Here is a 57,426-nt window from a genome sequence, read left to right on the forward strand (position 1 = left end):
TGAAGGTCTGTTTAAACGCTTAGGACTACCTGAATGGCTGATAGCCGACACGCGAGAAACATACATTGAATGTGCCTTGCGTCTAGCAGAAAACCATCAAGAACGCCTTGAACTCCGTCGTTACATCATAGAAAACAACGGCTTACAAAAGCTTTTTACAGGCGACCCTCGTCCATTGGGCAAAATACTGCTTAAGAAAACAAATGAATGGAAGCGGAAGCACTTGAGTAAAAAATAACGGTTTCTTAAAGTAAAAGTGCGGTTAATTTTCAACGAGTTTTAAAATCTCTCAAAAATCAACCGCACTTTTATCTTTATAACGCCCCACGCTCTGATAGTTTATCAGCCTCCTGCCGTAAAACTCTGCCTTTTATGGCAGAGATTTTAGCCAAAACTGGCAGAAATTAAAGGCTAAAATCACCAAATTGCACCACAAAATCACCAATACCCACAAAAAAACGACTTGCATCAAACCCCACACCGAATCAGCAAAAAAACACGCGATGATTTATGTTGAAGATTTACAGGTAGAGAATATGTCTAAATCAGCCAAAGGCACAGCGGAAAAACACGGCAAAAACGTGAAATAGAAATCAAGTTTGAACCGAGCGATATTAGACCAATCTTGGTATGAGTTCAGACGGCGATTGGATTACAAATTACGTAGTATGATAAACATCCATTTACCATCCTATCGAAAAATGACCCAAGTCGCAGATATATCGCAAAGAATATGATATAGTCGGTGCGATAAATGCATCGAGGAGTAGCCAAGAAATTTTGGCGGTACAAATAAGCGGTCAAATTAGAGCGGAACACACCCGTAGCGCGTGAGAAGAAAACGATTCAGCAAGATTGCCACTGTCGAAGTTGGTTGACAAAACATTACTAACCACGGCATGGAATACACAACCCAAACATAGTTTGCATCTTCCCTAAGGCATCGTTTACATTCATTAGCTTATTTATACCACAGTGTGGCAAATTTAATTTCCTTGGCATCAAAACTGCCCAGTAAATAAAAGCGATAATAAATATGTCAAACGCCTTCGTGTGAACGTTCTTCATTGTATTCTCGTAAGAATTGGTTGAATAATATCTGTTGAGCTTCAAAGCTATTTTGAGGTTGAAGTGCCGCTTTTAAGCTACGGTGCATTCGCTCGTGTCGTCCGTTTTGCTCTGGGTGTGATAGCTGAATTCGTTCAGGACGAATACCTAAGCCAATCCACCATTTAGAAAGTTCACTGATTCCACTAATGCTTGCGATGCAAAAGGTGAGCCGTTATCGGTACGAATCGAATACGGTAGACCAAATTACTCAAAAAGACGTTCAAACTCAGCAATAACAGGCACTGATTTTGTATTCGGCAACCCCTTACAGCAAAATAAAAAGCGACTGAAATTATCCGTAATAGTTAGCGAATAGCAAAACTTCTGATTGCTGAGTAAAGCTATCTAAAAGCTTTTTGGCACCCCCAGTGAGGACGTTTAAGTTTCTCACTGATAAGCCAGTCATAAATCCATTATGGCGTGGCATTAGGGTTATGATGAGGTTTAGCCCTCAAAGCCAAGCTGTTGGTGGCGTTTAATCCATTTATCTACCGTTGGACGGCTAATATTAAACTGCTGACACAGTTCAGTTTTAGTATAGCGTTGGCTTAGCCACGCTTTTAAGAAAAGTACACGCTGTTGCATCGCATCGGTCTCTATCCAAGGCATCATCAATCTCCAGTGGATTAGGTATTTTGATGATGAGTTTACGGGAAAAATGTAAACGATGTCCTCGGGTTAGAATGTAAATGATGTTATCAGGTTGTGCCCCCTCTTTGAGAAAGAGGGGGTAGAAAAATTATCTTGTTCTAATCTTGCTATAAGCTAATGCTATAACAAAAAATGTGGCTTGCAGAAGAATAATACAAGCACCTGTTGAGGCATCAAAATGATAGCTCAATATTACACCAATTAGGCTTGATATAATTGAACTTATAATAGCAATCCATAACATTTTATCAAAAGATTTGTGAGCGTAAGTGCGGTAATTCTTGACGCAATTAACATTACCACCACCAAAATAACGCCTACCACTTGCATCGTACTTACAATGGTTAAAGCAAGCAGCATTAACAAACCATATAGCGGTCGAATTTCTGAACTTCTCTGACAATTGTTCCCAAAAATCAACGGACAAGTTAATACCTTTGGCTTGCTTGATATCACGTAAGTCATGCTACAACTAGGATGCCTTGAATGTGTATATGCCGAAATCAATATCGCTTTTCGCCTGCAAACGTGAAAAGCAGATTTTCAACGAATTTACAGGTAATAATCACGTCTCCCTTGCTAAGAAGTATGCTTTATCGTTGCAATGGATCTACAAAATCGTCAAACGTGTGCAGAAAGAAGAAATTGCCAAACGGCAGTTTAATATGTTCGCCCAATCCTAAAAACAAACCCAGTAACTGTAAAAAAGTCTCTAGGTTTTCTTTTTATCTATGTGTAACTCCGCTTCATTTCTCCTTTCTCATTTCTTCCCCACTTCCTTCAAATTCTTCTCATTGATGTTGGATTATGCGTGAGAGTTATGTTGGATGGCTTTATCTACAAACAAATTTTTATTTATTGTGATTAAAATATTGCGACTTTTAAATAAAAAAATAATCCGAAAAACATAAACAGATTTCATCGGATAATATTGATAATTTTAAATAACAAAGCCAGATTAAAATGTGAATATTTACTAATCTAAATTAGCAATAATTGTGAAATGTCAATTAAAATAAGTAAGATGAAAATATGAATATTTTCATCTTACTCAGCATTTTCAAAAATTTTATCTTTGTTCGGGGTAAATTACTTCAGATGTAACCCATTTCATCCATACTTGCTCTAATAATGGGATTATTGAGGTACTGTCTTCAACCATTGTATTAAGTGCAGACAAAACATTTTCTAATGAATTTGGTTGTTCTTGTAGATAACTTAACAACCAGTAATCTAACTCTGAAAGGATTTGTTGCTGAATACTAAAATCACTATCACGCCATATAATAGCTTGAATTGGCGTGTCATCAAATTGTTTAAAGTCACTTGATAAAAAATCAACGTCATAACTTTTTAAATAAGCTGCGCCAGATAATTGCATTACGCTATGTCTATTCCACTCAAATTTTTCAGGCACTTTGGCTAAAGAAACTTCTGCGAGTAATTGTGTATTTTCAAAATCCATCAATGCCAATATATTTGTATCAAATATCTCTTTTTCTTGACAAAACAAGAGAAATTCTCCTGCAATATCTTGGAAATAAGGAGAATGGGCATTACCATTTTGCACAAAATTTTCTTTAGCATTTTTCCAATACTCTGGCTCAATATGCAATGGTGCTTCAACAAAACAACGATCAATAAAACCAAAAGCATTATTACGAACTAAACGTGTATATACCGCTAAACGGTTTGCAGCATAACCATTTAAAGGATCTGCATTACCTAACCGAATAGCATTTGCCAGTGCTTGCTGAGTTTCTTTCAGTAATGACTTAGGCTGCATAAGACATTACCTCTGTGTGAGCGTATTTTTGCTGTAATTGTGCAATATGCTCAACTTCGGCGTAAAGTTCTGCAAATGGTGGGAAGTTGAAATCACGTTCCAATAATGTTGGGGGAATCGTAGGTAGTCGTTGATAGGCATATTCGAGTAAATCCCATACAGTGCCTTTTACAGCTTCACCGTGTGTATCAATTAATAATTCAGGTAAATGGCGATATGCTCCTTTTACTTTATTAAATGATTCATCTGCTGAATTCTCCACAACTTGTGCAGCAGAATGTTCTTCATCGTGCCCTGCAATATGAATGTAATTAACACGTTTAACATCCACTTGATCTAAAAAGACATAAGGATCAAGCAATCCGTGATTAACACCATTAACATAAATATTATTCACATCTAAATGAATGCCACAATTAGCCTCTTGTGCAATAGCATTTAAAAATTCCACTTCATTCATTGTACTAGTTGGAGAATGCAAATAATAAGAAGTATTTTCTAATGAAATTTGCAATCCTAAGAAATCTTGCACATCACGTATTCGTTGCGCAACGTGTTTTACAGCTTCTTCTGTAAATGGCATAGGTAATAAATCATATAAATGCCCTTCACATTCACAATAACTTAAATGTTCAGAAAAGAAAGATGAATTATATTGATTCATTAGTGCTTTAGTATTACGGAGTAATTTGCGATCAAGTGGTGCTTGCCCACCTAAAGAAAGTGAAAGACCGTGTACTGCTAATGGAAATCTTTCTGCTGCTTGATCAAATTGATAACGAGCCATTCCACCCATTTTACTCCAATTTTCTGGTGCGACTTCAATAAATTGAATAGCGTTGTTTGGGGGAAGTTGTAAAAAATCCTCAGCTAAATTCCGACGATAACCTAGTCCAGCGCCTTGTAATTTCATAATTAACTCCTTTTTAATAAAAGCTGGCATAAATTGTTACGCCAGCATAATTATTATTCTTATTTAGAACCGCATTTACCTTCGCCACATTTGCCTTCAGCAGATTTAGCTTTGTCTGCACCGCATTTGCCTTCACCACATTTACCTTCTGCAGATTTAGCTTTGTCTGCACCGCATTTGCCTTCACCACATTTACCTTCTGCAGCTTTTGTTTTGACACATTTATCGCCCACACAAGGTGTTGCTGTATTATCAGTACTGCTTGACTTTGATTCAGCCTGTGCTGCTGTCGCTACTGCCATCGTTAATGCACCTGCTAATGCTGTTAATGTTGCTAATTTTTTCATTTGAATAATCTCCTAGAGTTTGAATTTTGAATAAATAATTAGAGAAATTTCAACCAGCTTTTAGTTGGATAAACCTTCTTAATAAGCGTGTCTAAAGAGAGTTTCCCCGCTCCCTGCGTAATTAAGATTAATAAAGTCACCACATAAATTAATGGTAATTTATAACCATTATCACATACGTTATAACCTGAATCGGCGTGAATGCTATACCACGCGACAGAGATTAAAATCGTTAAACTTAATGCACTAAAACGTGTTAGCACCCCAAATATCAGCAAGAATGGGAAAATTAATTCTGATCCCATTGCAACGTGCCAATTAATATCGGCAGGAATAAGATTAAATGGAAAAGGAAAACGATCTTGTATTTCAGCGAACCAATTTTGTCCATTCCATTTTTCTAATCCTGATTCAAAAAACTCCCACGCGAGAAAAAAGCGTAAAATCAATAAACTTACGCCACTGCCGATACCTTGCATCTTACAATCCTTCATTTTTTTACCTTTCAAATTTTCTCGCTTTTAAAGCGAAAAGTGTATTGAGTTACTTATCTTACCACACTAGGAAATATTACCCAGTTGCTTACTTAGTCGAAGATAAACCTTTTTTCTTACAAATTTTTTTGAAAAATTTTAACTATCAACAAAAATCGGGTAATATGCGCACGAATTTTTAACCCCTTAATTTGGAGTAAATCACTTATGGCAATGAATAATATTCTCGGATTATTTGCCCATTCGCCTCTCAAACCGTTACAAAAACACTCTGAAAAAGTGACCGAATGTAGCGATCTTTTGATTCCTTTTTTTCAAACTACTTTCTCAAAGAATTGGGAACAAGCGGAAGAAAAACGCTTAGAAATTTCTCAATGTGAACGTGAGGCAGATAGTTTAAAACGCGAAATTCGGTTGAAATTGCCACGTGGTTTATTCTTACCTATCGATCGTACTGATCTTTTAGAATTAGTCACGCAACAAGATAAACTTGCCAATTATGCCAAAGATATTGCAGGCCGTATGATTGGTCGTCAATTTGGTATTCCTGAAGAAATGCAGGAAGAATTCTTACATTACGTAAAACGTAGTTTAGATGCAATTCATCAAGCCCACCGAGTAATCGAAGAAATGGATAAGCTATTAGAAACGGGTTTTAAAGGTCGTGAACTCAAATTAGTCAATGATATGATTCAAGAACTTGATTCAATTGAAGATGATACAGACCAAATGCAGATCAAATTGCGTAAAATGCTTTACACCATCGAAAGCCGTTATAATCCAATTGATGTAATGTTCTTATATAAAATTATTGAATGGGTTGGCGTTTTGGCTGACCAAGCACAACGAGTCGGTTCGCGCATTGAATTAATGCTGGCGCGTTCATAATCAACAAAACATAGGAAATTAACTATGGAAATTATTAGTCAATATGGTTCTTGGTTGGTGTGGATCACAGCAGCCTTTGGCTTTTTTATGGCGTTCGGAATTGGAGCAAATGATGTCTCAAACTCAATGGGTACATCCGTAGGATCTGGTACTGTAACAGCCAAACAAGCAATTATTATTGCGTTAATTTTTGAATCTGCAGGTGCATATTTAGCTGGTGGCGAAGTAACACAAACCATAAAAAGTGGCGTAATCGACCCAATGCAATTTGTTGATACACCCGATATTTTAGCCTTAGGTATGCTTTCAACCTTATTTGCATCAGGTGCTTGGTTATTTATTGTAACCAAAATGGGTTGGCCAGTTTCTGGTATACACACTATTATTGGTGCAATTATTGGATTTGCCTGTATTACGATTGGCCCTAGTTCTGTAGATTGGTCAAATATTGGCAGCATCGTTGGTAGCTGGTTTATCACGCCTGTCATCTCGGGTATTTTGGCTTATGCAATCTTTGCAAGTACGCAAAAACTTATTTTTGATACTGAACAGCCATTAAAAAATGCACAAAAATATGGCCCTTATTATATGGGGATAACCGTGTTTGTACTTTGTATCGTGACGATGAAAAAAGGCTTAAAACACGTAGGCTTAAATCTTTCAAACAGTGAAACTTTAATCATTTCACTTGCCATCAGTCTTATCGGAATGTTTTTCTTCCATTTCTATTTTAAAAGCAAAATCTTCACTCAATCAGCAAACAAAGGCACTTTTGGTGCCGTAGAAAAAGTCTTCAGTATATTAATGTTATTAACCGCTTGTGCGATGGCATTTGCGCACGGTTCTAATGACGTAGCCAATGCAATTGGCCCTCTTTCTGCAGTGGTCTCTATTGTAAATGAAGGCGGTAAAATTGTTTCAGGTGGAGCCTTAACTTGGTGGATTTTACCCTTAGGTGCATTAGGTATTGCTGTGGGCTTAATTACTATGGGACAAAAAGTGATGGCGACTGTTGGATCTGGGATCACCGATTTAACGCCAAGCCGTGGCTTTGCCGCTCAATTTGCTACTGCAATGACTGTTGTAGTTGCATCCGGTACAGGCTTGCCGATCTCAACAACACAAACACTTGTTGGAGCTATTTTAGGTATCGGCTTTGCACGCGGTATCGCTGCACTGAATTTAACGGTTATCCGAAACATCATTAGTTCTTGGATTGTCACATTACCAGCAGGTGCATTTTTCGCCATTATTATTTTCTATGTGCTAAGAACTATCTTTAATTAATTGATCTCAATAAAAAGTGCGGTTAATTTTAACCGCACTTTTGTTGTGATGTTTAAGGGGAAAAAATGAAAAAGATCTATAAAGCCTTAATCTCATCTTTACTTTTAAGTACATCAATAAATGTTGCTTATGCGGAAACCCAATATGTTACTGAAAATTTAAGTACGTTCTTACGCCGTGGTGCTGGCGAACAATTTAAAATTGCAGGTTCAATTCAAGCAGGCGAAGCGGTGAATGTATTAGATCGCCAAGGCAAATACACACTCATTCGCGACAATAAAAATCGTGAAGCTTGGATTTTAAATTCAGACTTAAGCAGTACGCCAAGTAGTAAAGAAGAAAATCCAAAATTAAAAGCGCAAGTCCAAGAATTAACCTTAAAACTTAGTCGTTTAGATGGCGATTGGCAGCAACGTACCGTCGAAATGCAACGTCGAACCAAACAAGCTGAGCAACAAAGTGCGGATCTTTTAGAGCAAAATTCTCAACTTAAACGTGAACTTGAAATGACCAAAAATAAAAATCGTGATTTAGAAGCGATACTTGATGCAGGTAAACGAGAAATTGCGATCCAATGGTTTATTTATGGCGGTTCAGTATTAGGCGTAGGCTTACTCTTCGGCTTGCTCATTCCTTATGTGTTACCAAAACGTCGCCGTCGTGATGGTTGGGCATAATCACGAATGAAAATTTATTTAGTTGGTGGGGCTATTCGTGATCAATTATTGGGGTTACCAGTAAAAGATCGTGATTGGATTGTGGTAGGCGCAGACCCCGCTACGCTACTCTCTCTCGGTTATCAGCAAGTAGGCAAAGATTTTCCAGTTTTTCTCAATCCTAAAACAAAAGAAGAATATGCGCTTGCCCGAACAGAACGTAAATCTAGCACAGGTTACACGGGCTTTATTTGTGATTTCTCCCCAACAATCACATTAGAACAAGATTTAATTCGACGAGATCTCACTATTAACGCGATGGCTCAAAGAGAAGACGGTGAAATTATCGATCCTTATGGCGGAAAACAAGATTTAGAAAATCGAATTTTGCGCCATATTTCTCCCGCTTTTTCAGAAGATCCTTTACGTGTATTGCGCGTGGCACGCTTTGCTGCCCGTTATCATTCCCTCGGTTTTAAAATCGCATCAGAAACACTATCCCTAATGGCAGAACTTGCCCTATCGGGAGAATTACAACATCTCACGGCGGAACGCGTTTGGCTAGAAACAGAAAAAGCCTTAAACGAAAAAAATCCTGAAATTTATTTTGAAACCTTACATAAAACAGGTGCATTAAGCGTTTTATTTCCTGAAATCGATGCCCTTTATGGCGTACCAAATCCAGTAAAACATCATCCCGAAGTGGATAGTTTTATTCATACCATGTTGGTATTAAAACAAGCGGTTAATTTGACTGAAAATAACCCTATCCTAAATAAAAGTGCGGTTCGTTTTGCCGCAATTTGTCATGATCTTGGCAAGGCTCTTACACCTCAAAATATTCTTCCTCATCATTATGGGCATGAACAAGCTGGCATAAAACCGACTAGATCATTGTGCAAACGCTTGAAAGTCCCAAGTTATTTTCAAGAACTTGCAGAACTGACTTGTGAATTTCACACACATATTCACAAAGCCTTTGAGCTTCGAGCTGAAACCGTCATAACGCTGTTTAATCGTTTTGATGTGTGGAGAAAATCACAACGCTTTCAAGAATTTCTACAAGTATGTCTAGCTGATACTCGAGGTAGAACAGGTTTTGAAAATAAAGACTATCCACAAATAGATTACATCAATCAATTATTGCATGCGGCAAATGAAGTAGATGTACAGCAAGTTATTGCTGATGGATTTGAGAAACAAGCAATCAAAAATGAATTGACGAAACGAAGAATCTTAGCGGTTAAACAAACAAAAACGAATTACCCAACAAATTAACAAATAAAAGTAACTTTACTCAATTAAACTAAATCCTTAAAATATGCGAGCTTATTAACTTGATGAATAATATGAAAACGTTTAAATTTTTCACCGCACTTTTTGCCACTGCGATTCTAACCGCTTGCACATTAGATATGGAACGTCCTACTAATGTACAATACATTGATAAAACGGATGTGATATGGCAACAACATTTACAAAAGATTCAAAAAATTCAATCCTATCAAGCCAAAGGACAAATTGGTTATATCAGTCCTACAGAACGTTTTTCTAGCCACTTTGAATGGCAATACCAAAATCCAAAATCTTATACACTTAAACTCTATTCTTTAATCAGTAAATCTACCCTGTTGATTCAAATGCATCAAAGTGGGATGACAATTTCCGATAACAATGGCAATCAACAATCTGCAGCCAATGCTAAACTACTATTACAAGAGATCATTGGCATGGATGTGCCATTAGAACATTTAGCTTATTGGTTGAAAGGCCAACCAGCAATGAACGCGGATTATCAAGTGGGTACCAACCATTTACTTGGTGCATTTACTTATCATGTGGATGGTTCTCAATGGACGGCAGATTATCTAACCTATCACTCAAATAATTCGATGCCTGAAAATATTTTGCTGAAAAATGACAGCACAAAACAAACCTTAAAAATTCGCGTAGACGAGTGGATTTACTAATGAATACATTAATGAAATCACATCAATTTTCTACCGCACTTTGCCAAAATACAACACAATCAAATGGGCAGCCATTACGCTTCCCTAGCCCTGCCAAACTGAATTTATTTCTTTATATCAATGGAAAATTGCCGAACGGCTATCATGAATTACAAACGCTTTTCCAATTTTTAGATTTTGGCGATTGGTTAGACATTAGTATTCGGGAACAAGATAATCAAATTGTTTTAACGCCAGAAATTCCAAATCTAAAAACGGAAAATAATCTAATTTATCGAGCTGCAAAACTTTTACAAGAAAAAGCCAATATTCAATTGGGTGCAAATATTCATTTAGATAAAATTCTTCCAATGGGAGGCGGTGTTGGTGGCGGTTCATCCAATGCAGCAACCGCATTAGTCTCTTTAAATTATTTATGGCAAGCCAATTTATCCATTGATGAACTGGCAAAATTGGGATTAACATTAGGCGCGGATGTGCCAATATTTGTATACGGACAGGCTGCTTTTGCTGAAGGCGTTGGGGAAAAAATCACTTATTGTGAACCTGCCGAGAAATGGTTTGTTATATTAAAACCCGATGATTCAATATCGACGGCTGTCATCTTTCAAGATCCAAATTTACCACGTAATACACCGAAAAAATCCCTCGAACAACTTTTGAGTGAACCTTATAAAAACGATTGCGAAAAAGTTGTGATAAATCATTATTCAAACGTTGAAAAAGCGTTAAACTGGTTGCTACAATATGCGCCGGCAAGATTAACAGGAACGGGAGCCTGTGTTTTTGCTGAATTTGATCATGAAGCAGAAGCGCAAGCGGTATTTAGACAAAAACCAGAAGCATTTTTTGGTTTCGTCGCTAAAGGACTCAATGTGTCTCCCTTGCACGCAATGTTGAAGCAGCTATCATCAACTCATACTCATCGACAATCTAAACCTGAGGTTTTATAAAATGCCTGACATTAAACTCTTCGCGGGTAATGCTACACCTGAACTTGCAAAACGTATTTCTGAACGTTTATATATTTCACTAGGCGATGCAACAGTCGCTCGTTTCAGCGATGGAGAAATTCAAGTTCAAATTAATGAAAATGTGCGTGGTGCGGATGTATTTATCATCCAATCAACTTGTGCGCCAACCAATGATAACTTGATGGAATTGGTTGTGATGGTAGATGCGTTACGTCGCGCATCTGCTGGTCGTATTACTGCCGTGATTCCCTATTTCGGCTATGCTCGCCAAGATCGTCGTGTTCGTTCTGCTCGTGTGCCTATTACTGCTAAAGTTGTGGCAGATTTACTTTCAATTGTTGGTATTGACCGTGTCTTAACCTGCGACCTACACGCAGAACAAATCCAAGGTTTCTTTGATGTTCCCGTAGACAACGTATTTGGTTCGCCAGTTTTAATTCACGATATTTTGAAAAAATCTGATCTTGAAAATCCAATTGTTGTTTCCCCAGATATTGGCGGCGTTGTGCGTGCTCGCGCTGTCGCTAAATTATTAAACGATACGGATATGGCTATTATTGACAAACGTCGCCCTCGTGCAAATGTAGCACAAGTGATGCATATTATCGGTGATATTGCAGACCGTGATTGTATTTTGGTTGATGATATGATTGATACTGGCGGTACGCTTTGTAAAGCGGCAGAAGCATTAAAAGAACGTGGTGCAAAACGTGTTTTTGCTTATGCAACTCACGCCGTTTTCTCTGGTGCAGCAGCCAAAAATTTAGCCAGCGATGCCATTGATGAAGTTGTAGTTACTGACACGATTCCTCTATCAGAAGAAATGAAAGCGATCGGTAAAGTTCGCGTGCTTACGCTTTCTTCCATGCTGGCAGAAGCCATTCGCCGCATTAGCAACGAAGAATCTATTTCTGCGATGTTTAACTAAATTAAAATTTCAATAAAAAATACCGCACTTTTATTGCCAAAGTGCGGTATTTTTTTATCTATTTTATTCCACAGTCACACGCGCAAATTTTCGTTTACCCACTTGGTAAACATTTGTGCCTTTCGGTGCATTATCTTTTACGTTATCGACTTTTTCACCATTGATTTTTACACCGCCTTGTTGAGCAGAGCGAATCGCTTCAGAAGTGGAAGGAACAAGGCCTGCTTCTTTTAATAAGGTGGCTAAACCAATTTCGCCAGAAAACGTAAATTCAGGCATTTCATCAGGCATTGCGCCTTTTTGGAAACGGTTAATAAATTCTTGTTCTGCAGCGTTTGCCGCCTCTTCATTGTGGAAACGTGCAATTAATTCTTTTGCTAATAAGATTTTTACATCACGTGGATTTTTGCCCTTTTCTACTTCCGATTTTAATTGTGCAATTTCGCTTAATGGACGAAATGAAAGAAGGTTATACCAATCCCACATGAGTTCATCAGAAATTGACATCACTTTACCGAACATATCGCTTGGTGCTTCCGTTACGCCAATATAGTTACCAAGTGATTTAGACATTTTTTTCTCGCCGTCTAATCCAACGAGTAATGGGAGTGTAATCGCAACCTGTGGTTTTTTGCCTGCTGATTTTTGTAATTCACGACCAACAAGTAAGTTGAATTTTTGGTCTGTACCGCCTAGTTCTACATCTGCATCTAATGCAACGGAATCGTAGCCTTGCAGTAATGGATAAATAAATTCATGGATGGCAATGGGTTGGTTGTTGCCAAAGCGTTTTTTGAAGTCGTCGCGTTCAAGCATACGCGCAACCGTATAGTTGCTTGCAAGACGAATCATACCTTCTGTACCAAGTTTGCTTAACCATTCAGAGTTGAAGACGATTTTGGTTTTTTGTGGATCGAGAATTTTATAAATTTGCTCTTTATAGGTTTCCGCATTGCGCAATACATCTTCACGGCTAAGTGGAGGACGAGTCGCATTTTTACCTGATGGATCGCCCACCATTCCAGTAAAATCGCCAATTAAGAAATAGACTTCATGACCGAGTTGTTGAAATTGACGTAATTTATTTAATACAACAGTATGTCCTAAATGAATATCTGGTGCGGTTGGATCTGCGCCTAATTTTACTTTTAATGGGCGATTTTCTTTCAGTTTTTCGATTAAATCCGCTTCTGAAAGGATTTCATCAGTACCACGCTTTAGTTCCGCGAGAACGGTATTAATGTTAGTCATTATTATTTCCTAAATTATGTTTTAAAAGGTTTTATTATAGGGATTCTTAGCGATTTGTGAATAAAAAAAACGCCTATTTGTGGGGAAATAGGCGGGAATGTTGGAGTGATTATCTAATATTGTTGTTGGAATGATTAGATGATAATTGTTATCAATAATATTGTCAATAAATAAATGAAAATAATTCTCAAAAAAAATATTATTTTATATAAGGCACCGATTCTGTCAAAGAAAGTGCGGTAGGAATTTCATTAGAAATTTCAAATTGTCCCGCATAAGCATAGGCTTCAACGCCTTGTTCCATTGCTTCTTTTAATAAGCGATCATATTCAGGATCGATATATTCTGCGATTTTGAAACGATCAAACCCATTATGTAACCCAGCAAATAGCACCACTGCTCTATGACCTTGTTTTTTCATTGCGAGTAATTCACGAACGTGTTTTTGTCCACGCGTAGTAACCGCATCGGGGAACATACCTAAATTACCTTTTACAAGCGTGATTGATTTCACTTCTACATAACAATCAGGCAAACCCTCGCCTTTTAGTAAGAAATCAATTCGGCTATTTTCTTCGCCGTATTTCACTTCAGGATAAATTTCATCATACATTGCTAATTCTTTGATTTGTTTATTTTGCAATGCTTCAAAGACAAGCTGATTAGAACGATGCGTATTGATACAACAAAGTTGTCCATTTGCAAGTTGTGTGAGCTCCCAAGAATGGGGATATTTGCGGGTTTGGCTATCAGAATGTGAATACCAAATGGTATCGCCTTTTTCACCGCAGCCAGTCATCGCACCTGTATTGGCGCAATGAATTGTCATCACATCACCAGTTGGTAGTTCAATATCCGCAAGAAAGCGTTTGTAACGACGAATTAATTTTGCCGATTGTAAAGCTGGAAGTTGCATAAAGTTCCTTATTTAAGTTTTTCTAAACGTTGTAAAATGGCGTTATCGCTCATGGCCTGCATTTTTTTCATTCTCAAAGAAAGTAAGAACGCCGCAAAAGTGAGTGAGACCACAAAAGCAATCCAGAAACCTTTCGCATCAATATGTGGAATAAGCCAATCTGTACGACCGAGTGTGTAACCAAGTGGCACACCAATTACCCAATAAGAAAAAAGGGTAATGTATAAAATCATTTTGGTATCTTTATAGCCACGTAAAATGCCACCAACCACCATTTGAATGGTATCTGAAAATTGATAAAGTGCGGCAAATAATAATAAATTTGCCGCCATTGCGATGACAATTTCATCGGTTACGAAAATAGAGGCAATTTCATAACGGAAGAAAATCGTAATTAATGCAGTAATAATCGTCACCGTTAGCCCTAATAATAATGCGGCATAGCCAATTTTCTTCGCATTTTGTGGAGAACCTGTACCCAACGCTTGTCCAACTAGAATCGTCGCTGCCATACCAATCGACATAGGGAACATAAAAATAAAAGAACTGGTATTCAATGTGATTTGATGGCTTGCGACAATAGTTGCACCCAGCGGAGAAAGCATTAAAGACGTAAGTGCAAATAACGCCACTTCACAACAAATTGCAATGGCAATGGGTAATCCTAAACGCAGTAATTTTTTAAGTGTTTTCAGATTTGGCATTTCGATTAATTGGCTAAATACTTTTAGTGAACGTTCTTGAGCATTCGTATAGGAATAAAAAATCATCATTAAGCACATTGCCCAGTTCACAATAGCTGTTGCAATACCACAGCCCACCGCACCAAAAGCAGGTATGCCAAATTTTCCATAAATAAAAATGTAATTAAGTGGAATATTAATTAGCAAACCTAAAAAGGTAATGACCATCGCAGGCTTAGTTTTAGCAATACCATCATTTAAACAGCGAAAATTAATCAGCATCAAATAGGCTGGCAATCCCCACAACATCGCATGTAAATAATCCCGTGCTAAATCTGACATTTTGCTTTCCATTTGCATATATTGCAGCGGAATTTCACAGAAATAAATCAGCAACCCTAAAGGAATACTCACGCCTAACACAAGCCAAATGCCTTGGCGAACTTGATGGGCAATGCGATGGCGTTGGCCTGAACCATTCAAATAAGAAATTGTAGGCGGCAATGCCAACAATAAACCTTGTCCAAAAAGCATCAATGGCATCCAAATTGAAGCACCAATAGAAATGGCTGCCATATCAGTGGAACTCACACGACCCGCCATAATGGTATCCGCTAATCCCATTGAGTTTTGTGCGATTTGTGCTAATAAAATAGGCAAGGAAATTTTAATCAACTTTTTAATATCAGCGTGGTATTGAGATAAAAGACGAAAATTCATAAATTTGATATACTGCTAAAAATTTTTAGAAAAGGAAAAAATTATGTTTACTGGAATTGTACAAGGCACCGCCCCCATCCACTCCATTAAAGAAACGGCTAATTTTAGAACACAAGTGGTAAAATTACTACCTGAAATGCGTAAAGATCTGGAAATTGGCGCATCAATAGCAAATAACGGTGTATGTTTAACTGTAACTGAAATCAATGGCGATCTGGTTAGCTTTGATCTGATGCAAGAAACTTTAAAAATTACAAATCTCGGCACAATAAAAGTGGGCGATTATGTGAATATCGAACGTGCTATGCAAATGGGAACGGAAATTGGCGGACATTTATTATCTGGTCATATTTATTGCACCGCAAAAATTTCACATATTATCGCTAGTGAAAATAACCGACAAATTTGGTTTGAACTGCCAAGCGCAGATGTAATGAAATACATTTTAACGAAAGGATTTGTTGCGGTAGATGGCATTAGTCTCACTATTGGGGAAGTAAAAGGCACGCAATTCTGTGTGAATTTAATCCCTGAAACTTTGCAACGAACCCTAATGGGGCAGCGTAAAGTAGGCGATATTGTGAATATTGAAATCGATCCTCAAACGCAAGCTATTGTAGATACTGTAGAAAATTATTTGCAGTCAAAAAATTTTTAGTTCATTTAAAAATATTAAGCAATTGAATAAAGTGAGAATAGGCATAAAGCCTATTCTCACATCATTAAGTGTTACTGCAACGCTTTCTCAATTTTTTCAAATAAATCTTTTGAAAGATTTTCTACAATGCTTAGGCGTTCTAAAGCGCGCTTCATTAGTGTTTGGCGTTGAGCATCAAAGCGAGAAAAACGAATTAATGGCTCAATTAAACGCGCAGCCACTTGTGGATTACTTTCATTTAAACGGATTAACACATCCGTTAAGAAACGATAGCCAGAACCGCTTACGTTGTGAAATGCTTTTAAATTGTGATTTGCAAAACTACCCACTAATGAACGTAAACGGTTTGGATTATTAAAATTAAAACTTGGGTGATCCATTAATAACTGAATAATTTCCAACACATTTTCATCTGGGCGAGTGGCTTGTAATGCAAACCATTTATCCATCACTAATCCATCCTGTTGCCATTTTTGTTCAAAATCAGCTAATAACGCATCTCTGCAAGGTAATGCAGCTTTAGTTGCAACACTTAATGCTGCCAATGTATCTGTCATATTATTCGCATTATTATAGTGTTTTTGCACTAGGTTGTTGCCCAAATTGGTGTAAGCCAAATGAGTTAAACAAAGATTACGCATTGCACGCAAGGCGATGTCTTGTTGCGTAACTTGATAATCATCAAGACGAATATGGGTATAAACACGCAAGAAATCATCTTTTAACGATTCTGCAATTTGCGCTTGCATAAATGCTCTTGCGACTGAAATACCATCAGGATCGATAGTTTTGAAACCTTCCGCAAATTCCATTTCTTTCGGCAGTGTGAGAATTAATGTTGCCAGTTCAATATCTTTCTCGTAATTATTCAGAACATAAGAAAGTGCGGTCAAAATTTCAGGCGAAATTTCTAGTGCCTCGCCTTGTTGGAAACGCACAACATTACGACGTAATTCTTGCGCAAATAGCATTTGTGCTGCATCCCAACGGATAAATTGATTGTCTGCAAATTTCAGCAAGCCTAATAACTGTTCCGTTTTATAATCATAATCCAGTTTTACTGGCGCAGAAAAATCACATAATAATGCTGGAATTGGGCGACCATAAATGCCGTGAAATTCAAAGACTTGGTCTTTTTCAGTGACATTTAATACATCACTCAACAATTCGCCATTATGTTGTAACATTTGTTTCGTGCCATTCGCATCATAAAGCGCGATTTTTAATGGAATATGTAAATTCACTTTTTCCATTTGATCTGCGGTTGGCGGTGTGGATTGTGAAACCGTTAAACGATAAGTATGCGTTTTTTCGTCATAAGCATCGCTAATCAATAATTCTGGTGTACCCGATTGGCTATACCAACGGCGGAACTGGTTTAAATCGAGGTTATTTGCACGTTCCATCGCAGAAACAAAATCTTCACAGGTTGCCGCTTTGCCATCATTTTCAGCAATATAAAGCTGCATCCCTTTTTGGAAGCCTTGTTCACCTAATAAGGTATGCAACATACGAATCACTTCTGCCCCTTTTTCATATACGGTTACGGTATAAAAATTATTCATTTCAATCACTTTTTCAGGGCGAATTGGGTGTGACATTGGGCTTGCATCTTCGGCAAATTGCACAGTGCGTAAAAATTTCACATTATTAATGCGATTCACTGCACGCGAACCTGTATCTGAAGAAAATTCTTGATCACGGAAAACCGTTAAGCCTTCTTTCAAACTTAATTGGAACCAATCACGGCAAGTCACACGATTGCCTGTCCAGTTATGGAAATATTCGTGTGCAATCACACTTTCAATAGCAAGATAATCCTCATCTGTTGCCGTTTGTGGATTGGCTAATACAAATTTAGAATTAAAAATATTCAACCCTTTGTTTTCCATTGCACCCATATTGAAAAAATCGACAGCGACGATCATATAAATATCTAAGTCGTATTCTAAATTAAAGCGATCTTCATCCCATTTCATCGCTTTTTTCAAACTTTCCATTGCCCAAGTTGCACGGTTAAGATTACCGCGATCCACATAAAGCTCTAACGCAACTTCACGGCCACTTTTAGTAATAAATTTATCTTGTAATAAATCAAAATCCCCTGCCACTAAAGCAAATAAATAGCTTGGTTTTGGGAATGGGTCATTCCATTCCACCCAATGACGACCATCTTCTAATTCGCCACTTGCAATGCGATTGCCATTAGAAAGTAAGAATGGATATTTGCTTTTGTCCGCCGTAATTTTGGTTGTATAGCACGCCAATACATCTGGACGGTCAAGCATATAAGTGATTTGACGGAAACCTTCCGCCTCACATTGCGTACAAATACCCTCGCCAGACTGATACAATCCTTGTAATGAAGTATTTTCAGCTGGCACAAGGAAAGTCACAATTTCAAGTTCAAATTCTTCCGCACTTTTGCCTTTCAAATCGAGCGTTAAACTCTCGCCATCTTGTTGATAAGCAGAAAATGGCTCGCCATTAAATTTAATAGAAGAAAACTGGAAGCTATGCCCGTCTAAACGTAAAGAAGTCGCTTCATCATTTAAGCGTTGGAATTTTGTGCTTGCGGTTACCACAGTATGTTTAGGATCAAGTTGAAAATCTAAATAAATGTCTGTGACCGTAAAATCTGGTTGTTTGTAATCTTTTCTATATTTTGCTTTGGCTAACATAATTTGACCTACTTTTGATGAAAGAAAATGTAAATACGTTTTGTTATCTTAAACTTGGTTTTTCACGAAAAATTTTTTCTTGAATCGCTTCCGTAACAAAAGCATTAAGAGAACGATCGCCTGCTATGATCGTAGCTTCTCTATGCAATTCCTCGCCAATTCGTACATTAAATACACCTTTAAAAGGCTTATTCGGTTCTTTACCTAATTCCAAACAATCTTGTAAATATAAATCAACAGATTGACGAAATTCTTTTTCTAGCTCAGATAATGACTCTGCTTCGTAAGTCACTAAATCACGAATGTAAGCAAGTTTGCCAAACAATATATTGTTTTCTAAATCCGCCTCAATCGTGCCAACATAACCTTTATAATTTAATAACTTCATAGAATACCTACCTGTTTTAATGATTCTTTCACTGACTTTAAAGCACCACCTTTAATATAATTTTCAGGGTGAGGCTTGTGTAACAAAATCGTATGTTCGAGTGTTCTATTATAAAATCTCACTCGAGAGCCTGCCATTTCTCGCTTTTCATAACCTTGTTGAGCTAACAAAGAAACTAATTCATTCCAATTAAATGTAGATTTTGATTGTGCGAGCTTATCTAATAATTTTTCAGTTCGTCCCATATAAACTATCGCCCATTAATTTGGTATCAAGTATAGTTACTAAAATTTAAAAATCAAATAATTATAAAATAATCCCCATTAATACTTACATAAATAGCAAACGTTTGCTCAATATATGTAATCTATGCTATTCTACGCCACCTTTTTAATTAGAAAATTGAGAAAATAGCATGTCAAAAACTGCACAAATTGCTGTTGTGATGGGTTCCAAAAGCGATTGGGCTACCATGCAAGAGGCAACTCAGATTTTAGATGAATTAAAAGTACCTTATCATGTGGAAATCGTCTCTGCTCATCGTACGCCTGATAAACTTTTTGAATTTGCTGAAAATGCACAAAAAAATGGCTATAAAGTAATTATTTCTGGGGCTGGCGGTGCGGCACATTTACCCGGCATGATCGCAGCCAAAACCCTTGTGCCTGTGCTGGGTGTGCCAGTAAAAAGTTCTATGTTAAGTGGCGTAGATAGCCTTTATTCAATTGTGCAAATGCCAAAAGGAATCCCAGTCGGAACATTGGCTATTGGCCCTGCGGGTGCGGCAAATGCTGGATTGTTAGCCGCACAAATTCTAGCAAGTTGGGATGCAGAATTGCTTTCACGCTTGCAATCTTTCCGTGAAAGCCAAACGAGTAATGTGCTTGATAATCCCGATCCACGCACATAAAAATATCTTCAGATCTGACCGCACTTTTAAAGTGCGGTTGTTTTTTTCGTAAATTTAACGAGAAATATTATGCAAAACTCCACCTTATACCCAACGGTTTATGTACTTGGCAACGGACAACTCGGCAGAATGTTAGGTTACGCTGGTGCACCTTTAGATATTTATGTTGAACCCTTAGCCTTCAATGCGCCAGTTTTTGACTTACCTGAAAATGCGATCATCACGGCAGAAATTGAACGCTGGGAAAAAACACCTTTGACTGAATTACTCGGCAATCATAAAAACTTCGTTAATCAACATGTATTTGGATTATTAGCCGATCGTTTTGCTCAAAAATCCTTGCTTGATGAACTCAATCTTTCTACCTCGCCTTGGTGTTTATTAAAAGATAAAACGCAATGGAATGATGTTTTCCAAACTGTTGGCGAGAAAGTCGTCGTCAAACGTAGAACAGGCGGATATGATGGGCGTGGTCAATGGATTATCAGCGATGAAAACAAAGCGGACATCACTGATGACTTATTTGGTGAAGTGATCGCAGAAAAATTTATTCCTTTTGATTATGAAGTTTCTATTGTAGGCGCAAGATTTAAAAATGGCGAAAAGCGTTTTTATCCCGTTACGCATAACCTGCAACAAAATGGTATTTTGCGTTACAGTGTGATTGATAATGCATTTCCTCAACAATCCGCACAACAAAAACAAGCTGAAACAATGCTCGGCAAAATTATGGATAAGTTAGGCTATGTGGGTGTGATGGCAATGGAATGTTTTGTTGTAGGCGACAAATTACTAATTAACGAACTTGCGCCTCGCGTACATAACAGTGGACATTGGACACAACTGGGATGTGCTATTAGTCAATTTGAATTACATTTACGCACGCTACTTGATTTGCCAACACCTGACTTACAAATTTTTGCCCCAAGTGTAATGGTAAATTTAATCGGCACAAACCATAATCCAAAATGGCTTAATATACCTTTTGCACAACTTCATTGGTACGGTAAAGAAGTGAGGGCTGGGCGTAAGGTTGGGCATATCAATCTTTCTCATCCTAATAAAGCGGTCATTATTCAACAATTAGAAAAGCTCCGAATTGAATTACCCGAAGATTATCAATCAGGATTAAATTGGGCGATTGAAAAACTAAAATAATGTAAAAAATGACCGCACTTTTTGATAAATATTTAAAAATATTAAAGTGCGGTTAATTTTTATAAAAATCTTTCTTGATAAAATAAAACGGCTGAAGTATAAAATTATCCATCACACAACTGATACATAAGGAAAAGCTATGTTTGAACATATTAAAGCGGCACCAGCCGATCCAATCTTAGGCTTAGGCGAAGCATTCAAATCCGAAACTCGCGAAAATAAAATTAACTTGGGTATTGGCGTTTATAAAGATGCGCAAGGCACAACCCCGATTATGCGTGCAGTGAAAGAAGCAGAAAAACGCTTATTTGATAAGGAAAAAACGAAAAATTATCTGACTATCGATGGTATTGCTGATTATAACGAACAAACAAAAGCGTTACTTTTCGGTAAAGATTCTGAAGTCATCAAATCTAATCGTGCAAGAACAGTACAAAGTTTAGGCGGAACAGGCGCATTACGCATTGCGGCAGAATTTATTAAACGTCAAACTAAAGCACAAAATGTTTGGATCAGCACCCCAACTTGGCCAAACCACAATGCCATTTTCAATGCCGTCGGTATGACAATTCGTGAATATCGTTATTATGATGCTGAACGCAAAGCCCTTGATTGGGATCATTTACTTGAAGATTTAAGCCAAGCAAGCGAAGGCGATGTGGTGCTTTTACACGGTTGTTGCCATAATCCGACTGGTATTGACCCTACTCCAGAACAATGGCAAGAATTAGCCGCACTTTCGGCGAAAAACGGCTGGTTGCCACTCTTTGACTTTGCTTATCAAGGTTTAGCCAATGGATTAGATGAAGATGCTTATGGCTTGCGTGCTTTTGCGGCAAACCACAAAGAATTGTTAGTAGCGAGTTCATTCTCGAAAAACTTTGGTTTATATAATGAACGTGTTGGTGCCTTTACTCTTGTGGCAGAAAATGCAGAAATTGCATCAACCGCATTAACCCAAGTGAAATCAATTATTCGTACACTCTACTCTAACCCTGCATCTCACGGCGGCGCAACTGTAGCAACAGTATTAAATGACACTCAACTTCGCCAAGAGTGGGAAAATGAATTAACTGAAATGCGCGAACGTATCAAAAAAATGCGTCATTTATTCGTTCAGTTATTAAAAGAATACGGTGCGGAACAAGATTTCAGCTTTATCATTGAACAAAACGGTATGTTCTCTTTCAGTGGATTAACTGGGGAACAAGTGGATCGCTTAAAAGAAGAATTTGCCATTTATGCTGTTCGTTCTGGTCGTATCAATGTGGCTGGTATTACTGAAGATAATATTCGCTATTTATGTGAAAGCATTGTGAAAGTGCTTTAATAGGGTTAGAAATAATATATCCTCTAAAATATTGTAAGTAAAAAATAAAGCCTTGATTATCAAGGCTTTAATTTTATTTAATCATTAACAAATTCTCGGCAATGGTTCATTTGTTGGTAAATCTAATAATTTCTGTGGCTAATTCGTTAATAAATCCATGATGATGGGATGAAATCAACATGGGTAAGGAAAGCTCACGCAAAAGTGCGGTCAATTTTTCAGTATTTTTTCGATCTAATCCATTGGTGGGTTCATCTAATAATAAAATTTTTGGCTGCATCGCTAAGACACCAGCAAGTGCCGTGAAATTTTTCTCACCACCAGATAGGGTATGCACCATACGATCTTTTAAACCTGTGATACCAAGACGTTCTAATTGCTGCTCTGCGATATGATACGCCTGCTCTCTGGGCATATTTTGGTTTAATGGCCCGAAGGCAACATCATCCAACACTGTTGGGCCAAAAAGTTGATCATCGGCATTTTGAAAACAAATACCAATCGTGCCACGAAAGGGCGCAAAATCTTTTTCTTCACGACAAACTTTGCCAAATAATTTAATTTCCCCTTTGGTTACAGGAACAAATCCCAACAAAGCAAGCAGTAAAGTGGTTTTTCCTGAACCAATTTCCCCTTGTACGAAGAGGCGTTTTTGACCTTCCAAGGTAAAACTCAAATCTTGAATAATCGCTCTACCATTGCGTTCTATACAAAGATTATTTACAGCTAACATATTATTTTTCTCTCTTTTTGCCAAACTGAAAACCACGACATTTTAACGCCATTTGCGCGGTTTCAGCTTTCAGCAGGGCATGAATCAATAATAAAGCGACACTTTGAGCTGTCACATAAAGGGTTCGGCGGTTAAGCCTAGGACGAAATCCACGAGCGCGCATAGCAATATCCATTTTTTGACGCAATTCGCCAAGCAATGCAATGTAACGTACGGTCAGCACAAAAAGTTGAATTAATTTTTCTGGCAAAGGCAATTTACCAATGGCTTGAACAAGCACCGCATCATTAATATTCAATAAAAAAAGCCAAAGAGAAATCAGCAATAAATGAGTCCGTAAACTTAATTTTTCTGCTAATTCGATGCCTTGAAAATTGAGTTCAATGCCATTTTCTCCAATTTTCCAACTTAATGTCACCCACATTAAAGCAATAAAAATAACTAAAGCAAACCAACGTCTAAGATAGGGCAAAAAAGATTTTTGACTGAACAGCAGTGAAATAAAAAAGAGAGAAACTGCAAGCGTATTAAAGGGGATAAGCCAAGTGAGATCACTCAATCCACTAATGATTAGCCCCCAAATAAACAGATAAATCAACCTAAAGTGCGGTTGAAATAAGCGATGAATTTTCATTAAGAGAAATTCTCGGTACGATTCATGACTTCAGGATACATTTTACCAAGCAAGGTAATCACCCCTACGCTGATAATACTATCCAAAATAAATACTGGAATATGAGAGACTAGCAAGAGCCAAACAAGATTCAGATAACTTTTTCCACCATCTAACATCAGCACAAAAGAAGCAAGCGCACCTGCCCCGCCAACGCCAATTACGCCAGCTCCAATACCAACTAATAAGCGATCTTTTAATGCCATTTGTGGCTGTAAACGAGAACGGAAAAGATAATGAGCGATCACCGCTGGCGTTGCCATCACACAAAGATTGACGCCTAACACGGCAAATCCACCAAAAGAAAAGAAAATGACTTGCAATAAAAGTGCGATGAGGAATGCTGGAAAAACAGCCCACCCAAGAAATAAACCAGCCATGCCATTTAAAATTAAATGCACGCTACCAATTCCGACTGGCACATGAATGGTTCCTGCCACAAAAAATGCAGCGGCAAAAAGTGCGGTGAGCGGTAAACGTTCTGATTCTAAACGACGCAACCCCACGGCAATGCCCGCAACAGCAAGCACTGCGCCACCTAATAAAATAGGCGTATGTAACACGCCTTCAGATAAATGCATTAAATACGTCCTTGTTTAATTTTACGTGCATTACGTAAAGCAATAAGTCCAGCAATACCAACGATATAACCGATTCCACCTAAAATATCATGCAAATAAATTTTATCTTTTAAATGCGCAATATCTTCACGAAGCAGCATTAAATCTGCACTGCTTTGATTTTCGGCAGACGTATGAGCAGCAGCAACAACGGACGCACGGTGTCCTTCATCGCCTTCCACCACAACTTTTAAGGTTGTATGTGGTACATCAGCAATAGAAAGCTTAAATGCACCTTGGCGGTCTGTTTTTCCAGTTAAAACGGGATCAGAAACACCTGAGCGGAAAACTTCTAAATAAGTTTCAGCTGCTGGGGTCATATCAGAATAATAGGATTTGCCAGAAAGTGTTTGCCCATCATATTGGGCAAACACATAAAGCGCGTGGGCATAAGCATTCGGGAGATAGCAAGCCGCAAAAAGTGCGGTTAAAAAAGCAAATTTTTTCATCCCAAATCCATATTATTGCGCGTCAAAAGTTAGCATATATTCCACAGTTCGACGATCGTAATCTGCATTATTTGTTACTTTTTCCTCAAACTCTGCCCATACTTTGTTGAAGCCTTTAGTTGGGGTAAATTGAGCGATACCTTTTTCATTAGTTAAATTGAACGGTGCATCTTCACTCACACCCACTTTAATGCCTTGAACTGGTTTACCATTATGTAAAACAAGGATAGAAAGTGGTTTATTCGCTTGTGCTTTTTCTTGAGGAATCAATTCGTATGCTTGTTGATGAGATTTGAAAGATTCAGCATCCCATTTCAAAATCGCTTTACCAAATTTAACAGGATTAGTACTAAATTCTGCTGTTGGTTCTTCACGTTTTGTTTTTTCAACGTATTTACCGCTTGGTAATTTTGACCATACACCATTATCGAAATGAACGAAAACTAAATCTGATTTAGGCATAAGATAGGCTTCGCCATTTCTGAATTGGTAATCAACAGCAGTTAATTTGCCTTGCGCATTTAAGGCTTGGATAGATTTAAGTTTAGATTCTGGATAGGTTTCAGTTTGTTCATGTCCAAATTTCACTACGTATTCATCTTGCGATGAAGCAGGCTCAAGCCAAACATTATGTGCGTTAGCAACAGACATACCTAAAAGTGCGGTTAATCCTACAGCGATTTTTTTCAATTCCATTTTGGATACTCCTTGTTTGTTTAAGAAAATCTAGGCGTATGATAAAATATGAAGTAACTTTAGAATCAAGTCATTTTTTAAGGAAATTGATGAAAATTGGAGCACTTGCTAAAGCCCTAGGCTGTACCGTAGAAACCATCCGTTATTATGAACAACAAGGTTTAATCCCGCCCCCAAAACGTACTTTAGGCAATTTTCGGCAATATAATGAAGAACACTTGCAACGTTTATCATTTATTTGTAACTGCCGAAATTTAGATATTTCATTAAGTGAAATAAAAAGCCTACTGAATTTAGAAAATGCCTCCAAACAACAAGCAGAAGAAATTAATCGTGTGTTAGATAAACACATTAAAGAGGTGGCAACAAGGATTCACGAACTCGCCCATTTACGGATGAAATTAATTGAATTACGTGAAAAAACAGTCTCGAATGATGAAGATCCAATGAAATTGCTATTGCAACATAGTGGCGTGAAATTTGTGCGATTAAAATAGCCGCACTTTTAAGATTATGGCTGACTAGATAAACGCTGTTTTGCTTCCTTATTGCCTAATTCAGCTGCTTTTTTCAGCCATTCCAATGATTTTTCAGGTTGGTTTTGTAAGCGATAAATATTACTTAACATCATCATCGCATCCGTATCTTTAGCTCGAGCTGTACGTTCAAAAAGCTTAATGGCTTGCTCTGTATTTTGTTTGACGTAATCGCCACGTAGATACATAACGCCAAGGTTATTTAGCCCTTTCACACTACCCTTCTCTGCCGCTTCGCTAAACCACCAATAAGCCTTTTCATAGTCTCTCACCGTGCCACGCCCAAGGTTATATAACATACCTAGATTGCTTTGAGCAGTGGTGTTTCCCTCTAACGCCATCGGATACATGATATCGAAAACAGAGCTCCATTGCTGTTTATTGGCAAACTCTTGCGCCAAATTCATTCTTGCTTGATCATCCATTTTCGAATTCGCTGTAATATCAATGGTTTTCATCGCCCAAACAGGCAAACTAAAACAAAGTAATACTATATGAAAAAATAACTTCAGTTTCATTTACAAGGTTGCTACTAAAAGTAAAATAAAAAATACGGCAGTAATCGCAAATTCTGTTAGTCCAACTTGCATAACAGAAAGCTTTTTAGTGGGCAGATAAACCGCTCGCACTAATCCAGGCACAAAAGCTAATGCTAAAATAAATTGTTGCGAAACCACAAAAATCAGCACACATAATAAGTGAAAAATCACTGATGCCCAAAAATAACGTGGATTTTTTCGTTCACGCATCATTGATTTTACATAAAGTGTTGTTCCAATAAAAAATAATGTTGGATAAATCGCCACCCAAAGTATTTTTTCATCAAAAGTGCGGTCAGAAAAGTAATAGGATCCCATTCCAGCTAGGGCAAAAATTAAGATCCCTGCCAAGTCATTCCATAAATTGCGCTCATCTTTTTTCTTGGTGAAATAAATATTCACCGCAACAAACGGTAACATGGCAAACATAAAATACAACACCTGCCAATTATAAATTAACGCGGGAATCGCAAAAATCACGGCGGCAGCAAAATAAATCACAGACCATTTTTTATATAACTCAAGATTTTTACCTTTAAACAAATTCAAAAAAGGATAAGTCATCAAATAAAGCGAAAACCATCCTAATAATAAAAACATGTGCGCCCATACTGGATTAGCAAGCAACATACCATAAATAAAAGGCAGTAGTGCCATAACAATAGCACCGTGCTGATTAGAGATAAGCAGTTTCATAATAATTAAATAATTGAGAATAATTGTCGGATATTTTAGCCTAGTAAAGAGGATTTTACAAAGCAGTAAAGGCTATTTAGAATAGAAGAAAACACCCCAAAGGAGAACCCTATGACAATTCAACGCATTTTACCCAATGCACGTTTAAGTGAAGTTTCAATTCATAACAACCTCGCCTATTTTGCAGGGCAAGTTCCAGAATTAACCATCGAGCAAAATACCTACGAACAAACCAAAGAAGTATTAGGTTTAATTGATAAATTGTTAGCAGAAATTGGCTCCAATAAAAGCAATATTTTAACTGCGCAAATTTTCTTGGCAGATATGCAAGATTATGTTCAATTAAATCAAGCTTGGGATGAATGGGTCGATCATGTTAGCCCACCAAGTCGAGCGACAGTGGAAGCTAAATTAGCGGATCCTCGTTGGAAAGTTGAAATTGTTATTATTGCAACTTGTTAGTTTTTTAAGCCGAATAAACAGGAGAATATTATGGAAAATTGGACAAATGAAATTTGGGTAGCAATTGGTATCGCTTTTATTGTTGGGTTATTTATTGGTTACATTATTGTGCGTTTAACCAAAGGCTCGGTAAAACATCAAGCTAAAACAGAGGCTGAATTAAAAACAGTCAAAACCCAGCTTGATACACAAAAGGCGCAAATCGAAAAACATTTTGCAGAAAGTGCTGAGTTATTCAAAACCTTAATTAACGATTATCAAAAACTTTATCGCCACTACGCAACTTCCTCCAATAATTTACTGGGCGAAAAAGATCACAAAGGTTTATTCACCCAACAGTTAATTACTGCAACAGATAAATCTCAAAATGAACAGCCTAGAGATTATTCGGATGGTGCATCAGGCTTATTTAAAGAAAATAAAGAAGAAAATAAAGAAGAAAATTAAAAAGTGCGGCTAAAAATAGAAATATTTTTAGCCGTTTATTATTCTATTATTGCGTTGATTTTTTAGATTTTTTCCATTTCCAAAAAAAGAATAGTACAAGTAACCCAACAAATATATAAATCACAATTTGACCTTTTTGAATTTGTGTATGTAGCCAATCTAAATTTTTAGCCCCCAATTCCCCAAGATAAATCCAAATAGGTACAGAAATAATCGCAGCACAGAAATCTATTAAAACAAAACGAACATAACTTACACGGCGTGTAATACCTGATACCATATAAATTGGAGCACGTAAACCGGGTAAAAATCGTGCAACAAACAGTACTCGATTGCCATATTGACTGAATTTTTCACGCACAATTCTTAAACGCTGTAATGTTACGATTCTACGTATTGGTCGGAAACGTAAAATTTTCGTGCCATAAATTCGACCAAGCCAATACATACAGGAATCGCCAGCAAGCACACCAATCATACTAACCAGCAACATCAAATGAGAATTGACATTTTCTGGATAAAGCCCCGCAATGACACCGCCAGAAACTAACGTGATATCTTCTGGAATCGGCACACCAAATCCACAAATAATTAAAACAAAAAGAACAGCCCAATAACCATATTCAGTAAAAAATCCAATTAAAAATTCCATTTGTTCCTGCTTTTTTATTATATTAATAGATGTGATAAAAAATTGGTTCACATTTTAATCTTTTCAAATCAAAAAGCCTAGAAAAAAGTTTGATTTGAAAATAAGGATATTCTATAATCCACGGCTCTCAAGGCTTGTCTTTGAGCGGTTTTTAGGAAAATTGCTGGGTCGCCTGCGATTTTCTTTCTTTTAACATTTAATTTCAAGAGAACATAAAAATGGCATTTAAATTTAACGCTGAAGTTCGTACAGCGCAAGGTAAGGGTGCGAGCCGCCGCCTGCGTAACAATGGTCAAATCCCTGCAATCGTTTATGGTGGCAGCGAAGAGCCCGTTTCAATCATCTTAAACCACGATGAATTAAACAACGCGCAAGCACACGAATCTTTCTATTCTGAAGTGATTACTTTAGTGATCGGTGGTAAAGAAGTTGCAGTTAAAGTACAAGCAATGCAACGTCACCCATTCAAACCAAAATTGGTTCACATTGACTTCAAACGCGCGTAATTCACAAGTTTGAACAAAGTAAAAAAGCTAAGAGATCAATCTTAGCTTTTTTGTTCTGAGTATTTTAATTATTTCCCAATAAATACCTAAACTTTAATTTTTTATCAAATAACGATTTTTGCAAGTTATTACGAAGATATTGAAAATATGGCTGGGGTACTAGGATTCGAACCTAGGAATGCTGAGATCAAAACCCAGTGCCTTACCGCTTGGCGATACCCCAATTAGATAAATCTTTGATTAGATATAAAGAAGACTTTTTTGATAGTATGGCTGGGGTACTAGGATTCGAACCTAGGAATGCTGAGATCAAAACCCAGTGCCTTACCGCTTGGCGATACCCCAACGACTATTTGAATTACAAAGCGATAAATGGTGCGGGACGAGGGACTTGAACCCACACACCTCTCGGCGCCAGAACCTAAATCTGGTGCGTCTACCAATTTCGCCAGTCCCGCAAATTTGGTGGCTACAGCGAGATTCGAACTTGCGACCCCAACATTATGAGTGTTGTGCTCTAACCAACTGAGCTATGTAGCCATCACTTAATTTGCTTAACCATATCGGCTTTGCGGGGCGTATTATGCTAATTTTGATGATCCTCGTCAAATACTTTTTTACAAAAAAAGTAATTTTATGTTTGTTTGGTTATTAATGAAGCATATCACTTATTTTTTATTCATTTAAACAACTTATATGGCTTTCTCAACAGCCAAATTTTTCCTAATCCTATTTTTTCTTTTATGCGTTCATTTATTGTTAATTAAAATTTATTTGACAAAAAATGCCTAAATCGTTATTTCTATACCCACTATTCTAAAAAAAACACAACATCTAGGAGTATCTTATGCCCCATCTCTCAGTCGCCAAATTTGGCGGAACATCTGTTGCTAACTACAATGCGATGACAGCTTGTGCAAAAATTGTCATTGCCGATCCCAATACACGCGTAGTTGTGCTTTCTGCATCAGCTGGTGTAACAAATTTATTAGTGGCTTTAGTAAATGGTGTAAAAGCGACAGAACGTGAAAAATTAATTGGCAATGATCTGCATATCACTTCAGGTGTGGCAAAACGTATTTTTGATACTGTTCAATCTTATAATGTGCGAATGATTAGTTATGGGGCAAGTACCAACAATGTTTGTATGTTAGTACAAAGTGAACATTCTGATGAAATTGTACGCTCGTTACACAAATCCTTATTTGAATAAAATTTAAACCTAAAGTGCGGTGAAAAATCACCACACTTTTTCTTTTATATCATTGAGATTAAAGCCGAAAAAGAGTAAAGTAAACGGCTGTTCATTTGACTAATTTAACCGAATAAAAGGCGGAAATTATGGGAAAAAGCGTTGTTATCTTAGGCGCACAATGGGGCGATGAAGGTAAAGGAAAAATCGTTGATCTTTTGACGGATCGCGTAAAATACGTAGTTCGTTATCAAGGCGGCCATAACGCAGGTCACACACTTATTATCAATGGCGAAAAAACCGTATTACGTTTAATTCCATCTGGTATGTTACATCCAAACGTAACTTGCTTAATTGGTAATGGCGTTGTGGTTTCGCCTGAAGCATTAATGAAAGAAATGGGCGAACTTGAAAGCCGAGGTATTAAAGTTCGTGAACGTTTATTAATTTCAGAAGCTTGTCCTTTGATTCTGCCTTATCACGTTGCAATGGATCACGCACGCGAAGCAGCCCTTGGCAAAAAAGCTATAGGTACAACTGGTCGTGGTATTGGCCCAGCTTATGAAGATAAAGTAGCTCGTCGTGGTTTACGCGTAGGCGATTTATTTAATAAAGAAGCCTTTGCCGAAAAACTCAAAAACATCCTTGAATACTATAATTTCCAATTGGTGAACTACTACAAAGTTGAACCTGTCGATTATCAAAAAACCTTAGATGATGTAATGGCAATTGCCGATGTAATCACAGGTATGGTGGCAGATATCACTACAATTCTTGATACTGCGCGCAAAAATGGCGAACATATTTTATTTGAAGGCGCACAAGGGACAATGTTAGATATCGACCACGGTACTTATCCGTATGTAACCAGCTCAAACACAACGGCTGGTGGTGTTGCAACAGGCTCTGGTTTTGGCCCGCGTAATCTTGATTATGTACTTGGTATCATTAAGGCTTACTGTACTCGTGTAGGTGGTGGCCCATTCACAACTGAATTATTTGATGATGTAGGTGCTGAAATTGCACGTAAAGGTAACGAATTTGGTGCGGTAACAGGCCGTCCACGTCGTTGCGGTTGGTTCGATGCCGTCGCCATTCGTCGTGCAATCCAACTTAACTCTATTTCTGGTTTCTGTATGACTAAACTAGACGTATTAGATGGTTTTGATGAAGTAAAAATCTGTGTTGCTTACAAAATGCCAAATGGCGAAATCGTTGAATATGCACCGTTAGCGGCGAAAGATTGGGAAGGTGTAGAACCAATTTATGAAACATTACCAGGTTGGAAAGAAAATACTTTCCGCATCACAGATGTAAATAAATTGCCACAAAACTGCATTAACTATATTAAACGTATTGAAGAAGTAACTGGCGTACCTATTGATATTCTTTCAACTGGCCCTGATCGTGTAGAAACAATGATTTTACGTGATCCGTTCGCTGCTTAATTTCTTTTGATTTTCAGACCGCACTTTAAAAGTGCGGTCTTTTTTTATATTTTTTACTATTCTTCAATAGAACGTAATAATTCATTGATGCCCACTTTTCCTAAAGTTTTTGCATCCACTTTTTTCACGATCACGGCACAATATAGGCTATATTTTCCACATTTTGATGGAAGGCTACCTGATACCACCACAGAACCTGCTGGTACACGGCCGTAATGAATTTCGCCTGTTTCACGATCATAAATTTTGGTTGATTGACCAATGAATACTCCCATTGAAATAACACAACCATCTTCAACGATAACACCCTCAACCACTTCTGAACGCGCGCCAATAAAACAGTTATCGCCGATAATGGTTGGGTTAGCTTGTAATGGTTCTAACACGCCGCCGATGCCTACACCACCCGATAAATGCACGTTTTTACCAATTTGTGCGCATGAACCTACCGTCGCCCAAGTATCTACCATGGTGCCTTCGCCAACGTAAGCACCAATGTTTACATAAGATGGCATTAATACGCAGTTTTTAGAAATATATGCGCCTTTACGCACCGTTGCAGAAGGCACAACACGGAAACCTTCTTCAGTAAAACGTTCTTCAGTGTAATCCGCAAATTTTAATGCCACTTTGTCGTAATATTTTGTTTCTGCGCCGTCAATGATTTGGTTATCGTTAATGCGGAAAGATAGCAATACCGCTTTTTTTAACCATTGATGTGTTACCCATTCGCCAGCAATTTTTTCGGCTACACGATATTTTCCAGAATCTAATCCTTCGATCACTTCTTCAATTGCCGCACGCGTTTCTGCATCAACGGTTTTTGGTGTAATTTCTGCACGTTTTTCAAATGCAGCTTCAATAATTGCTTGTAAATTTGACATAGAACTTCCTATATATGTTGTGAATAAAGCGGCATTAGTTTTACCATATTTTAAACGGGCAAGCAAAACACCGAAAAAAAATCACCGCACTTTGTAGAAACAAAACTGCGGTGATAATAAAAAGTTGATTTGATTAAAAGATTGAAAGTGCAAGCCCCACGACAACAGACATACTAAAAACAACCATAATCATTGCATAACCAAAATCGCTCATTTTGTTCTCCTCATAAAAAAATAACGCAGACATTCTAGCAAGAATAATACGAAAAAATCACTTCTTTTTATAAAAAATTTGCAATAAAGATGACTAAATTCTCAACAAACCTTTATAATAGGAAAAATTTTTTAGGGATTTAAATATATGGCAACAATTAAAGATGTGGCAAAAATGGCTGGTGTGTCCACCACAACCGTATCTCACGTAATTAATAAAACCCGTTTCGTTGCAAAAGATACGGAAGAAGCGGTGTTATCCGCAATTAAACAACTTAATTATTCCCCTAGTGCTGTGGCACGCAGTTTAAAAGTCAATACCACCAAATCCATTGGTATGATTGTGACAACCAGTGAAGCACCGTATTTTGCCGAAATAATCCATTCTGTTGAAGAACATTGCTATCGACAAGGTTATTCTTTATTTTTGTGTAACACACAAAATGATCCTGAAAAAGTCAAAAATCATTTAGAAATGTTGGCAAAAAAAAGGGTCGATGGTTTGCTTGTAATGTGTTCTGAATATACTCAGGATTCATTGGATTTACTTTCATCATTTTCCACTATTCCAATGGTTGTAATGGATTGGGGCCCAAATACCAATACCGATGTGATTGATGATCATAGTTTTGATGGCGGTTATTTAGCAACCAAACATCTTATAGAGTGCGGTCATAAAAAAATCGGGATTATCTGCGGTGAACTCAATAAAACTACCGCAAGAACGCGTTATGAAGGCTTTGAAAAAGCAATGGAAGAAGCTAAATTAACAATCAATCCGTCTTGGGTACTAGAGGGTGCATTTGAGCCTGAAGATGGCTATGAATGTATGAATCGTTTACTGACTCAAGAGGAATTACCAACCGCCCTATTCTGCTGTAACGATGTGATGGCACTCGGTGCAATATCAGCACTAACAGAAAAAGGCTTGCGTGTGCCAGAGGATATGTCAATTATCGGCTATGATGATATTCACGCCTCACGTTTCTACGCACCACCATTAACCACCGTTCATCAATCAAAACTACGTTTAGGCAGACAGGCAGTAAATATTCTGTTAGAACGAATTACTCACAAAGATGAAGGTGTTCAACAATATAGTCGTATCGATATAACCCCTGAGCTTATCATTCGAAAATCCGTTAAATCGATTTTATAAACTTAGCAAAAATAGACCGCACTTTTTAAACAATCCCTAAAAAGTGCGGTTCTTTTTTAGCTATTTTTTAGCTTTTCTTGATTATTTTCAAAATTTCTCTGAATAGCATTTGCCCTCCACCCTATTTTTAGTTATATCTATCGCCAACTGACAAATTTTATTTTTTACTTTTAGGAGTTCCTATGACACAAGAGTACAGTACTCTGCGCAATAACATTAGTATGTTAGGGCGTTTTCTCGGAGAAACCATCAATGATGCACAGGGCGAGGATATTCTCGAGTTAATCGAAAACATTCGTAAACTTTCTCGTAATTCTCGTGCTGGCGATGATAAAGCAAGACAAGCATTGCTCGATACGCTAGGTAGTATTTCTAATGAAAATATTATTCCCGTCGCACGTGCTTTCAGTCAATTTTTAAACCTCACTAACATAGCAGAACAATATCAAACCATTTCCCGTGAACATTCTCTTGCACAAAGTTCTTCTCAATCCTTAAGCGAACTTTTCAAACGCTTAAAAGAACAAAATGCTTCAGTGGAAGAGGTGCATAAAACCGTCGAAAAATTATTAATTGAGCTTGTTCTGACCGCACATCCAACAGAAACAACACGTCGTTCATTAATTCATAAACACATTGAAATCAATAAATGTTTAAGCAAGCTAGAACATCATGATTTAACGGAAAAAGAACGCAATATTATTGAGCGTCTATTACTTCGTTTAATCGCTGAAGCATGGCATACCAACGAAATTCGTACTGTTCGTCCAACACCATTTGATGAAGCGAAATGGGGCTTTGCGATGTTAGAAAACAGTTTGTGGCAAGCTGTGCCAGAATTTTTACGCCAACTCAACGAAACCGCCCGTGAATTTTTAGGTTACGATTTGCCGGTGGGATTAAAACCTGTGCGTATTTCCTCTTGGATGGGCGGCGACCGTGATGGAAATCCATTTGTTACCGCACAAATTACCAAAAAAGTACTTTATTTTGCCCGTTGGAAAGCGGCGGATTTATTCTTACAAGACATCAGCAAATTAGCCGATGAACTTTCAATGATGAAATGTAGCGATGAATTTCGTGATAAATACGGCGAACATTTAGAACCCTATCGTTTCGTAGTAAAAAATTTACGCAATCAACTTACAGCAACATTAGCTTATTTTGATGATCACTTATCTAATCGCACACCAAGAGTCTCCGAAAGCGAGATTATTTTGGAAGATAATCAACTGTGGGAGCCGCTTTACGATTGTTATCAATCTTTAATTCAATGCGGTATGCGCATTATTGCGAATGGTTCATTGCTGAATATTTTGCACCGTATTAGTTGTTTTGGCGTGACACTTTCTCAAATGGATATTCGCCAAGAAAGCACCCGTCATACCGATGCCATTGCTGAAATCACGCGCTATATTGGTTTAGGCGATTACTCTCAATGGATGGAAGACGATAAACAGGCTTTCTTAATTCGCGAATTAAGCTCTCGTCGTCCATTAATTCCGCAAAACTGGACACCATCGCCTGAAACCAAAGAAATTTTAGATACTTGTAAAGTCATTGCTCAACAAAAACAAGGTGTAATAGCTTGTTATGTTATTTCGATGGCGCGCAGTGCCTCTGATGTTTTAGCCGTTCATTTACTCTTAAAAGAATCAGGCGTGCCATATCACATTCCTGTTGTGCCATTATTTGAAACCTTAGAGGATTTAGATGCAGCCGAAAAAGTGATGACTCAACTTTTCAATGTGGGTTGGTATCGTGGCGTGATCAATAATCGTCAAATGGTAATGATTGGCTATTCAGATTCGGCAAAAGATGCGGGAATGATGGCTGCCTCTTGGGCGCAATACCGTGCACAAGAAGCCTTAGTGAATTTAACAGAAAAACTTGGCATTGAACTCACTTTATTCCACGGACGTGGTGGCACAATTGGTCGTGGCGGTGCACCAGCACATGCGGCATTACTTTCTCAGCCACCTCGTTCCTTAAAAAATGGTTTACGTGTAACAGAACAAGGCGAAATGATTCGTTTCAAACTGGGTTTACCCGCAGTAGCAGTAGAAACCTTTGATCTTTACGCCAGCGCCATTTTAGAAGCAAATCTTTTACCGCCACCAGAACCGAAACCAGAATGGCGTACTATAATGGACGAGCTTTCCACGATTTCTTGCGATATTTATCGTGGTGTGGTGCGTGGCGATAAAGATTTTGTGCCTTATTTCCGCAGTGCGACGCCAGAACAGGAACTCTCCAAATTGCCGCTTGGCTCTCGCCCTGCAAAACGCAATCCAAATGGCGGTGTGGAAAGTTTACGTGCGATCCCGTGGATTTTTGCCTGGATGCAAAACCGTTTAATGCTGCCCGCTTGGTTAGGGGCTGGTGCAGCTATTCGTCAAGTTATTGAACAAGGCAAAGGCGATATTATTCATAAAATGTGCGAAAACTGGCCGTTCTTTTCAACGCGAATCGGAATGTTGGAAATGGTATTTAGTAAATCGGATACTTGGCTTTCCCAACAATATGATCAACGATTAGTGAAAAAAGAGCTTTGGTATTTAGGTGAAAATTTACGTAAGCAACTTGAAGATGATATTCAAACCGTCCTTTCACTTTCTCACCAAAGTGAATTGATGTCTGATTTACCTTGGATTGCAGATTCAATCGCATTACGTAATATCTACACGGATCCACTCAATCTACTGCAAGTGGAATTGCTCCACCGTTTCCGTGAAAATCCAGAGCAAGTCAATCCCGATGTGGAACAAGCATTGATGATTACCATCACAGGTATCGCGGCTGGGATGCGCAATACGGGCTAGAAAGATGAAAAAAGTGCGGAAAATTTTCCGCACTTTTTAGGTATTATGCAGCAAGTGCTCAAAGACCGCATATGTGGTCATGGTTGCAATAATGAATGTACTCATGTATCGTTTTTTTTCAGCTGTTCGAACGTTTCAAATCGTTTACCATAATAACATTCCGTTTTTAACCATCCAAAAAATTTCCATTGCACTGTTATCTAAACAATTTCCCTTCCTTGACATATTTTGTTGAATGTCATTCTCTCTTAGTATGTTTTGATAGCCTATCATCTAATACAGCCAACCTTGGTCGGAATGTAAAATGTTTTTTGCTCCTTCAAGCCTTGCTACAGCTTGTTTCATCATTCGGGTGATTTTAAAATTCGAGATTCGCACTAAATCATAAGCCATAATTTCATTGTTAAATAAATCCTTAATTGGCGATAAATATTACTTACTTTCCTCATATTTTAATTCATTGGGGTCTATTACACTCTTTTCGTTTGTTCAGCTTATGGTAAAATTGCCTTCTAATAAATTAGAAGCAATACGACCTATTTTACCTTAGTAAAAGCGGTATTTTTCAGAATATACAATAGTTGCCCCGAATTTACCGCCCTCGAAATAGTCCTCTGCAACCAAGCCGACATCATCCTAACGTACTACATCACTGAACTTAGGCGATGTAGCTGCATTCCCGTTTTTTAGAAATACCCGCTTCACGGTATATCAATAATTGTTTTCAGTTATTATTGGAATTTAGGGTGGAGGAGTTCGTCTGAAAATATTTCCCATGAATATCCCACTGACAGCTATAAGAAATTTTTGTTATAATTAACAAAGACTTTCGAATTTATTAGAGATGATTTTGTGTCAAATTTACCATATAAAAATCAAGAGAATTATTCCCTTCCTTTCTCCTTTCAATATGAAAACTGGCGGAATAAACCTTTTTCAAATCCCAGTTCTCATATTCGTTTAGCAACTGTTTTTAGCGGCATCGGTGCGATTGAACAGGCTATGAAACGTTTGAAATTAAATCATGAAATTATATTTGCTGGAGATATTGACCCTCATGTAAAAAAAAGTTATTTAGCAAATTATCAATTATCAGAAGAGCACTGGCATTCTGACATTACAACCTTTGATGCGACGCCTTACCGAGAACAAATAGATTTATTAGTTGGTGGAAGCCCTTGTCAAGCGTTCTCCATGGTAGGTAAAAGGCATGGTTTGGAGGATACTCGTGGTACTTTATTCTATGATTTTGCCCGTGTAGTCAATGAAACAAAGCCAAAAATTTTTATTTATGAAAACGTAAAGGGATTATTGAATCATGATAATGGCAAAACATGGCAGGTAGTAAAAGATGTATTACATGCACTAGGTTATGATTTATATTTTCAAGTAATGAACAGCAAAAATTATGGTATACCACAACATCGTGAGCGTATTTTCGTGGTTGGTTTTAAAACTCCTCCCCAAGGGGGATTTATGTTTCCAGCAGAAATTCCTCTTGAGCATTCAATGCAAGATTTCCTAGAAGATTACACAGATAGCAAATATTACCTAAAAGAAAAAGGAATTAAATTCGTAACTAGCTCTAAAAATCGCCAAAAACGGTACACTCAAATAAACGGTGATGTAATGCTATGCCAAAAAGCCAATCAACAATTTAACTGGCACGGGGATTTCATATTTGAATATGCTGTTAATTGTAGTAAATTTGATGAGTTTATTTTTAATGTAAATGATGTAGAAGAAAAATATTATTTATCAAATAAAATCCGCGATTATGTTTTAGCTGGTGGTACAAAGAATTTTAAAACTAGTACAGAAACCGACTTAACTGTTGCAAGACCATTATTACAAACAATGCATAAAATGCATCGCGCTGGTGTTGATAATTATGTTACTCATAATCAAGGTCGCATTAGGAAATTAACACCAAGAGAATGCCTCCGACTTATGGGCTTTAGAGATGATTTCCAAATTGTTGTAAGTGATACACAAGCATACCGTCAAGCAGGAAATAGTATCGTTGTTGATGTTTTAATTGCTATTTTGAAACAAATTGATATTACAAAATATGGAGTATAATAATGTTAATTGATGGAATTACTTATTTTCCTATAGATACTAAAGAAAAGATTACTATTGCGGATTCATTTGTCGTTAGAGCTAATAAAATAGGTCATGGAAATGGAGAGGCAAAATTATATATCGGCAATGAAAATGAGGAAAATAGATCATTTTTTGGGGAGAATGGATTCATAGTTCGTTGTTTTTTACTAAAGCAGGATTTAATTAAATACTTAGATGAGACGAAAGAGGAATATTTATCTCCAGAACAGCTTTATCAAAATGCTAGTGAACTCCCTACATTGTGGTTAGAGCGCCGACAAAAGATTACCAAGCTGCCTGAAATAATTTGGTTTGATATAGAAGAACAAACACAAATTGCAGGCCCAAGATTGTATGTTAAATTTAATAATAAACAATCAAAATTTGGATATGAACTTATCCGAGAACTTTCCTTACCTAATGTGACATATATTTCTATCGTAAAACTAGTTAACTCAAAAACTCTAAAAGAACCTATTTTTTATATTCGTCTCTTTGCAGATTATTTCGGTGATGTTATCCACCCTGCTATTCTTGAACAAGAAGAAAAAAATATCCTAGGAGAACCTGATAGTCGTGAAAAAACAGAAAAATTAAGAGCACGGCAAGGTCAGGGAGAATATAGGAAAAAACTGTTAGAACAATGTCCATTTTGTCCAATTACATTGATTTCTGATGATCGCCTTTTAATCGCAAGTCATATTAAACCATGGGCAAAATCAAATGACTTTGAGAAAACAGATCCATATAACGGATTTATGTTTACACCAACCATAGATCATCTATTTGATCGTGGTTTCATTACCTTCACAGATAATCAAGAAATGCTACTCTCTCCTTTTCTATCCAAAATGACTTATTCAAAATTAGGATTAAGCGACAGAAAAAAATATCCAATGTTAAAGATTGAAGGGAGAACAGGATATTTAGAATATCATAGACAGGAAATTTGGAAGGGTTGACCCAATTAATAAATAGGCTATCTAAAAAATTTTCCGCCCTTTTTTATTCAAATCGATCACTTAATAAAAATTGTAAAACCGCATCCATTCTCAAATGAGGAATGCTCTCCCCTTGTTCTAAAGGCTGAGGTTCAAAACTATCAAAATCAAAGTGCGGTTGTTTTTGCCAAAATTCTGTTTTTGGTAATTTACTCGGCACGGTTCCTGGATAAATCGTAATCAGCTGTTTATCAATAGAACGAACCCCTTGAATTGCTTTAATTTCTTTTCCTTGCTGATTCACAATCACTTGCTTTGTGGTACGAACAGCCGCAATAGCGGTATATTCCGTATCGATTCCTTCAAATTCCACATGGCGACCACCCTCTTGCACAATTTGGCGCATTAAACTTACTAAATTAGGAATTTGATCACGAGTAATATGATCCGCCTTTGTCGCAACAAACATTAATCGATCAATTCGCGGAGAAAACAAACGATGAAGAAAATTTCTGCTGCCATAATGGAAATTATTAAATAACTGATTTAAGCCCATTTGCATATCTAAAAAGGCTTGCTGACTGTGATTTAAAGGCGTTAAACAATCCGCCAAAATAACTTGACGATCAAAGGTAGAAAAATAATTTTCGTAAAAACCTTTCACAATTTTATTGCGATAATAATCATAACGTTTTGTCAGCACAGCAAAATAGCTATTTGATTTTGCTGTTTTTTTCAAGGTTCGCCACTGTTTTTCTGAAAGATGAATTAATGGGAAAAATTGTAATGCGGGCGCGCCCTCTAAATCACTCGGCAATACAAATCGCCCAGGCTGAATAAATTGCATGCCTTGCACTTTGCATTGATGTAAATAATCCGTATAACTTTTCGCTATCTTGGCTAAAACATCTTCATTTTCGACCGCACTTAAATCCAAATCCTGCAACATAGCGAGCCAATTCTCCGCCAATTCTTCACGAATGCCTGTTGTTACCTTAATTTGCTCTTGTGACCATTGTTGAAAATCTAAATTTAACAACGGCAAATCGAGCAGCCATTCACCGGGATAATCAAAAATATCCAGATAAAGCGTGCCTCGTTCTTTCAAATGGCGTAGCAAGCCAGATTGACGTTGAAAACGAATTGCTAAACGAGTTTCACTCACGCCACGAGTAGATTGAAACCATTGAGGCGGATTTTGTGACAAATCATTTAAATTACTTTCATAATCAAAACGTGGCACGCTGAGATCTTGTTGGGATACTCGTTTGACTGCCAAAATTGAACCATTTCTAGCTGCTTCAAACAAGGGCAAATTCTGTGATGAATGTTGATTAATGGAGAGAAGTTGATTGATTAAACTTGTAATAAACGCCGTTTTTCCACTCCGACTTAACCCTGTTACCGCCAAGCGCAAAGTGCGGTCAAAACCACGATTAATAATTTGATTGATTTCCTTTTGAACCCGATTAAACATTCAATATCCTAGCCATTTTTACTAATATGCCTTACAATTTGACACATAATTTATCACAATGCATTTGTTATGTTACGTCTAAATCTGAGATTTTTATCTTTTCTGCTCTGTATAATCCAAAGTGTAGAATTACAGGCTGCGCCAAGTGTTCCAACATTTTTAACTGAAAATGGCTTAACTTATTGCACCCACGCTTCAGGTTTTTCATTTAATCCGCAAACGGCAGATGCAGGAACCAGTATGAATGTGGTCACGGAACAAATTTATAACAAATTATTTGATATAAAAAATCACAGTGCAACATTAACACCAATGCTGGCGCAATCTTATTCCATTTCAGCTGATGGTAAAGAAATTTTATTAAATTTACGTCACGGCGTAAAATTTCACCAAACCCCTTGGTTTACCCCAACACGTGATTTTAACGCTGAAGACGTAGTATTTTCGATTAATCGTGTATTAGGGCATAATACTTATTTACCAACCTTAGCTGAGGCGAATGTTACCTATAGTAACCCACAATATAAAGTGTTTCACGAACAAGCAAGAAAAGTGCGTTTTCCTTATTTTGATAGCATTAAACTTAACGAAAAAATCAAATCTGTGACCGCACTTTCGCCTTATCAAGTAAAAATTGAATTATTTGAGCCAGATTCCTCCATCTTGTCGCATCTTGCCAGCCAGTATGCCATTATTTTTTCACAAGAATATGCCTATCAATTAAGCGCAGATGACAACCTTACTCAATTAGATACCCACCCAGTAGGCACAGGGCCTTATCAAGTAAAAGATTATGTATATAACCAATATGTTCGCTTAGTGCGTAACGAAAACTATTGGAAAAAAGAAGCAAAAATTCAAAATATTATCGTGGATTTATCTACTGATAGAAACGGGCGACTCGTCAAATTTTTCAATAATGAATGTCAAATAGCCTCTTATCCTGAAGTGAGCCAAATTGGCTTATTAAAGAGCAACGATAAGCACTACTATATGCAATCCACTGACGGAATGAATTTGGCATATCTTGCCTTCAATTTTGAAAAGCCATTGATGCAGGATCGCACCATTCGAGAAGCTATCTCACAAAGTTTGAACCGCGCACGTATTATTCACAACATCTATCACAATACTGCGACAGTGGCGAATAACATTATTCCTGAAGTATCTTGGGCTTCAAGTGTCAATACGCCAGAATTTGAGTTTGATTACAATCCCAAAATCGCCAAAAATAAATTAGCAGATAAAAACCTTTTGTTAAATTTATGGGTAATTAATGAAGAACAAGTCTATAATCCTGCACCTTTTAAAATGGCTGAAATGATAAAATGGGATTTAGCTCAAGCGGGTGTGAAAGTTAAAGTGCGTGCCGTAACTCGTCCATTTTTAACTGCGCAATTACGCAATCAATCGGAAAATTATGATTTGATTCTATCTGGTTGGTTAGCTGGTAATCTTGATCCTGATGGTTTTATGCGTCCAATTTTAAGCTGTGGAACAAAAAATGAACTCACTAATTTATCTAATTGGTGTAATGAAGAATTTGATCAATTTATGGATCGCGCCATTACCACCTCACATTTAAGTTCACGCGTAAAAGCCTATAATGAAGCCCAAGAACTCGTTTTACGTGAATTACCCATTATTCCTATTGCCAATGTAAAACGAATTTTAGTCGCGAATAGTCGTGTGAAAGGAGTAAAAATGACGCCTTTTGGTAGCTTAGATTTTTCCACCTTATATTTTATTCAGGAGAAACACTAATGTTATGGTCGGTTCTTCGCCATATTCTGTGGGTGGCATTATTATTACTCGTATTATCGCTATTAGGCTTTGTCATTTTATTGCGCGATCCTCTTAATGCGAATCTTGTTACACAAAACATTTATATCGGCTATTTCCATTATTTAGGCACCTTGTTACAAGGTGATTTTGGCATTACCTATAACGGTGGAAAATCATTAATGAACCTTATTCTTACGGTTCTTCCTCCCACATTGGAACTTTGTTTCATTACATTGTTTTTGGCATTTATTTTTGGTTTGCCACTTGGCATTATAAGTGCGGTCAATTCTGAACAAGTTTTTGCAAAAAGTTTACAGAGCCTATCTTATGTAGGGCTATCTATTCCAATATTTTGGTTAGCCCCTATTTTACTGTATGTTGCCGCGCTCTCACATTGGGAAATTGCCGCTATTGGACAATATAATTTGCTTTACGAAATTAAATCCATTACGGGATTTCCTGTTATTGATATGTGGTTTATGGAAGTGCCTTATCGTACAAAAATCGTACAAAATATATTGCAACATTTAGCCTTACCAACATTGGTATTGTGTATTTTGCCAACAATGGAAATTATCCGCATTATTCATCAACGAGCAGAATATATTTTGAATCAAAATTTTTCTAAAGTAGCGACAACACGGGGTTGGTCAAAATGGAAAATTCTCCATCAATATGTATTCCGTAATACTTTTCCCCTGCTTGTTCCACAAGTACCACGTGTATTCACATTAGTATTAACGCAATGTATGTTGGTAGAAACGGCTTTAGGTTGGCCTGGCATTGGTCGTTGGTTAATTAATGCCGTAAATGAACAAGATTACAACAGCATTGCCGCAGGTGTAATTGTTATTGGTGTATGTATTATTTTGATTGATACATTCACTAAAATATTCACTTTTATACTCGATCCATTTAAAAAGAAAGGTTGGTATGCAAAATAAAGAACCTGATGAATTCCGCGAAAGCACCTCAATCTTTCAAATTTGGTTACGCTTTCGTCAAAATACCATCGCACTTTTTAGCTTTTATTTATTAATCGCATTAATTTTTACCGCACTTTTTGCTAGTTATCTTGCACCTTATGCTGATAATCGACAATTTATTGGGCAAGAATTAATGCCTCCTTCTTGGGTAGATAGAGGAAAAATTGCTTTTTTCTTTGGTACTGATGATTTAGGTCGCGACATATTAAGTCGTTTAATTATGGGTACTCGTTATACCTTAGGTTCTGCTTTACTGGTTGTCTTTTCAGTGGCAATAATAGGCGGTGCACTAGGAATTATTGCAGGACTACTGAAAGGTATTAAAGCTCGTTTTGTCGGGCATATTTTTGATGCTTTTTTATCGTTACCTATTCTATTAATTGCCATTGTTATTTCAACATTAATGGAACCAAGTTTATGGAATGCAATGTTCGCAACACTCTTAGCGATATTGCCGTATTTCATCCATGCAATTTATCAAGCCATTCAACAAGAATTGAAAAAAGATTATGTGCTGATGCTAAAACTTGAAGGCATTTCCAATCAAGCCTTATTAAAAAGCACTATTTTACCGAATATTACTGTTATTTATATTCAAGAAGTGGCTCGTGCTTTTGTGATAGCCGTGTTGGATATTAGCGCGTTAAGTTTTATTTCCCTTGGCGCACAACGACCAACCCCAGAATGGGGCGCAATGATTCGAGATTCTTTAGAACTACTCTATCTTGCACCTTGGACGGTATTACTCCCTGGCTTTGCAATTATTTTTACTATTTTATTAAGCATTATTTTTAGCAATGGCTTAACTAAAACCATCAATCAACATCAAGAATAGCTTATGGCACTTTTAGACATTTGTAACCTAAATATTGAAATTCAAACCTCCAATGGACGTATAAAAATTGTAGATGGCATCAATCTTTCCCTTAACGAAGGGGAAATCAGTGGATTAGTTGGCGAATCAGGCTCAGGAAAAAGCTTAATCGCTAAAGTCATTTGTAATGCAATCAAAGAAAATTGGATTATTACTGCCGATCGCTTTCGTTTTCACGATGTCGAACTACTTAAACTCAGTCCTAATAAACGACGTAAGATTGTCGGCAAAGAAATTTCAATGATTTTCCAAAATCCCTTATCTTGCCTTGATCCAAGCCGAAAAATAGGGAAACAACTCATCCAAAATATTCCTAATTGGACATTTAAAAATAAATGGTGGAAATGGTTTGGGTGGAAAAAAAGACGTGCTATTGAATTGTTACATCGCGTAGGAATTAAAGATCATCGTGATATTATGGCAAGCTATCCTAACGAACTGACAGAAGGCGAAGGACAAAAAGTTATGATCGCAATGGCTGTCGCTAATCAGCCTCGTTTATTAATCGCGGATGAACCAACAAATGCATTAGAATCAACCACTGCCCTACAAGTTTTTCGTTTACTTTCTAGTATGAACCAAAATCAGGGAACAACAATTTTACTTACGAGTAACGATATTAAAAGTATTAGTGAATGGTGCGATCAAATTTCAGTGCTTTATTGTGGGCAAAATACCGAATCTGCCCCGACTGAAATATTAATCGAAAGTCCCCATCATCCTTATACCCAAGCCTTAATTAATGCAGTACCCGATTTTACTCAACCTTTGGGATTTAAAACTAAATTGGGTACGTTAGAAGGCACCGTGCCTATTTTAGAGCAAATGCCAATTGGCTGTCGTCTTGGCCCAAGATGCCCTTTTGCACAAAAAAAATGTATGGAAAAACCAAGACGATTGAAAATAAAACAACACGAATTTTCTTGTCATTATCCTATTAATTTACGAGAAAAAAATTTCAAAGAAAAAACAACCGCCACCCCTTTTATACTTAATTGCAAAGGAAATGAATAATGCCCTTATTACAAGTGGAAGATTTAACTAAAACTTTTAAAGGTCACGCCAGTTTATTTGGTCGAAATCAATTCAATGCAGTGGATAAAGTGAGTTTTACCCTTGAACGTAAACAAACACTTGCAATCATTGGCAATAATGGCTCTGGTAAATCAACCCTAGTGAAAATGATAGCAGGCATTATTCCGCCAACTTCTGGTCGAATTTTATTTAATGATCGAGAATTACAATATCAGGATGCCCAATCTAGCGCTAAACATATTCGTATGGTTTTCCAAGATGCCAATTCTGCATTTAACCCACGTTTAAATATTGGACAAATATTAGACGAACCATTAAGCCTAGCGACAGATTGGACAGAAACACAACGTAATGAAAAAATCTTTGAGACCCTCTCTCTTGTTGGACTTTATCCTGATTACACAAATCTCAATATTAAGCATCTTTCTATTAGCCAAAAACAGCGTGTCGCTTTGGCACGTGCGCTGATTTTAGAACCTGAAATAATTATTATAGATGATGCAATTGGTAATTTAGATGCCTCGGTGCGCATTCAATTACTAAATTTAACCCTTGATCTGCAGCAACGTTTAGGTATTTCTTATATTTATGTAGGGCAAGATCTCGGTGTAATTAAACATATTGCAGATACGATTATCGTAATGGATGAAGGAAAAATGATTGAATATGGCAGCCCTCAAAATCTTTTTACCGCTCCACAAACTGATGTTACTCGTCGCTTAGTCGAAAGCTATTTTGGCAAAATTTTAGATGAAACCGCTTGGGTAAAAGACAAAAACACTCACTAAGGAAAGAAAAAATGAACACTCGTCCCTTTTATTTCGGACTTATATTTATCGCGATTATCGCTATACTTGCTAACTATTTAGGAAGCACCGACTTTTCCCATCATTATCATATCAGTGCCTTAATTATTGCCATCTTACTGGGAATGGCAATCGGCAATACCATTTACCCGCAATTTTCAACACAAGTAGAAAAAGGCGTATTATTTGCCAAAGGCACGCTTCTTCGCACTGGCATTGTGCTGTATGGTTTTCGCCTTACTTTTGGCGATATTGCCGATGTTGGCTTAAATGCTGTTGTCACTGATGCCATTATGCTAATTTCAACCTTTTTTCTTACCGCACTTTTGGGCATTCGTTATCTAAAAATGGATAAACAATTGGTTTATCTCACTGGGGCAGGATGTAGTATTTGTGGTGCGGCAGCGGTTATGGCGGCAGAGCCTGTTACCAAAGCAGAATCTCATAAAGTTTCAGTGGCGATTGCCGTAGTGGTCATTTTCGGGACACTTTCTATTTTTACTTATCCATTTTTCTACACTTGGTCGCAACATTTAATTAACGCTCATCAATTCGGTATTTATGTTGGTTCTAGCGTGCATGAAGTGGCTCAAGTGTATGCGATTGGGGAAAATATTGATCCTATCGTGGCGAATACTGCCGTCATTACCAAAATGCTCCGAGTGATGATGCTTGCACCATTTTTATTAATGCTTTCTTGGTTATTAACACGTAGTGATGGGGTATCAGAAAATACGTCACACAAAATTACAATTCCTTGGTTTGCTGTACTTTTTATTGGCGTTGCCATTTTTAATTCTTTTGATTTATTACCAAAAGAACTCGTGAAATTATTCGTTGAAATCGATTCTTTCTTATTAATTTCAGCGATGGCTGCACTTGGCTTAACTACGCAAGCAAGCGCAATCAAGAAAGCAGGACTAAAACCGCTTGTTTTAGGCGTATTGATTTATTTATGGCTAGTGATTGGGGGATTTTTAGTGAACTATGGAATATCAAAATTAATATAAAATTCACTTAAGATTGACCGCACTTTTAAAGTGCGGTCTTTTTTTATGAAGAATATTTTCAGATATGATTATTTAAAAGATGAAATTAGGCTTTATTTCAAAGTACGATTTAATAAACCATCCTCTAAAAATAAAGGACCAATTGGGCGTTTAGGAATATCAAACTTTTGTGGATAAATCACATCCACCAAATACAATCCATCGGGTTTTGCTGTTGGTGCGGCAAGCTGACGATTTTTCTGCTCAAGTAGCCATTGCATCCATTCAATCGGCTGATTTCCAGCACCGACCTCAATCAAACTTCCCACAATATTGCGCACCATATGATGCACAAAAGCGTTCGCCTGAATATCAACAATAATATATTTTCCGATACGAGACACATTCAAATGATGCACATTACGCCAAGGCGTATGAGACTGACATTGAGCCGCACGGAAAGAGGAAAAATCCTGTTCGCCAAGTAAACATTGCCCTGCCTGATGCATTTTTTCCGCATCTAAATCTAAATGGCAATGGGTTATTCCTCCCGCTAAAATCGCAGAGCGTAATTTATTACAATAAAGAATATAGCGGTAACGGCGTGCTGTTGCGGAAAACCTCGCATGGAATTCATCATCGACTTGTTTTGCCCAACTCACTGCAATGTCATCAGGTAAATGAGCATTCGTACCAAAAGCCCAAGCCTTATTTGGGCGAACCGCATTGGTTTCAAAATGAACAACCTGCCCCGTTCCACTTACGCCAGAATCCGTTCTGCCTGCACAAAATATGTCAATTTTTTCATTTGCAATGTGAGAAAGTGCCTTTTCTAATTCTTCTTGTACACTACGGACTTTTTCTTGTCTCTGCCAACCATAATAATTTTGCCCGTTATACTCAATGCCTAATGCAATTTTCATTTTTTACCTTTTGGCTTAATAAAGTGCGGTTATGGTAGCCCAAGTTTATTTGGAGCGCAAATGCATAAAAACACTCCAAAATTTATTCAAAAATAAGCGATAGTTTCTAAAAATTACAACAATTAATGTGAATTTTTTGTGATAAAGATCTCATTCTGATAATCTGCCATTAGAGTTTACACTCCAAACTCCCTATAATTAATCAATATATTATGAAAAACTAAAAGGAAAATTATGAAAACATTGAGTGAATTTATCGTTGAACGCCAAGCTGAATATCCAAACGCAAAGGGGGAATTGAGTGGTATTTTGTCGTCAATTCGTCTTTTAGCGAAAATAATTCATCGAGATATTAACAAAGCAGGTTTAACAAATATTCTCGGTCAATCTGGTATTGAAAATGTACAAGGCGAAAGTCAAATGAAACTCGATTTATTCGCCCATAACACGATGAAAGCGGCATTAATGGCTCGTGAAGAAGTGGCTGGGTTTGCATCTGAAGAAGAGGAAAGTTTTATCGCATTTGATACGGAACGTGGACGTAATGCAAAATATATTATTTTAACGGATCCCCTTGATGGCTCTTCAAATATTGATGTAAACGTATCCGTCGGTACAATTTTCTCTATTTACCGTCGCGTATCTCCAATTGGCTCACCTGTTACCTTAGAAGATTTTATGCAACCAGGGAATAAACAAGTTGCCGCGGGTTATATTGTTTATGGTTCATCAACTATGTTGGTATATACCACTGGTCACGGTGTGAATGGTTTCACTTATGATCCGTCTATCGGTACATTCTGTCTTTCCCACGAAAATATGCAAATGCCAAAAGAGGGCAAAATTTATTCCATCAACGAAGGACAATACCTGAAATTCCCACAAGGTGTGAAAAAATATATTAAATATTGCCAAGAAGAAGATAAAGCGACTCATCGCCCTTACGTATCTCGCTATATTGGTTCACTTGTAGCAGACTTCCACCGCAACTTATTAAAAGGCGGCATTTATATTTACCCAAGTGCAACCAACTATCCAAATGGAAAACTCCGTTTATTATATGAAGGCAATCCAATTGCATTTTTAGCGGAGCAAGCTGGTGGTGTCGCAACGGATGGTTATCGTCGAATTTTAGATATTCAACCAACGGAACTCCACCAACGTGTACCACTTTTTGTTGGTTCAGAAGATATGGTAAAAAAAGCGCAAGAAATGATGGAAGAATTTAAAGAAGAATAATAAAAATCTCCTCGATTAAAAGGGGAGATTTTTATCAATAAAAAGCATAGCCCAACTTTTCAGCCAACGCATAACAAAGCGTCCCTTTCCCAGCACCACTAGGACCATCAACAGTAATAATCATTCCCATACAAATTATCCTTTCATTCTCAAAATTTTGCGCATTATAGTGAGAATTTGGTGATCCTGCTAATGTTAATATGGTATTAAACAATCTTTATCATATTCCATATTCTTCTATTAATACTATAACTAAACACAAATAGTAATAAAAATGTAAAAAATGAAAATAAAATGTTAAATTTTATGAGATATTGATCACATTTTCTTAAAATAGGTATATGCTTTTGCATATAAATCCATAAAATAACCACATCTTTTAATCTAACTCTGAGGATATTTTATGCTGTCTTTTATTCTAAGTATTTTTCCTATCGTTTTACTGATTTATCTTATGGTAAAAAGAAACGCGCTACCTTCTTATGTTGCCTTACCTTGGATTGCAACATTAGTTATGGGCGTTCATCTTTTACACTTTAATACAGATATTGTTACTATTAGTGCAAATGTTGTTTCTGCAATTGTTGCGGTACAAACTCCTATTACAGTAATTTTTGGTGCGATTCTCTTTAACCGTTTCTCTGAAATTTCAGGCGCAACAAATATTATGCGAAAATGGCTAGGAAATATTAATCCAAATCCCGTTGCACAATTAATGATTATTGGTTGGGCGTTTGCCTTTATGATCGAAGGGGCAAGTGGTTTTGGTACACCAGCGGCAATTGCTGCACCTATTTTAGTGGGATTAGGTTTTCATCCATTAAAAGTGGCGATGTTGGCACTTATTATGAACTCAGTTCCCGTATCCTTTGGTGCGGTAGGTACACCAACTTGGTTTGGTTTTGGTGCTTTAAAATTATCAGAAGATATGATTTTAGAAATTGGGTCTATTACAGCATTTATACACTCCATTGCTGCACTTATTATCCCATTATTAGCACTTCGTATCTTAGTAAATTGGGATGATATTCGTAAAAACATCGTATTTATCTATATTAGCGTACTAGGTTGCGTAGTACCTTATTTCTTGATTGCTCAAGTCAATTACGAATTTCCATCACTCGTTGGGGGGGCAATCGGCTTATTTATTTCCGTATGGGCTGCGAATCGCAATATTGGTTTAGCAAAAGTAACAAATAACCTTGATAATAATGCGGTAAGTACGGGAGAAGTAGTTAAAGCATTATTCCCTACAGGTTTACTTATTGCATTTTTAATTGTGACTCGTATTCATCAATTACCGTTCAAAGCAATGATGAATGACGCAACTATTTGGTTCTCAACCACATTAGGTTCGTTAGGATTATTTGAAATTAGTAAAGGTTTAATCTTTAGCTTAAAAAATATTTTTGGCTCAAATGTTTCATCAAGCTATAAACTTCTTTACGTACCCGCATTGATTCCATTTGTCATTACAGTACTAATTGCGATTCCTTTCTTTAAAATTTCCAGTTCAAATGTTAAACAGATTTTTGTATCAAGTTTACAACAATCTAAAAATCCATTTATTGCCTTAATTGGTGCCTTAGTGATGGTAAACCTAATGTTAGTGGGTGGCGAACATTCTATGGTAAAAATTATTGGTCGAACTTTTGCTGAAATTTCTGGTAGTAACTGGACTATTTTCTCCTCTTTCTTAGGTGCGATTGGATCGTTTTTCTCGGGTTCAAATACCGTATCCAACCTAACATTTGGTAGTGTTCAACTTTCTACCGCAGAAACCACAGGCATTTCTGTCGCACTTGTTCTTGCTTTACAATCTGTTGGTGGGGCAATGGGGAATATGGTATGTATAAATAACATTGTAGCGGTAAGTTCAGTGTTAAATATTTCAAACCAAGAAGGCACAATTATTAAGAAAACCATTATACCTATGATCATTTACGGTATCATTGCCGCACTTGGCGCGCTGTTCTTAGTACCTTTATTTTATAATCTATAAAATTCACGCCAAAAATGACCGCACTTTTGCGGTCATTTCCTATTTTTCTCTTTTATATTTCTACTATCAAAACTAACCTTTAACCCATTAAAGTGCGGTTAATTTTGCGAATGAATTTGCCCATTTAGCAAAAACCAAACTTTCTTTTTCTTTATCTTCTCAACATATTTCCTCTCTAAAAATTAATTTTTTTCATTATTTTTAGGTATTTTCATTAAATCATTCCTTGAAATCCCTCTTATAAAATGGATAATCGTAATCCTTCTCAAAAATAAATAGGAACTATAATGAAGAAAGCTATAAAATTAAATTTAATTACACTTAGCCTAATCAATACAATCGGTATGACGATTACACAAGCTCAAGCCGAAGAAACATTAGGACAAATTGATGTCGTAGAAAAAGTGATATCAAATGACAAAAAACCTTTCACTGAAGCCAAAGCCAAAAGTACCCGTGAAAATGTCTTTAAGGAAACACAAACCATTGACCAAGTCATTCGGAGCATTCCTGGGGCATTTACTCAACAAGATAAAGGTTCGGGTGTGGTTTCTGTAAATATTCGTGGCGAAAATGGATTAGGTCGTGTCAATACGATGGTTGATGGTGTAACCCAAACCTTCTATTCTACAGCCTTAGACTCAGGTCAATCAGGCGGAAGTTCTCAATTTGGTGCGGCAATCGATCCTAATTTTATTGCAGGTGTAGATGTTAATAAAAGCAACTTTTCGGGAGCAAGCGGTATAAATGCGTTAGCAGGCAGTGCTAATTTTAGAACATTAAGCGTTAATGATGTGATTACTGATGACAAACCATTCGGCATTATTCTGAAAGGAATGACAGGAAGCAATGCCACTAAATCCAATTTTATGACGACGGCTGCTGGCAGAAAATGGCTTGATAATGGTGGCTATGTAGGCGTGGTGTATGGCTATAGCCAACGTGAAGTTTCACAAGATTATCGTATTGGTGGCGGAGAACGATTAGCATCATTAGGGCAAGATATTCTTGCTAAAGAAAAAGAAGCCTATTTCCGCAATGCAGGTTATGTTTTTACTAATGGACAGTGGACACCGGATTTAAGTAAGAGGCATTGGTCTTGCAATTCCGACTCCCCCCCTAAGGACAGAGACAAGTATGGGTTTACGTGCTCAATTCACAAAAATGAAGAAAGAGAAGAAATTCTAAAAGAATTAAAAGCTGGAACAAAACCTGAGAATATTGATAAGCTCCAAAATGGTAATGATGGAATTAAAGAAACTGACAAATCATTTGAACGCAATAAAGATCAATATAGTGTTGCACCTATTGAACCAGGCAGTTTGCAATCTCGTTCGCGTAGCCATTTGTTAAAATTTGAATATAGCGATGATCACCATACGCTAGGGGCGCAAATACGTACCCTTGATAATAAAATTGGTTCTCGCAAAATTGAAAACCGTAATTACCAAGTCAATTATAACTTCAATAATAACAGCTATCTTGATCTTAATTTAATGGCTGCACATAACATTGGCAAAACTATTTATCCTAAAGGTGGATTTTTTGCAGGTTGGCGAGTTAGAGATAAACTTATCACAAAAAATGTGGCAAATATTATTGATATTAACAACAGCCATACTTTCTTGCTGCCAAAAGAAATCGATTTAAAAACCACATTAGGTTTTAACTATTTTACCAATGAATACAGTAAAAACCGTTTTCCAGAAGAATTAAGTTTGTTTTATAAAGATGATTCACATGATCAAGGCTTATATTCATTCAGTAATGAAGGGAGATATTCTGGCTCAAAAGGTTTATTACCACAACGTTCAGTAATCTTACAACCTTCTGGCAAGCAAAAATTTAAAACGGTCTATTTTGATACCGCACTTTCTAAAGGCATTTATCATTTAAATTACAGCGTGAATTTTACCCATTACGCCTTTAATGGTGAGTATGTTGGATATGAAATTACAGCGGATCAAATTAATGAACCGATTTTGCATAAATCAGGGCATAAAAAGGCATTCAATCATTCTGCTACATTAAGTGCAGAACTAAGTGATTATTTTATGCCATTTTTCACTTATTCACGCACACACAGAATGCCGAATATTCAAGAGATGTTTTTCTCTCAAGTGTCTGATGCAGGGGTAAACACGGCATTAAAACCTGAACAATCTGACACCTATCAACTAGGCTTTAATACTTATAAAAAAGGTCTATTCACTCAAGACGATGTGCTAGGTATCAAATTAGTGGGTTATCGTAGCTTTATTAAAAACTATATCCATAATGTTTATGGAGACTGGTCGAAAGGTGGAGTTACCCCTATATGGGCAACAGCCAATAGTTTTCGCCTAACAATTGCTCATCAAAATTATCAACCTATCGTGAAAAAAAGCGGTGCTGAGTTAGAGCTTAATTATGATATGGGACGTTTTTTTGCGAATGTCTCTTACGCTTATCAACGTACTAATCAGCCAACCAATTATGCAGATGCAAGCTCTCGCCCTAAAAATTCGTCAAAAGAAGACACTTTGAAACAAGGTTATGGTTTATCACGTATCACTATGTTACCAAAGGACTACGGTAGATTAGAGCTTGGCACACGTTGGTTTGATCAAAAATTAACTCTTGGTATCGCAGCCCGTTACTATGGAAAAAGTAAGCGTGCTACAACTCAAGAAGAATACATCAACGGTTCTCGCTATGAAGAAAATACTACGAACGACAGAATTTATTATGCTATTAAAAAGACAGAAGATATTAAAAAACAACCGATTATTTTAGATTTACACGTCAGCTATGAACCAATCAAAGATTTGATTATTAAAGCGGAAGTACAAAATCTATTAGATAAACGTTATGTTGATCCGTTAGATGCTGGAAATGATGCAGCTTCGCAAAGATATTATTCAAGCTTAAATGATTCAATTTGTAGTAAAAATCCTGATAGTTGTGAAGGTGGTTCAGATAAAACTGTACTTTATAACTTTGCACGTGGAAGAACTTATATTCTGAGTTTGAACTATAAATTCTAGAGAGTTCATATAAAAGGCATAGCTAATAAGCTATGCCTTTTCAATAATGTTTATGAAATTTGTGATCTTATGAAAAGATTATGGCTACAGTCTATCTATCATCTCTAACACTAATGCGGAAGACTGCTTCGCCGCCAATGGCAAAAACTCTTCAAAAGACATACTTGCTTTGCCATCGCCGCCATCAGAAATAGCACGAACCACCACAAAAGGCACATTAAACGCATAGCAAACTTGCGCAATCGCTGTGGCTTCCATTTCAACACCTGTCACATTCGGGAAATCTGCTTTTATTTGTGTAATTTTGTCTTCGCTATTAATAAAACTATCGCCAGAGCAAATTAAACCACGTTTTACTGATTGTCCTTGCTTTTCTGCAATTTCTTGAGCGAGATCTGCCAATTTTTTATCAGATAAAAATGCAGCAGGATTAGCAGGTAACTGCCCTTTTTCATAGCCAAAAGCGGTCACATCCGCATCGTGATAGCGTGTTTCATCAGAAATTACAATATCCCCCACTTTCAAGCCTTTTGCTACTCCACCTGCAGAACCAGTATTGATCACAAAATCTGGCTTGGCTAATTGCAATAATGCCGTGGTGCCAATGGCAGCGGCTACTTTGCCAATGCCTGATTGTAATAATACAACATCTTTACCGTTAATTTTGCCTTCAAAAATGACCGCACTTGCTACTCGAGTTTCCGTTCTATCAGCCATTAAATTTTTTAAAATTTCGACTTCTTGCGCCATCGCGCCAACAATTCCAATTTTCATCACTTTTGTTCCTGTTCTATTTTATTTACCAAAAAATCTAACACCGCCACGCTATAATCATCGTTATAAAGCGTACTCGCAGTGAGTACATATTTTCCCCCAATAACAACGTAAGGATAGGTAAACACACCATATTCTTCCGTCAATTCAATCGCATTTTGAATTTGTTCTTTTACGCTTTGTGAATTTTCAGTTTGAATAAATAACGGCTTATCTAACCCTTGTTCTTCCGCCCATTGCTGAATTTTATTTGATGTAGACAATTCTGTATAACGGGATTTTTCTGAAGTTTCAAATAATAAAACATTAGATAATTCCACCGCACTTAATGCTTGCAAAGTATAAAAAATGCGTGCGCTAAACTGGCTATCGGCAGTTGCAATAGGATATTGTTCCAACACAACTTTATGTGTGCGTATTTGGCTATAAAGCTCTAAAATATCCTGCGCTGAAGAACACACTCGACAATCATAATCAAAAAAGAATTGAATGCGGATTTTTTTATCGGTTCGAGACGCTTGTTCGATAGGTTCTTTATAAGAAAAATAATCCCGTCCATCTTCAAAATAGATTGTGTCCCTTGATGGCAAGTGCGGAGAATTTTGCACTGAAAATTCTTTCTGATTGACTTCTGCTAAAACAAACGACGATAAAAAAAGCAAACAAAATGCCAATAACCCTTTTAATTTCATTCTATCACTCATCTATCGGCTCAATATAATCTACCAATAATTGTAGGCTACGATTGCCACGAAATTCGTTAATCTCTAATTTATAGGCTAAACGAGCCTGTTTAATTGAAAGATCAGGATACAATCTTGTATTAATATTAAATGCAATCGCATCTAATAAAACCCCGCCTTGTTTCGGCTCTAGCAACATTTTTAGATGATTTTTATTTTGCCCAATTGCGCGCTGGTCTAAAATTTTAAATTCGCCATCAAAGCAAGGCTCAGGAAACCCTTGCCCCCAAGTGCCTACCGATTTTATCAGCTCTGCCGTTTCAAGATTAAATTCATTTGAATTCAGTTCGCCAT

Annotated in this window: 56 protein-coding genes, 4 tRNA genes and 5 pseudogenes (1 of these 65 only partly in view); 32 read left to right on the forward strand and 33 right to left on the reverse strand. The window is 37.1% G+C overall.

Annotation, left to right across the window (positions count from 1 at the left end; genetic code table 11):
• Positions 1-238, forward strand: a pseudogene (locus HMPREF2813_RS02960) (adhesin); the annotation flags it as partial.
• 801 nt (positions 239-1,039) lie between these two features.
• Here the strand turns inward: HMPREF2813_RS02960 and HMPREF2813_RS09790 are convergent.
• The 3 genes and pseudogenes from HMPREF2813_RS09790 to HMPREF2813_RS02965 form a co-directional block, all read right to left on the reverse strand.
• Positions 1,040-1,156, reverse strand: a complete 117-nt coding sequence (locus HMPREF2813_RS09790; protein WP_005660578.1) for a hypothetical protein — start codon at positions 1,154-1,156, stop codon at positions 1,040-1,042.
• Positions 1,157-1,554: 398 nt separating this feature from the next.
• A complete protein-coding gene (locus HMPREF2813_RS09515; protein WP_228840864.1) occupies positions 1,555-1,722 on the reverse strand; it encodes a helix-turn-helix domain-containing protein in 168 nt (55 codons plus the stop codon).
• Between the two features lie 127 nt (positions 1,723-1,849).
• A pseudogene (locus HMPREF2813_RS02965) lies at positions 1,850-2,133 on the reverse strand (metal ABC transporter permease); the annotation flags it as partial.
• Between the two features lie 110 nt (positions 2,134-2,243).
• Between HMPREF2813_RS02965 and HMPREF2813_RS02970 the strand changes: the two are divergent.
• Positions 2,244-2,444, forward strand: a pseudogene (locus tag HMPREF2813_RS02970) (Mor transcription activator family protein); the annotation flags it as partial.
• Between the two features lie 386 nt (positions 2,445-2,830).
• On the opposite strand, the gene HMPREF2813_RS02975 reads toward HMPREF2813_RS02970, so the two are convergent.
• Genes HMPREF2813_RS02975 through HMPREF2813_RS02990 form a run of 4 tightly spaced genes read right to left on the reverse strand, consistent with a single transcriptional unit; the run spans position 2,831 to position 5,286 of the window.
• Entirely contained in the window at positions 2,831-3,547 is a 717-nt protein-coding gene (locus HMPREF2813_RS02975) for an HvfC family RiPP maturation protein (protein WP_005686602.1), read from the reverse strand.
• Positions 3,537-4,460, reverse strand: a complete 924-nt coding sequence (locus tag HMPREF2813_RS02980; protein WP_005623843.1) for an HvfB family MNIO-type RiPP peptide maturase — start codon at positions 4,458-4,460, stop codon at positions 3,537-3,539. Before HMPREF2813_RS02980 ends, HMPREF2813_RS02975 begins: the two co-directional genes overlap by 11 nt.
• Before the next feature lie 59 nt (positions 4,461-4,519).
• Complete coding sequence (locus HMPREF2813_RS02985) at positions 4,520-4,807, reverse strand: oxazolone/thioamide-modified RiPP metallophore HvfA (protein WP_005691265.1); 288 nt, start codon at positions 4,805-4,807, stop codon at positions 4,520-4,522.
• 38 nt (positions 4,808-4,845) lie between these two features.
• Complete coding sequence (locus tag HMPREF2813_RS02990; RefSeq protein WP_005653243.1) at positions 4,846-5,286, reverse strand: HvfX family Cu-binding RiPP maturation protein; 441 nt, start codon at positions 5,284-5,286, stop codon at positions 4,846-4,848.
• Positions 5,287-5,508: 222 nt separating this feature from the next.
• Between HMPREF2813_RS02990 and HMPREF2813_RS02995 the strand changes: the two genes are divergently transcribed.
• The 7 genes from HMPREF2813_RS02995 (at position 5,509) to HMPREF2813_RS03025 (ending at position 12,004) form a co-directional block, all read left to right on the forward strand.
• Entirely contained in the window at positions 5,509-6,189 is a 681-nt protein-coding gene (locus HMPREF2813_RS02995; protein WP_005647270.1) for a TIGR00153 family protein, read from the forward strand.
• A gap of 24 nt (positions 6,190-6,213) precedes the next feature.
• Positions 6,214-7,476 carry an inorganic phosphate transporter gene (locus HMPREF2813_RS03000; protein ID WP_014550857.1) on the forward strand — a complete coding sequence of 421 codons (1,263 nt, stop codon included), beginning with the start codon at positions 6,214-6,216 and terminating at the stop codon, positions 7,474-7,476.
• Positions 7,477-7,541: 65 nt separating this feature from the next.
• Positions 7,542-8,153: a TIGR04211 family SH3 domain-containing protein gene (locus HMPREF2813_RS03005; protein WP_005693617.1), complete on the forward strand. Its 612-nt coding sequence runs from the start codon at positions 7,542-7,544 to the stop codon at positions 8,151-8,153.
• A gap of 6 nt (positions 8,154-8,159) precedes the next feature.
• Positions 8,160-9,410, forward strand: coding sequence for a multifunctional CCA addition/repair protein (locus tag HMPREF2813_RS03010; protein WP_014550858.1), 1,251 nt, complete (start codon positions 8,160-8,162; stop codon positions 9,408-9,410).
• Between the two features lie 71 nt (positions 9,411-9,481).
• Positions 9,482-10,102 carry a lipoprotein insertase outer membrane protein LolB gene (gene lolB, locus HMPREF2813_RS03015; protein ID WP_048946817.1) on the forward strand — a complete coding sequence of 207 codons (621 nt, stop codon included), beginning with the start codon at positions 9,482-9,484 and terminating at the stop codon, positions 10,100-10,102.
• Positions 10,103-10,113: 11 nt separating this feature from the next.
• Positions 10,114-11,055: a 4-(cytidine 5'-diphospho)-2-C-methyl-D-erythritol kinase gene (gene ispE, locus HMPREF2813_RS03020; RefSeq protein ID WP_032827554.1), complete on the forward strand. Its 942-nt coding sequence runs from the start codon at positions 10,114-10,116 to the stop codon at positions 11,053-11,055.
• Position 11,056: 1 nt separating this feature from the next.
• Complete coding sequence (locus tag HMPREF2813_RS03025; RefSeq protein WP_005657007.1) at positions 11,057-12,004, forward strand: ribose-phosphate pyrophosphokinase; 948 nt, start codon at positions 11,057-11,059, stop codon at positions 12,002-12,004.
• Between the two features lie 63 nt (positions 12,005-12,067).
• On the opposite strand, the gene tyrS is transcribed toward HMPREF2813_RS03025, so the two are convergent.
• The 3 genes from tyrS to hmrM form a co-directional block, all read right to left on the reverse strand.
• On the reverse strand, positions 12,068-13,255 hold the full coding sequence (gene tyrS, locus HMPREF2813_RS03030; RefSeq protein WP_005657010.1) for a tyrosine--tRNA ligase: 1,188 nt from the start codon (positions 13,253-13,255) through the stop codon (positions 12,068-12,070).
• A 199-nt stretch (positions 13,256-13,454) separates the two neighbouring features.
• Positions 13,455-14,171, reverse strand: a complete 717-nt coding sequence (sfsA, locus tag HMPREF2813_RS03035; RefSeq protein WP_005632483.1) for a DNA/RNA nuclease SfsA — start codon at positions 14,169-14,171, stop codon at positions 13,455-13,457.
• 8 nt (positions 14,172-14,179) lie between these two features.
• On the reverse strand, positions 14,180-15,574 hold the full coding sequence (gene hmrM, locus HMPREF2813_RS03040; protein WP_005657016.1) for a sodium-coupled multidrug efflux MATE transporter HmrM: 1,395 nt from the start codon (positions 15,572-15,574) through the stop codon (positions 14,180-14,182).
• A 43-nt stretch (positions 15,575-15,617) separates the two neighbouring features.
• Here hmrM and ribE point away from each other — a divergent pair, with 43 nt between their 5' ends.
• Positions 15,618-16,232 (forward strand): riboflavin synthase, encoded by a 615-nt coding sequence (gene ribE / locus HMPREF2813_RS03045; protein ID WP_042602710.1) that lies wholly within the window; start codon positions 15,618-15,620, stop codon positions 16,230-16,232.
• A gap of 71 nt (positions 16,233-16,303) precedes the next feature.
• Here ribE and pepN read toward each other — a convergent pair whose 3' ends face one another.
• From pepN to HMPREF2813_RS03060, 3 genes are read right to left on the reverse strand one after another with little or no spacing between them, the layout of a single operon-like run.
• Positions 16,304-18,913: an aminopeptidase N gene (gene pepN / locus HMPREF2813_RS03050; RefSeq protein WP_048946816.1), complete on the reverse strand. Its 2,610-nt coding sequence runs from the start codon at positions 18,911-18,913 to the stop codon at positions 16,304-16,306.
• A 43-nt stretch (positions 18,914-18,956) separates the two neighbouring features.
• Positions 18,957-19,301: a type II toxin-antitoxin system HicB family antitoxin gene (locus tag HMPREF2813_RS03055; RefSeq protein ID WP_005653201.1), complete on the reverse strand. Its 345-nt coding sequence runs from the start codon at positions 19,299-19,301 to the stop codon at positions 18,957-18,959.
• On the reverse strand, positions 19,298-19,546 hold the full coding sequence (locus HMPREF2813_RS03060; protein ID WP_005653200.1) for a type II toxin-antitoxin system HicA family toxin: 249 nt from the start codon (positions 19,544-19,546) through the stop codon (positions 19,298-19,300). Before HMPREF2813_RS03060 ends, HMPREF2813_RS03055 begins: the two co-directional genes overlap by 4 nt.
• A gap of 170 nt (positions 19,547-19,716) precedes the next feature.
• Between HMPREF2813_RS03060 and purE the strand changes: the two genes are divergently transcribed.
• The 3 genes from purE (at position 19,717) to HMPREF2813_RS03075 (ending at position 22,699) form a co-directional block, all read left to right on the forward strand.
• Positions 19,717-20,211, forward strand: a complete 495-nt coding sequence (purE, locus tag HMPREF2813_RS03065; protein ID WP_042593849.1) for a 5-(carboxyamino)imidazole ribonucleotide mutase — start codon at positions 19,717-19,719, stop codon at positions 20,209-20,211.
• Between the two features lie 69 nt (positions 20,212-20,280).
• The gene (purK, locus tag HMPREF2813_RS03070) at positions 20,281-21,369 is read left to right on the forward strand and encodes a 5-(carboxyamino)imidazole ribonucleotide synthase (RefSeq protein WP_005686592.1); all 1,089 of its coding nucleotides are present in this window, start codon (positions 20,281-20,283) and stop codon (positions 21,367-21,369) included.
• 139 nt (positions 21,370-21,508) lie between these two features.
• Entirely contained in the window at positions 21,509-22,699 is a 1,191-nt protein-coding gene (locus HMPREF2813_RS03075; protein ID WP_005657030.1) for an amino acid aminotransferase, read from the forward strand.
• A gap of 106 nt (positions 22,700-22,805) precedes the next feature.
• On the opposite strand, the gene HMPREF2813_RS03080 is transcribed toward HMPREF2813_RS03075, so the two are convergent.
• Genes HMPREF2813_RS03080 through HMPREF2813_RS03100 form a run of 5 tightly spaced genes read right to left on the reverse strand, consistent with a single transcriptional unit; the run spans position 22,806 to position 25,870 of the window.
• Positions 22,806-23,432, reverse strand: coding sequence for an energy-coupling factor ABC transporter ATP-binding protein (locus HMPREF2813_RS03080; RefSeq protein WP_011272462.1), 627 nt, complete (start codon positions 23,430-23,432; stop codon positions 22,806-22,808).
• Position 23,433: 1 nt separating this feature from the next.
• Positions 23,434-24,066 (reverse strand): energy-coupling factor transporter transmembrane component T family protein, encoded by a 633-nt coding sequence (locus HMPREF2813_RS03085; RefSeq protein ID WP_042593846.1) that lies wholly within the window; start codon positions 24,064-24,066, stop codon positions 23,434-23,436.
• Positions 24,066-24,686 carry a cobalt transporter CbiM gene (gene cbiM / locus HMPREF2813_RS03090; RefSeq protein ID WP_005660548.1) on the reverse strand — a complete coding sequence of 207 codons (621 nt, stop codon included), beginning with the start codon at positions 24,684-24,686 and terminating at the stop codon, positions 24,066-24,068. Before cbiM ends, HMPREF2813_RS03085 begins: the two co-directional genes overlap by 1 nt.
• Complete coding sequence (locus tag HMPREF2813_RS03095; protein WP_005686582.1) at positions 24,686-25,174, reverse strand: hypothetical protein; 489 nt, start codon at positions 25,172-25,174, stop codon at positions 24,686-24,688. The genes cbiM and HMPREF2813_RS03095 overlap by 1 nt, the downstream gene beginning before the upstream one ends.
• Positions 25,175-25,186: 12 nt before the next feature.
• Positions 25,187-25,870 (reverse strand): DUF4198 domain-containing protein, encoded by a 684-nt coding sequence (locus HMPREF2813_RS03100; protein ID WP_005671602.1) that lies wholly within the window; start codon positions 25,868-25,870, stop codon positions 25,187-25,189.
• Positions 25,871-25,959: 89 nt separating this feature from the next.
• On the opposite strand from HMPREF2813_RS03100, the gene HMPREF2813_RS03105 reads away from it, so the two are divergent.
• Positions 25,960-26,367, forward strand: a complete 408-nt coding sequence (locus HMPREF2813_RS03105) for a Cd(II)/Pb(II)-responsive transcriptional regulator (protein ID WP_005686580.1) — start codon at positions 25,960-25,962, stop codon at positions 26,365-26,367.
• A 14-nt stretch (positions 26,368-26,381) separates the two neighbouring features.
• Here HMPREF2813_RS03105 and HMPREF2813_RS03110 read toward each other — a convergent pair whose 3' ends face one another.
• Both HMPREF2813_RS03110 and HMPREF2813_RS03115 read right to left on the reverse strand, forming a co-directional pair.
• Positions 26,382-26,924: a tetratricopeptide repeat protein gene (locus tag HMPREF2813_RS03110; protein WP_005686578.1), complete on the reverse strand. Its 543-nt coding sequence runs from the start codon at positions 26,922-26,924 to the stop codon at positions 26,382-26,384.
• On the reverse strand, positions 26,925-27,641 hold the full coding sequence (locus HMPREF2813_RS03115) for a YwiC-like family protein (protein ID WP_011272458.1): 717 nt from the start codon (positions 27,639-27,641) through the stop codon (positions 26,925-26,927).
• 111 nt (positions 27,642-27,752) lie between these two features.
• On the opposite strand from HMPREF2813_RS03115, the gene HMPREF2813_RS03120 reads away from it, so the two are divergent.
• Both HMPREF2813_RS03120 and HMPREF2813_RS03125 read left to right on the forward strand, forming a co-directional pair.
• Complete coding sequence (locus HMPREF2813_RS03120; RefSeq protein ID WP_005686574.1) at positions 27,753-28,103, forward strand: RidA family protein; 351 nt, start codon at positions 27,753-27,755, stop codon at positions 28,101-28,103.
• A 30-nt stretch (positions 28,104-28,133) separates the two neighbouring features.
• The gene (locus HMPREF2813_RS03125) at positions 28,134-28,550 is read left to right on the forward strand and encodes a Z-ring associated ZapG family protein (RefSeq protein ID WP_005686573.1); all 417 of its coding nucleotides are present in this window, start codon (positions 28,134-28,136) and stop codon (positions 28,548-28,550) included.
• 46 nt (positions 28,551-28,596) lie between these two features.
• On the opposite strand, the gene HMPREF2813_RS03130 is transcribed toward HMPREF2813_RS03125, so the two are convergent.
• The gene (locus tag HMPREF2813_RS03130) at positions 28,597-29,202 is read right to left on the reverse strand and encodes a DedA family protein (protein WP_005686571.1); all 606 of its coding nucleotides are present in this window, start codon (positions 29,200-29,202) and stop codon (positions 28,597-28,599) included.
• A gap of 218 nt (positions 29,203-29,420) precedes the next feature.
• Between HMPREF2813_RS03130 and rplY the strand changes: the two genes are divergently transcribed.
• Entirely contained in the window at positions 29,421-29,708 is a 288-nt protein-coding gene (rplY, locus tag HMPREF2813_RS03135) for a 50S ribosomal protein L25 (RefSeq protein WP_005660520.1), read from the forward strand.
• A gap of 148 nt (positions 29,709-29,856) precedes the next feature.
• Here the strand turns inward: rplY and HMPREF2813_RS03140 are convergent.
• From HMPREF2813_RS03140 to HMPREF2813_RS03155, 4 genes are all read right to left on the reverse strand, one after another.
• Positions 29,857-29,931: transfer RNA gene (locus tag HMPREF2813_RS03140), tRNA-Gln, on the reverse strand.
• Between the two features lie 47 nt (positions 29,932-29,978).
• A tRNA-Gln gene (locus HMPREF2813_RS03145) sits at positions 29,979-30,053 on the reverse strand.
• A gap of 28 nt (positions 30,054-30,081) precedes the next feature.
• A tRNA-Leu gene (locus HMPREF2813_RS03150) sits at positions 30,082-30,166 on the reverse strand.
• Between the two features lie 5 nt (positions 30,167-30,171).
• A tRNA-Met gene (locus tag HMPREF2813_RS03155) sits at positions 30,172-30,248 on the reverse strand.
• Positions 30,249-30,555: 307 nt separating this feature from the next.
• Here HMPREF2813_RS03155 and HMPREF2813_RS10120 point away from each other — a divergent pair.
• Together HMPREF2813_RS10120 and purA are read left to right on the forward strand one after the other, a co-directional pair.
• Entirely contained in the window at positions 30,556-30,921 is a 366-nt protein-coding gene (locus tag HMPREF2813_RS10120) for an ACT domain-containing protein (protein WP_005689212.1), read from the forward strand.
• Positions 30,922-31,049: 128 nt separating this feature from the next.
• Complete coding sequence (purA, locus tag HMPREF2813_RS03165) at positions 31,050-32,348, forward strand: adenylosuccinate synthase (protein ID WP_005660513.1); 1,299 nt, start codon at positions 31,050-31,052, stop codon at positions 32,346-32,348.
• 56 nt (positions 32,349-32,404) lie between these two features.
• Here the strand turns inward: purA and dapD are convergent, their stop codons facing one another.
• Positions 32,405-33,232, reverse strand: coding sequence for a 2,3,4,5-tetrahydropyridine-2,6-dicarboxylate N-succinyltransferase (dapD, locus tag HMPREF2813_RS03170; RefSeq protein WP_005632504.1), 828 nt, complete (start codon positions 33,230-33,232; stop codon positions 32,405-32,407).
• A 361-nt stretch (positions 33,233-33,593) separates the two neighbouring features.
• Here dapD and purR point away from each other — a divergent pair, with 361 nt between their 5' ends.
• Together purR and ppc are read left to right on the forward strand one after the other, a co-directional pair.
• A complete protein-coding gene (gene purR, locus HMPREF2813_RS03175; RefSeq protein WP_014550874.1) occupies positions 33,594-34,604 on the forward strand; it encodes an HTH-type transcriptional repressor PurR in 1,011 nt (336 codons plus the stop codon).
• A gap of 182 nt (positions 34,605-34,786) precedes the next feature.
• Positions 34,787-37,426, forward strand: coding sequence for a phosphoenolpyruvate carboxylase (ppc, locus tag HMPREF2813_RS03180; protein WP_042602065.1), 2,640 nt, complete (start codon positions 34,787-34,789; stop codon positions 37,424-37,426).
• Between the two features lie 58 nt (positions 37,427-37,484).
• Here ppc and HMPREF2813_RS09520 read toward each other — a convergent pair.
• Positions 37,485-37,972, reverse strand: a pseudogene (locus HMPREF2813_RS09520) (DDE-type integrase/transposase/recombinase); the annotation flags it as partial.
• Between the two features lie 306 nt (positions 37,973-38,278).
• On the opposite strand from HMPREF2813_RS09520, the gene HMPREF2813_RS03190 reads away from it, so the two are divergent.
• Both HMPREF2813_RS03190 and HMPREF2813_RS03195 read left to right on the forward strand, forming a co-directional pair.
• Complete coding sequence (locus HMPREF2813_RS03190) at positions 38,279-39,508, forward strand: DNA cytosine methyltransferase (RefSeq protein ID WP_012054435.1); 1,230 nt, start codon at positions 38,279-38,281, stop codon at positions 39,506-39,508.
• Between the two features lie 2 nt (positions 39,509-39,510).
• Positions 39,511-40,494, forward strand: coding sequence for an HNH endonuclease (locus tag HMPREF2813_RS03195; RefSeq protein WP_012054436.1), 984 nt, complete (start codon positions 39,511-39,513; stop codon positions 40,492-40,494).
• Positions 40,495-40,537: 43 nt separating this feature from the next.
• On the opposite strand, the gene HMPREF2813_RS03200 is transcribed toward HMPREF2813_RS03195, so the two are convergent.
• On the reverse strand, positions 40,538-41,950 hold the full coding sequence (locus tag HMPREF2813_RS03200) for a YcjX family GTP-binding protein (protein WP_014550876.1): 1,413 nt from the start codon (positions 41,948-41,950) through the stop codon (positions 40,538-40,540).
• Positions 41,951-42,019: 69 nt separating this feature from the next.
• On the opposite strand from HMPREF2813_RS03200, the gene HMPREF2813_RS03205 reads away from it, so the two are divergent.
• Genes HMPREF2813_RS03205 through HMPREF2813_RS03230 form a run of 6 tightly spaced genes read left to right on the forward strand, consistent with a single transcriptional unit; the run spans position 42,020 to position 48,446 of the window.
• Positions 42,020-43,714, forward strand: a complete 1,695-nt coding sequence (locus tag HMPREF2813_RS03205; RefSeq protein WP_014550877.1) for an ABC transporter substrate-binding protein — start codon at positions 42,020-42,022, stop codon at positions 43,712-43,714.
• The gene (locus tag HMPREF2813_RS03210) at positions 43,714-44,679 is read left to right on the forward strand and encodes an ABC transporter permease (RefSeq protein WP_005647370.1); all 966 of its coding nucleotides are present in this window, start codon (positions 43,714-43,716) and stop codon (positions 44,677-44,679) included. The genes HMPREF2813_RS03205 and HMPREF2813_RS03210 overlap by 1 nt, the downstream gene beginning before the upstream one ends.
• Complete coding sequence (locus HMPREF2813_RS03215; RefSeq protein ID WP_014550878.1) at positions 44,669-45,556, forward strand: ABC transporter permease subunit; 888 nt, start codon at positions 44,669-44,671, stop codon at positions 45,554-45,556. Before HMPREF2813_RS03210 ends, HMPREF2813_RS03215 begins: the two co-directional genes overlap by 11 nt.
• Before the next feature lie 3 nt (positions 45,557-45,559).
• A complete protein-coding gene (locus HMPREF2813_RS03220) occupies positions 45,560-46,609 on the forward strand; it encodes a peptide ABC transporter ATP-binding protein (RefSeq protein ID WP_005667337.1) in 1,050 nt (349 codons plus the stop codon).
• Positions 46,609-47,418, forward strand: coding sequence for a peptide ABC transporter ATP-binding protein (locus HMPREF2813_RS03225; protein ID WP_005667341.1), 810 nt, complete (start codon positions 46,609-46,611; stop codon positions 47,416-47,418). The genes HMPREF2813_RS03220 and HMPREF2813_RS03225 overlap by 1 nt, the downstream gene beginning before the upstream one ends.
• Before the next feature lie 11 nt (positions 47,419-47,429).
• Positions 47,430-48,446 (forward strand): YeiH family protein, encoded by a 1,017-nt coding sequence (locus HMPREF2813_RS03230; RefSeq protein WP_070646967.1) that lies wholly within the window; start codon positions 47,430-47,432, stop codon positions 48,444-48,446.
• Between the two features lie 92 nt (positions 48,447-48,538).
• On the opposite strand, the gene truA is transcribed toward HMPREF2813_RS03230, so the two are convergent.
• Positions 48,539-49,348: a tRNA pseudouridine(38-40) synthase TruA gene (truA, locus tag HMPREF2813_RS03235; RefSeq protein WP_005667347.1), complete on the reverse strand. Its 810-nt coding sequence runs from the start codon at positions 49,346-49,348 to the stop codon at positions 48,539-48,541.
• A gap of 234 nt (positions 49,349-49,582) precedes the next feature.
• Between truA and fbp the strand changes: the two genes are divergently transcribed.
• Positions 49,583-50,587 (forward strand): class 1 fructose-bisphosphatase, encoded by a 1,005-nt coding sequence (gene fbp, locus HMPREF2813_RS03240; protein WP_005667351.1) that lies wholly within the window; start codon positions 49,583-49,585, stop codon positions 50,585-50,587.
• Positions 50,588-50,630: 43 nt separating this feature from the next.
• Here fbp and HMPREF2813_RS03245 read toward each other — a convergent pair.
• A pseudogene (locus HMPREF2813_RS03245) lies at positions 50,631-50,723 on the reverse strand ((d)CMP kinase); the annotation flags it as partial.
• A 267-nt stretch (positions 50,724-50,990) separates the two neighbouring features.
• On the opposite strand from HMPREF2813_RS03245, the gene HMPREF2813_RS03250 reads away from it, so the two are divergent.
• Positions 50,991-52,589, forward strand: a complete 1,599-nt coding sequence (locus HMPREF2813_RS03250) for a lactate permease LctP family transporter (protein WP_083304311.1) — start codon at positions 50,991-50,993, stop codon at positions 52,587-52,589.
• Between the two features lie 287 nt (positions 52,590-52,876).
• Positions 52,877-55,615, forward strand: a complete 2,739-nt coding sequence (locus HMPREF2813_RS03255) for a TonB-dependent receptor domain-containing protein (RefSeq protein WP_070646969.1) — start codon at positions 52,877-52,879, stop codon at positions 55,613-55,615.
• A gap of 84 nt (positions 55,616-55,699) precedes the next feature.
• Here the strand turns inward: HMPREF2813_RS03255 and HMPREF2813_RS03260 are convergent, their stop codons facing one another.
• The 3 genes in view from HMPREF2813_RS03260 to recJ are tightly spaced (at most 4 nt apart) and all read right to left on the reverse strand, a layout consistent with a single transcriptional unit that may run on beyond the window.
• Positions 55,700-56,389, reverse strand: a complete 690-nt coding sequence (locus HMPREF2813_RS03260) for a 5'-methylthioadenosine/adenosylhomocysteine nucleosidase (RefSeq protein WP_070646971.1) — start codon at positions 56,387-56,389, stop codon at positions 55,700-55,702.
• The gene (locus HMPREF2813_RS03265) at positions 56,389-57,081 is read right to left on the reverse strand and encodes a thiol:disulfide interchange protein DsbA/DsbL (RefSeq protein WP_083304312.1); all 693 of its coding nucleotides are present in this window, start codon (positions 57,079-57,081) and stop codon (positions 56,389-56,391) included. The genes HMPREF2813_RS03260 and HMPREF2813_RS03265 overlap by 1 nt, the downstream gene beginning before the upstream one ends.
• 4 nt (positions 57,082-57,085) lie before the next feature.
• Positions 57,086-57,426, reverse strand: the end of a protein-coding gene (gene recJ / locus HMPREF2813_RS03270) for a single-stranded-DNA-specific exonuclease RecJ (RefSeq protein ID WP_070646975.1). The gene runs 1,387 nt beyond the window's last position; only the last 341 of its 1,728 coding nucleotides appear in the window; its start codon lies beyond the right edge, outside the window; its stop codon occupies positions 57,086-57,088.

The sequence above is a fragment of the Haemophilus sp. HMSC066A11 genome (genome assembly GCF_001811665.1).
GTDB classification, from domain to species: Bacteria; Pseudomonadota; Gammaproteobacteria; order Enterobacterales; family Pasteurellaceae; genus Haemophilus; species Haemophilus influenzae.

Coding starts and splice junctions, on each gene's coding strand:
- HMPREF2813_RS02980 (WP_005623843.1), bottom strand. CDS start 4,460: ATGAAATTACAAGGCGCTGGACTAGGTTATCGTCGGAATTTAGCTGAG.
- HMPREF2813_RS03110 (WP_005686578.1), bottom strand. CDS start 26,924: ATGAAACTGAAGTTATTTTTTCATATAGTATTACTTTGTTTTAGTTTG.
- HMPREF2813_RS03055 (WP_005653201.1), bottom strand. CDS start 19,301: ATGAAGTTATTAAATTATAAAGGTTATGTTGGCACGATTGAGGCGGAT.
- HMPREF2813_RS03205 (WP_014550877.1), top strand. CDS start 42,020: ATGTTACGTCTAAATCTGAGATTTTTATCTTTTCTGCTCTGTATAATC.
- HMPREF2813_RS03105 (WP_005686580.1), top strand. CDS start 25,960: ATGAAAATTGGAGCACTTGCTAAAGCCCTAGGCTGTACCGTAGAAACC.
- HMPREF2813_RS03080 (WP_011272462.1), bottom strand. CDS start 23,432: ATGTTAGCTGTAAATAATCTTTGTATAGAACGCAATGGTAGAGCGATT.
- HMPREF2813_RS03255 (WP_070646969.1), top strand. CDS start 52,877: ATGAAGAAAGCTATAAAATTAAATTTAATTACACTTAGCCTAATCAAT.
- HMPREF2813_RS03215 (WP_014550878.1), top strand. CDS start 44,669: ATGCAAAATAAAGAACCTGATGAATTCCGCGAAAGCACCTCAATCTTT.
- HMPREF2813_RS10120 (WP_005689212.1), top strand. CDS start 30,556: ATGCCCCATCTCTCAGTCGCCAAATTTGGCGGAACATCTGTTGCTAAC.
- HMPREF2813_RS03005 (WP_005693617.1), top strand. CDS start 7,542: ATGAAAAAGATCTATAAAGCCTTAATCTCATCTTTACTTTTAAGTACA.
- HMPREF2813_RS03000 (WP_014550857.1), top strand. CDS start 6,214: ATGGAAATTATTAGTCAATATGGTTCTTGGTTGGTGTGGATCACAGCA.
- HMPREF2813_RS03060 (WP_005653200.1), bottom strand. CDS start 19,546: ATGGGACGAACTGAAAAATTATTAGATAAGCTCGCACAATCAAAATCT.
- tyrS (WP_005657010.1), bottom strand. CDS start 13,255: ATGACTAACATTAATACCGTTCTCGCGGAACTAAAGCGTGGTACTGAT.
- HMPREF2813_RS02995 (WP_005647270.1), top strand. CDS start 5,509: ATGGCAATGAATAATATTCTCGGATTATTTGCCCATTCGCCTCTCAAA.
- ribE (WP_042602710.1), top strand. CDS start 15,618: ATGTTTACTGGAATTGTACAAGGCACCGCCCCCATCCACTCCATTAAA.
- HMPREF2813_RS03115 (WP_011272458.1), bottom strand. CDS start 27,641: ATGAAACTGCTTATCTCTAATCAGCACGGTGCTATTGTTATGGCACTA.
- HMPREF2813_RS03225 (WP_005667341.1), top strand. CDS start 46,609: ATGCCCTTATTACAAGTGGAAGATTTAACTAAAACTTTTAAAGGTCAC.
- HMPREF2813_RS03200 (WP_014550876.1), bottom strand. CDS start 41,950: ATGTTTAATCGGGTTCAAAAGGAAATCAATCAAATTATTAATCGTGGT.
- ispE (WP_032827554.1), top strand. CDS start 10,114: ATGAAATCACATCAATTTTCTACCGCACTTTGCCAAAATACAACACAA.
- HMPREF2813_RS03265 (WP_083304312.1), bottom strand. CDS start 57,081: ATGAAATTAAAAGGGTTATTGGCATTTTGTTTGCTTTTTTTATCGTCG.
- dapD (WP_005632504.1), bottom strand. CDS start 33,232: ATGTCAAATTTACAAGCAATTATTGAAGCTGCATTTGAAAAACGTGCA.
- purR (WP_014550874.1), top strand. CDS start 33,594: ATGGCAACAATTAAAGATGTGGCAAAAATGGCTGGTGTGTCCACCACA.
- rplY (WP_005660520.1), top strand. CDS start 29,421: ATGGCATTTAAATTTAACGCTGAAGTTCGTACAGCGCAAGGTAAGGGT.
- purK (WP_005686592.1), top strand. CDS start 20,281: ATGCAAAACTCCACCTTATACCCAACGGTTTATGTACTTGGCAACGGA.
- purA (WP_005660513.1), top strand. CDS start 31,050: ATGGGAAAAAGCGTTGTTATCTTAGGCGCACAATGGGGCGATGAAGGT.
- HMPREF2813_RS03195 (WP_012054436.1), top strand. CDS start 39,511: ATGTTAATTGATGGAATTACTTATTTTCCTATAGATACTAAAGAAAAG.
- HMPREF2813_RS02985 (WP_005691265.1), bottom strand. CDS start 4,807: ATGAAAAAATTAGCAACATTAACAGCATTAGCAGGTGCATTAACGATG.
- fbp (WP_005667351.1), top strand. CDS start 49,583: ATGAAAACATTGAGTGAATTTATCGTTGAACGCCAAGCTGAATATCCA.
- HMPREF2813_RS03210 (WP_005647370.1), top strand. CDS start 43,714: ATGTTATGGTCGGTTCTTCGCCATATTCTGTGGGTGGCATTATTATTA.
- HMPREF2813_RS03010 (WP_014550858.1), top strand. CDS start 8,160: ATGAAAATTTATTTAGTTGGTGGGGCTATTCGTGATCAATTATTGGGG.
- HMPREF2813_RS03120 (WP_005686574.1), top strand. CDS start 27,753: ATGACAATTCAACGCATTTTACCCAATGCACGTTTAAGTGAAGTTTCA.
- cbiM (WP_005660548.1), bottom strand. CDS start 24,686: ATGCATTTATCTGAAGGCGTGTTACATACGCCTATTTTATTAGGTGGC.
- HMPREF2813_RS03085 (WP_042593846.1), bottom strand. CDS start 24,066: ATGAAAATTCATCGCTTATTTCAACCGCACTTTAGGTTGATTTATCTG.
- HMPREF2813_RS03095 (WP_005686582.1), bottom strand. CDS start 25,174: ATGAAAAAATTTGCTTTTTTAACCGCACTTTTTGCGGCTTGCTATCTC.
- lolB (WP_048946817.1), top strand. CDS start 9,482: ATGAAAACGTTTAAATTTTTCACCGCACTTTTTGCCACTGCGATTCTA.
- HMPREF2813_RS03250 (WP_083304311.1), top strand. CDS start 50,991: ATGCTGTCTTTTATTCTAAGTATTTTTCCTATCGTTTTACTGATTTAT.
- truA (WP_005667347.1), bottom strand. CDS start 49,348: ATGAAAATTGCATTAGGCATTGAGTATAACGGGCAAAATTATTATGGT.
- HMPREF2813_RS09515 (WP_228840864.1), bottom strand. CDS start 1,722: ATGATGCCTTGGATAGAGACCGATGCGATGCAACAGCGTGTACTTTTC.
- hmrM (WP_005657016.1), bottom strand. CDS start 15,574: ATGAATTTTCGTCTTTTATCTCAATACCACGCTGATATTAAAAAGTTG.
- HMPREF2813_RS03125 (WP_005686573.1), top strand. CDS start 28,134: ATGGAAAATTGGACAAATGAAATTTGGGTAGCAATTGGTATCGCTTTT.
- HMPREF2813_RS03130 (WP_005686571.1), bottom strand. CDS start 29,202: ATGGAATTTTTAATTGGATTTTTTACTGAATATGGTTATTGGGCTGTT.
- pepN (WP_048946816.1), bottom strand. CDS start 18,913: ATGTTAGCCAAAGCAAAATATAGAAAAGATTACAAACAACCAGATTTT.
- HMPREF2813_RS09790 (WP_005660578.1), bottom strand. CDS start 1,156: ATGCACCGTAGCTTAAAAGCGGCACTTCAACCTCAAAATAGCTTTGAA.
- purE (WP_042593849.1), top strand. CDS start 19,717: ATGTCAAAAACTGCACAAATTGCTGTTGTGATGGGTTCCAAAAGCGAT.
- HMPREF2813_RS02975 (WP_005686602.1), bottom strand. CDS start 3,547: ATGCAGCCTAAGTCATTACTGAAAGAAACTCAGCAAGCACTGGCAAAT.
- ppc (WP_042602065.1), top strand. CDS start 34,787: ATGACACAAGAGTACAGTACTCTGCGCAATAACATTAGTATGTTAGGG.
- HMPREF2813_RS03230 (WP_070646967.1), top strand. CDS start 47,430: ATGAACACTCGTCCCTTTTATTTCGGACTTATATTTATCGCGATTATC.
- HMPREF2813_RS03220 (WP_005667337.1), top strand. CDS start 45,560: ATGGCACTTTTAGACATTTGTAACCTAAATATTGAAATTCAAACCTCC.
- HMPREF2813_RS03025 (WP_005657007.1), top strand. CDS start 11,057: ATGCCTGACATTAAACTCTTCGCGGGTAATGCTACACCTGAACTTGCA.
- HMPREF2813_RS02990 (WP_005653243.1), bottom strand. CDS start 5,286: ATGCAAGGTATCGGCAGTGGCGTAAGTTTATTGATTTTACGCTTTTTT.
- HMPREF2813_RS03100 (WP_005671602.1), bottom strand. CDS start 25,870: ATGGAATTGAAAAAAATCGCTGTAGGATTAACCGCACTTTTAGGTATG.
- HMPREF2813_RS03075 (WP_005657030.1), top strand. CDS start 21,509: ATGTTTGAACATATTAAAGCGGCACCAGCCGATCCAATCTTAGGCTTA.
- sfsA (WP_005632483.1), bottom strand. CDS start 14,171: ATGCAACTTCCAGCTTTACAATCGGCAAAATTAATTCGTCGTTACAAA.
- HMPREF2813_RS03260 (WP_070646971.1), bottom strand. CDS start 56,389: ATGAAAATTGGAATTGTTGGCGCGATGGCGCAAGAAGTCGAAATTTTA.